The organism is Hyunsoonleella aestuarii (assembly GCF_006148925.1).
In the GTDB taxonomy this organism is placed as follows: domain Bacteria; phylum Bacteroidota; class Bacteroidia; order Flavobacteriales; family Flavobacteriaceae; genus Algibacter_D; species Algibacter_D aestuarii.
Genome location: NZ_VAWB01000001.1, coordinates 630687 through 688357, shown reverse-complemented (window position 1 = coordinate 688357; position 57671 = coordinate 630687). Strand labels below are relative to the sequence as shown.

Below are 57671 nucleotides of genomic sequence, written 5' to 3'. Positions count from 1 at the left end.
GAGCATGCCTAGCAGGATGTAATTTGTGTCTGAATACGACCAAGACTTTCCAGCTTCATGAACAGGGTCATCGCCGAAAATAAAGGATAGTCTGTCTTTGTAGGTCCATATTTTGTTAGGGTTTTTGTGTAATGTTTTCCACACTTCTGTTTTCAATACATATCTTGGTAGACCACTTGTGTGTTGAAGTAACATTTCTACAGTAATGTCCTTCATGTTAGGCAGTTTATGTAACCAAACCACCTCTGGAAAATAAGAAGTATATTTTTCTTTTAAATTTACGGTGCCTTTATCCACCAATTGCATTATAAGGGCAGCGGCATAAGTTTTTCCAATACTACCAGAAAATAGGGTATTGGTTTTAGAAAGGGGAATTTTATTCTCAATATCCGAAAACCCTGCTGCATAATCTTCTGAAGTGCCATTTTCATAAATTATGGAAAAGCACAGCCCAGGGATATTGTTTTCAGCAAGTGTTTTGTTAAGTGTTTCAAGAAGTTGTTTGTGTCGTTTTGTCTTTTGCGCAAATATTGATGTGTTTATGAATAAACATAATAAAATTCCAAGTGAGCAATAGTTTAAATTTTTCATAAGTAATATTTTGATTACCATTTACCGGCATATTTTAAATCTATTTGCGATTTTTCTTGTAAGTATAAATATTGATATCTTAAAATTTGCCGTATGTGTAAATAATCATGAGCTAGCCAATTGGTTAGAAATAATTTGGCAGACATATCACCAAATTTAGAGTGCTTAAATGTGTTCGCCCATTTGGCTTGTTGTAAACCTTTTAACCATGTAATAGATTTGTCTCGTTCGCTTAAAAAAGAGTTGAGAGACTTATTATAGTTTTTAGATATATAATCACGTTGTAAAACCCAACCCTCGGGGTCTATAGGACTCATTTCTTCTGAAGGTGTTTCTAACACGTGTTGAGTTCTCGAGCGAAAATCTTCAACTTCCTCATCTAATAAATGGGCAACAATTTCGAGTAAGCACCATTTTTCTGGTTTTGGACGCCATAGTAATTCTTCTTCAATTTTTGTTTCGAGAAGATTTTTGAATATAGAGCGATTGGATTCAAGTTGAGCTATAATAGATTGAACTGTCATAAAAGTTTTAATAGAGCTCTCAATATATAAAGAATTTTATTCGTTTACAAACGACTACAAACATTTACAAACGATTTTAAATAAGTAACAACCGAATATAATTTAAATCAGATCACATATTTGCAGTGTCGAGACATACAAACTCGATAGTATTAACTGTTTAACGATAAAATTTAAAATTATGAACACACTTAGAAACAAAGTACAGTTGATTGGTAACTTAGGAAACGATCCAGAAATCATCAATCTAGAATCAGGCAAAACATTAGCCAAATTTAACATTGCTACAAATGAAAGTTACACCAATAACAAAGGCGAGAAGATTACTGATACGCAATGGCACAATGTTGTGGCTTGGGGTAAAACAGCTCAAATAATTGAGAAGTATGTTGCCAAGGGAAAAGAGGTCGCTATAGAAGGTAAATTGACTTCAAGAAGTTATGATGATAAAGAAGGGAACAAGCGTTACATTACAGAAGTTGTATGCAGCGAATTACTTATGTTAGGAAAATAAACAGATTCTTTTAATAGGCGCGATTTATCCAAATCGCGCCTATTGTTTTTTAATTTACATAGATGAGATTAATATTAAAAGTTTTCAATTAAAAAGATTCGCTTATAAGCCCTATTTTATTTAATTATTCATAATTAGAATTCCACTTACTCTAAAAATCAATAAAACTTTCTCAAGCTTGCTATCCTTAGTCTAAGCTTTAGTATTTTTAGGGCTAATTTCATTAAACTAGAAGATGTCTGTAGAGCCAAAATTAACTAGATTCAATCAAAGTGTTTTATCAAAATATCAGATTTACAATAGTATATTCATGACATTACCTTTTGATGCTGTTACTAAAACAGGAGTTTTACTTCCGTTGTTTCATGAAACATGTAAAAAAGGATTTAACAATGGTGATGATCCAACGACTATTGTTAATATGTTCTTCGAAAAATATCAAGCAAGAAGAAATAAACAAAGTCAAATTAATCTTTTATTTAGATTTATACAATATATAGAACGACAAGTTGTATTGTTTGATGCTATTGAAGATGCGGCTTTTCCTGTTGTAAACAATATGGAAGGGGTTGGTACACTAAGAAACCTAAAGGGTTCTGCAAATTCAGAAGGTAAATTGGAAGAATTAAAAGCGTTTCTAGAAGAATTTAAAGTGCGTATAGTATTAACTGCTCACCCAACTCAATTTTATCCTGGGTCAGTTCTAGGTATAATTACAAACCTTACTGAAGCTATTAAGAATAATGACCTAAATGAAATAAATAATTTGTTTGGTCAGTTAGGTAAAACACCTTTTTTTAAACATAAAAAACCAACGCCTTATCAAGAAGCTAAGAGCTTAATGTGGTATCTTGAGAATGTGTTTTATAAAACATTTGGAGATATCTATAACTACATCCAGACAAACATTTATGATGACGGTAAAAAACATAATGACATCATAAATATTGGATTTTGGCCAGGTGGAGATCGTGATGGAAACCCATTTGTAAAACCAGAAACTACTCTTAAAGTTGCTAAAAAGCTTAAAAAATCTATTCTCAAAAAATATTATCTAGATTTAAAAGACCTAAGAAAGAAACTAACCTTTAGAGGTGTTGAAGAACGCATTATTCGACTTGAAACCATCATGTATGAGTACAGTATCAACTTAAAAACCAAAAAGGCAATTACCCCTAAAGAACTTAGAAAAGAGCTTTTAGATATTAGAGATATTATCGTTGAGCAACATCAATCGCTTTATGTAAGTGAAATTAACAATCTTATAAATAGAGTTCATCTTTTTGATTACAGGTTTGCTTCACTAGATATTAGGCAAGATAGTAGAATTCACCATAGTGTATTTACCACAGTGATAGACCATTTAATCTCAACAGGAAGCTCATCATTTCCTAAAAATTATCACGATTTATCTGAACCAGAGCAAATTGAAATCTTATCAAAAGCAACCGACGATGTTGGAGATTTAGATGCTTTTGAGGATGAAATGGTTAGAAATACTTTAAAAACTATTGCCATTATAAAAGATATTCAAGAAAGTAACGGCGAGCGTGGCGCTAACAGATATATAATTAGTAACAATCAAACGGCATTAAATGTGATGCAGTTATTTGCTATGTTAAAAATGGTTGCTTTTAAGGATAATTTAACTGTGGATGTAGCCCCTTTATTTGAAACAATTCCCGATTTAGAAAATGCTCCTGGTGTTATGGAACAACTGTACCAAAACCCAGAATATATAGCACATTTAAGAGCTAGAGGAAGCAAACAACATATTATGTTAGGCTTTTCTGATGGTACAAAAGATGGTGGATACCTCATGGCGAATTGGGGGATTTATAAAGCAAAAGAATTACTTACAGAGATGTCTAGAAAATATGGAATTACAGTAATATTTTTTGATGGTAGAGGAGGGCCACCAGCACGTGGCGGTGGAAAAACACATAATTTCTACTCATCTTTAGGGCCGACTATTGAAGATAAAGAAGTACAGATAACCATACAAGGACAAACAGTAAGCTCTAATTTTGGTACAAATGATTCTGCTCAATACAATCTAGAACAACTAATTAGTTCTGGAATTAAGAATAGAATTGATGGTGAAAAAAATCGTTTGTCTCATAAAGACAGATTAGTAATGAATGATTTGGCAGAAACCAGCTATCAAACTTATAAAGATTTTAAAAGTCATGCAATGTTTATACCTTATTTGGAACGTATGAGTACTTTAAAATATTACGCCAAAACTAATATTGGGAGTAGACCATCAAAACGTGGCAAATCAGATAAATTAGTGTTTTCAGATTTAAGAGCTATTCCATTTGTGGGGTCTTGGAGTCAGTTAAAACAAAATGTTCCAGGCTTTTATGGAGTTGGTACTGCATTAAAGGTTTATGAAGATAATGGTGAGTGGGAAAAAGTACAGCACCTATATAATAACTCTAAATTTTTCAAGACACTTTTAGAAAATAGTATGATGTCTTTAACTAAATCATTCTTTGACTTAACAAAATATATGTCGAAAGATGAAGAGTTTGGAGAATTTTGGACTATTATTTTTGAAGAATATCTCATTACAAAACGATTATTGTTAAAACTAACTGGTTATTCTGAATTAATGGAGAATGAACCAGCTGGTAAGGCTTCAATTCAAGTTAGAGAGTCCATAGTTTTACCATTATTGACCATACAACAATACGCGCTTAAAAAGGTGCAAGAATTTGAGAAGGCTGGTGTTCCAAATGATGATCCTGAAAAGTTGATTTTTGAAAAAATTGTAACGCGTTCATTATTTGGTAATATAAACGCGAGTAGAAATTCGGCCTAAAACTTCATGAACTAATTTGATTAATTAATTCTTATATTATGTGAGAATTAATTAATCAATTTAGTTTATAATGAAACCACTTCTTTTTTCAGTATTATTCCTTTTGTCTTTTGGTTTTTTAACTGCGCAAGACAATCTTTCAGAAGAAACCAAATCCTTTGTCATTCATGAAAAGGGGTATTATGTACTTCAAAATTTAACCATTCTTGATGGAACTGGTGATTCAGCAAAGTACAATCAAGATGTTATTATTAATGGAGACAAAATTGAATCGGTTGGGGCTGATTTAAAGGTGCCATTTGGAGCTTTGGCTATTAATATGGAAGGCAAAAGTGCTATTCCTGGTTTGGTAATGCTTCATGAACATTTGTTTTATCCTAAAACAACTCCGGACAAGAAATACGGAGTCGACCAAATGACATATTCATTCCCTAAATTATATTTAGCGGGAGGTGTTACCACAATGCGTACGGCAGGAAGTATTATGCCTCAAGCCGATGTTAACATAAAAAATGCAATTTTAAGAGGTGAGCTACCAGGACCCAAAATGGATGTTACTAGTCCGCACTTGGATAGAGAAGGCACTGGCCTTGTTGAATTAGGACCCTTCGATTCGACAGAACAAGCCGTAAAAATGGTAAATTTTTACGCTGATATAGGCGTTACCTCTTTTAAAGTTTATAATTTTATTACTAGGGATGACTTAAAAGCTATTTGTGATGCTGCTCATGCTAGAGGGATGAAGGTAACAGGACATTTGTGTTCCATTACTTATAAGGAAGCTGCAGACCTAGGAATAGATAATTTAGAACATGGTTTTTTTGCAAGCAGTGATTTTATAGCTAACAAAGAGCCTGATGTGTGTGAGCCATTTAAGCAAAGCAAATCACTTTTAAATTTGCCTGTAGACTCAAATAACATGACGGATCTCATTAAACACTTGGTAGAAAAAAACGTAGCTTTAACCTCTACGATTAATGTTTTCGAACCCTACACAAAAAGAGAGGTTGTGCCAGGAGGTGGTTTGATTGCTTTGTTTCCTAAAGCAAAAGAGAAAGTTTATAAAAGATGGGCAAGTAAACAAGGAAGAGATTCTTTAGACTATGAACTTTTTAATAAGTCTAAAATATGGGAAAAAGCATATTATGATGCAGGAGGACTTTTAGTAGCGGGAACAGATCCTACTTATGATGGTAGAATTGTTGCAGGTTATGCTAATATGCGATTAGTTGAGCTTTTTGTTGAAATGGGTTTTAATATTTCTGAAGCAATAAAGATTTGTACACTTAATGGAGCAAAATATTTGGATCAAGAAAAGGCAATTGGAACCATAGAAAATTCAAAAATCGCCGATATTGTTATTCTAAATGAAGACATTAGTAAGAATATCAATGCGATAAGAAGTGCTGAAATTGTTTTTAAAAATGGTATTGGATATAGTTCGAAGAAGTTATTTAAGGCTGCAGAAGGCATAGTAGGAATTAGATAGTTTTTCCCCCATATTAAAAGTTATTTAGTGTCTATTATTACAGGAATAAAAAAAGGGTTTCTTTTAAGAAACCCTTTTCTAAACTATATATTTAATATGGCTAGTGTTCATTCATACGGAAATCTGCGTAAGCATCCATACCGTGTTCATGACCATCTAATCCTTCTAATTCTTCTTTTTCAGAAACTCTAATTCCAATAGTCTTCTTAAGTGTAAAAATTATTAGGAATGATGTTACAATACAAAAAGCTGCGTAACATGCTACACCTATTAATTGTGCAACGAAAGTATGATCTGGGTTAGTAGAAAAAATACCAACAGCAAGTGTTCCCCAAATACCACAAATTAAGTGAACGGCAATAGCGCCAACAGGATCGTCTAATTTAATAGCATCAATAAAAGAAACGGCAAAAACAATTAATGCACCTGCAATAGCACCAATAATAATAGCGCTTTCAGGTGTCATAACATCTGCTCCAGCTGTGATACCTACTAAACCACCTAAGATACCATTTAAGAACATAGTTAAATCTAAATTCTTATATCTTAAGAAAGAAACTAAAGAAGCAACTACACCTCCTGCCGCAGCGGCCAAACATGTTGTAACTAACGTTAATGAAGTTAATTCTGGATCTGCCGAAAGTACTGAACCGCCGTTAAATCCAAACCATCCTAACCAAAGAATTAAAACGCCTGCAGTTGCTAATGGAATATTATGGCCAGGAATTGCTTGTGGTTTACCATCTTTAAATTTACCAATTCTAGAACCTAATAAATAAACAGCAACTAAAGCTGCCCAGCCACCAACGGAATGAACTAATGTTGAACCAGCAAAATCGTAAAATCCTAATTCATCTAAAAATCCGCCACCCCATTTCCATGAACCAGCAATAGGATATACTATTCCTACGTATATTACTGTAAAAATCATAAATGCTCCAATTTTCATACGCTCAGCAACAGCTCCAGATACAATTGTAGCGGCGGTAGCAGCAAACATGCCTTGAAACAAGAAATCTGTCCACCAAGTATAGCCTCCATCTGCATAATCAGGTGTCATGCCGTTTTCAGGAGCTCCAATCCCAGGAACAATAGATCCTATGTACCCGTTAAAATCTCCGGGGTACATTAAATTAAATCCAATTAGGTAGTATAATAGTAACCCAACGGTGATAATGAAAATATTTTTGAATAAAATATTTATCGTGTTTTTTTGTCTTGTTAACCCAATCTCTAAGAATGCAAAACCTGTATGCATAAAGAAAACGAGTGCTGTACAGACCATCATCCATACATTATTAGCTGTAAATAATCCTTCCATCATTAAATTTTATTATATATTATTATTTTAAAGTGTCTCCACCTTTTTCTCCTGTTCTTATTCTGTAACACTCGCTGATATCTGAAACGAATATTTTACCATCTCCGACTTCACCCGTGGCAGCAGACTCTAAAATGGCTTTAATAGTTACGGCTTCAAAATCGTTATTTACCACAATCGATAAATACCTACGTTGTATATCACTTGTGCTATATGAGACACCTCGGTATACATGTCCTTCTTTTTCATTCCCTAAACCAGTTACGTCCCAGTAAGAGAAGAAATTAACCCCAACATCATGCAACGCTTCTTTTACAACGCGATATTTTGATTTTCTAATAATTGCTTCAATTTTTTTCATAATATTTTAGTTTTAATAATTTGCTACTAAAAGTAACAAATTTTAGTAGTTTAGGTGCTTTACATAAAATGAATGCCTTGGGTTTATAAGCAAGGCATTCATTTTGTTTTACTTGAAGTAAACCTTAAACTATATTTAGTTACATTTTAATCTTGAATTTCTCTTTGTCTTTTACCAGGGTATGCTAAAGCACCGTGCTCCGATAAATCAAGACCTTCAATTTCAACTTTTTCCGAAACTCTTAATCCAATAGCTTTCTTAAGTATGAATAAGAATACGAATGATGTACCAGCAGCCCAAGCGGCATATGCTAATGCTCCAATTAATTGAGTAACAAATTGGTCAGATCCACCACCGTTTAATAATCCAATTCCAGTATCACCATCAATTCCCCAAAGACCTATTACAATAGTTCCCCAGAAACCAGCTACACCATGCACAGAAAATGCACCTACAGCATCATCAATCTTAAGCTTTTGCTCAACAAACTCCATGGCGAATACTACAATAATACCGCCTACGAAACCAGCGGCCAACGCACCAACCTCACTCATATTACCACAACCAGCAGTTATGGCAACCAATCCTGCTAAAGCACCATTAAGCGTCATATCTATATTAGGTTTCTTATACTTAACCCATGACAAGAATAACGCACCTAAAGCACCAGCGGATGCAGCTAAGTTAGTCACTAGAACTACCATTGAAGCTCCAGTCGCATCATCACCACCCCAAGCTAATTGAGAACCACCGTTAAATCCGAACCATCCGAACCAAAGGATGAATACACCAAGAGCAGCCAATAGCTTATTGTGACCTGGGATATTAACGGCTTTACCGTCTATATACTTCCCTAAACGTGGTCCTACTAAGGCAGCTGCAACTAAAGCAGCCCAACCACCAACAGCATGAACAATTGAAGAACCAGCGAAATCAATAAAGCCCATTTGAGCTAACCAACCATCACCGTTCCATTGCCATCCACCAGCAATAGGATAAATTATAGCAGTCATTACAACTGAAAAAATAATGTATGTACTATACTTGGTTCTACCTGCAACAGCTCCAGAAACGATTGTAGCAGCAGTAGCGCAGAATACGGTTTGAAAGAATAAATCTGCAGGTGAAGAATCTTCTCCGCCGTACCACATAAATCCATCCCATCCAATCCATCCGCCTGTAGATCCATACATTAATGAGTAACCTACAAACCAGAATACTATTGATCCAACAGCAATGTCTAAAACATTTTTCATTGCTATGTTAACTACGTTTTTAGAACGTGTCATTCCAGATTCCACTAATGTGAATCCAGCCTGCATTAAGAATACCAAGATACCAGAAATAAGCATCCATAACATTCCCATGTCGCCTTCAATTGCGGCGGTGTCTTGAATTATAAGGGGTATGTTTAATAACGACATATTTTATAATTTTAATGGTTAGTAATTAATTTTAAGGAGAATAAAGCAAGTACTTATTTAATAAAAAAGCACTTGCTTTTATTCTTTTTATAATATTATTTTTTAAACAGTATTACTGTTTAGAATGTTACAATTGCAGCTAAAGTAAAAGCAGCAAGATTATCTGAAGCCATGCCATCAGAATCAATATAAGGCATACTATCGCTCCAAGAATCTAATCTAATTTCTGGTTTAATAATTAAGTTTTCTACAGTGTAGCTACCTGTTAAAGTCGTAGCGAATACACTTGGTTCAACAGCATTTGGTGCATCTGAATGCAATGCAAAATACTCACCTCTTAATCCTATTGAGAAACTATCAGATGTCGCTAACTGTGGGTATAAAGCAGCACCGTAGAATCCAGAACCGTCATTGTCATTATAAGCAGCGTTAATTCCTAAAAAGAAAGAATCTGATAAATCAAAACCACCTGTATAGTCAATTTCGAAACCTAAACCATCGTGTTCGCCGCTATCATAATATAAATTAAGATATTGACCGTAAAAACCTAATTGAGCTCCAAGTGCATATTCACCAGTTCCAGAAACATCATTAGTATCCCAAGGGTTAGTAATAGCTAACATTAAACTCCAATCTTCGGATAAAGTAAAATCAGCCTTTAAACCCATGTGTGAAAAAGGACCACTTGAAAATAAATAAGAGCAACTGTAGTTAAAGTTTGCTGCAGGAGCAATTACCTCATACCCTAAAAAAGTATTCCATCTACCAAATGTTAATGTTGTACCTTCAGATACATTCCAATAAACATATGCTTGGTTTACGATACCGTCCACAATATCACTATTAAATGTAGCACCTTCTCCTCTCGGTCCAGTAACTAAATCAAGGACAGCACCTACTTTTCCGCCTTCATAAGAAGCAATAATATTTCCCATCCCTAAAGCAAAACCTGATTGTCCAGCAAAGGCAGTTCCAAACGATACTTCTTCGTTGTCTGGAGCTGTAAGGTAAGTTTGATAATAGGCATCAATACTACCACTAATTGAAAGTTTCTTTTCTGGAGCTTCTTCCTGAGCAAATAACGCTGTTGCTGCAAAAAGCATTGAAAGTGTAATAATTTTTTTCATAATTGTTTTCATTTTAAGTTGTTAATTTTTTAGATCTAAATAATTTTAATTAGTTTTTGTTTTTAAGTTATTAGAATTAGACCTAAATTTTCTTAATGAACGGGTCAAAACTATGAGAAAAAGAATTAACCCCCATAAAAAATAGGGGTATGATGCATACTTTTATTAATATTTTAATTTTAACCCTATTTTTTTAATGGTATTGTTAAAATAAATAGATTTTTTAGCATTTTGACAAACGTTTGGATTGAATTATTGTCAGTATTTTCTAGCTTTTCATGATATTTATTTTAAAAAAATTATAATTCCATATTTTAAATTCACATTTCCTCAAATTATTACGAATTTTAAGCCTTTGAATATTTATTAAAAAATCCTGCTATTATTGATATATACCTATTTTTTTATTCGGTTATCTCGTAAAATCGAAATAATGAATTTACCTCTATTGTAATTCAATTGTTAGTGAGTATCTTAGCTCTTCAACTCAAGTTTTTAAACTAAATTTTGTTGATTATGCTGAAGAAACAAGGACTGTATTTGCCTGAATTTGAACATGAAAATTGCGGAGCAGGATTTATATGTAATCTAAAGGGAGAAAAAACAAATCAAATTATTCATGATGCACTAGAAATTCTTGTAAAATTAGAGCATCGAGGAGGGGTAAGTGCTGATGGTAAAACAGGCGATGGTGCGGGCTTATTAATAGATATTCCACATGATTATTTTAGGCGTGTTAGTGGTTTGCCTATTCCAGCTCCAAGAGAGTATGCAGTAGGTATGGTTTTTTTGCCTAAAGTTAGAAATCAATATAAGTTTTGTAAGGACACTTTTGAAAGAGAAGTTAAGGCGCAAGGTTTAACTGTTATAGGTTGGAGAAAAGTACCTGTAGACTCTACACAATTGGGGGAAATTGCTAAGTCATCGGAACCTAATATTGAGCAACTTTTTATAGGTAAAGGCGAAGATATATCTGAAGCCACATTTAAGGCTAAATTGTATGCTGCTCGTAAAATTACAGAGCACGAGATTAGTAACTCTAAAATTTCTGAAAGCACCTATTTTTACGTACCTAGTTTGTCCACAACAACTATTATATATAAAGGTATTATTATGCCTGAAGATATTGGGCCATATTATACGGATTTACAGGAAATAGATTTAGTGACAAGACTAGCCTTGGTGCATCAGCGTTTCTCAACAAACACAATGCCTACATGGGAATTGGCGCAACCATTCCGTTTTATGTGTCAAAATGGTGAAATAAATACACTTCGTGGTAATGTGAGTAGAATGCGTATTCGTGAAGAGATTATGCGAAGTGATGTGTTTGGTCCTCAAATAGAGAAGTTATTTCCAATAATCTTGCCAGGGAAATCAGATTCTGCATCCATGGATATGGTGGTTGAATTACTTACGCATACGGATAGGTCATTACCAGAAATTATGATGATGATGATTCCTGAGGCATGGGAAAAACATAAGACCATGTCTGATGATAAAAAAGCATTCTACGAATACAACGGTTGCATTATGGAACCTTGGGATGGCCCTGCATCTGTGCCATTTACAGATGGTGATTATATTGGTGCACTTTTAGACAGAAACGGCTTAAGACCTTCAAGATATACAGTTACCAAAAGTGGTAAACTTATTATGTCTTCAGAAATAGGTGTTGTTGATATAGATCCAGAAGATATTGAGAGTCATGGTCGTTTAGAGCCAGGAAAAATGTTCTTGGTTGACATGAATAAGGGGCGCATTATTGAAGATGAAGAAATTAAGAGTAAAATTGTTTCAGAAAGACCATATAAAGAGTGGTTGGATAAAACGCGTTTGCATCTTAGAGACGTGCCTTATACCAACGAAACCTGCCCTATTGAAACTATCGATATAAAAACTAGACAACGTTTATTTAATTATACTTTTGAAGATATTCAAGAAGTTATCACACCTATGGCTGTTGTAGGTAAGGAAGCTTTAGGTTCAATGGGTATAGACACCCCATTAGCTGTATTATCCGATAGACCACAACTTATTTCAAATTATTTCAAACAATTATTTGCCCAAGTAACTAATCCACCTTTGGATGGCATTCGTGAAAAAATTGTAACCGATATTAGTTTAAATCTTGGTAAGGATAGAAACATCTTTAGTATTACAGATAGACAGTGTAGAAAATTAAGAATTCAAAACCCTGTAATATCAAATGCCGATTTAGAAAAAATTAGATCGATTTCAATTGAAAGCTTTAAAGCTGAAACTATTGAAATACTTTATCCTAAAGCAAAAGGTCTTAATGGTCTTGAAGATGCTTTAGAGGATATTATAAAGCAAGTAGAGAAAGCTATTGAAAGAAAAACAAATATTATTATTCTTTCAGATAGAGGGGTTAATCAAGAATTTGCACCAATACCAGCATTATTGGCATGTTCTTATGTAAATCATCAATTAAATCGTTTACGTAAGCGTTCATATTTCGATATTATTATTGAATCTGCAGAACCTCGTGAACCACATCATTTTGCGACACTATTTGGTTATGGTGCAAGTGCCATTAATCCTTACATGGTTAATGAAATTATTAGAATGCAGGTAAAGGAAGGTTTCATTACAGGAATGGATGAACAAAAAGCTGTCGATAATTTCAACGAAGCCATAGGGAAAGGGATATTGAAAATTATGAATAAAATAGGAATCTCTACCTTGCATTCATACAGAGGTTCTCAGATTTTCGAAATCGTTGGTTTCAACTCGCAATTTGTTGAAAAATACTTCCCATACACGGCTTCAAGAATTGAAGGTATAGGATTATACGAAATTGAAAAAGAAATAAATGAGCGTTATAAATATGCTTATCCAGATAATTTAATTGATAAACGATTAGGTTTAAATATTGGAGGTGATTACAGATGGAGACGTAATGGCGAACGCCATTTATTTAATCCAACGACGGTTGCCAAATTGCAGCAAGCGGTTCGATTAAGTGATCAAGCGAGTTACGATGTTTATTCAAAAACTATTAACGAGCAGTCTGAGAACTTAATGACCATTCGTGGGTTGTTTGAATTTGATAATTTAGATCCAATTCCATTAGATGAAGTTGAGCCATGGACAGAAATTGTTAAGCGATTTAAAACTGGAGCGATGTCTTATGGTTCCATCTCTCGTGAAGCACATGAGAATTTAGCCATAGCCATGAACCGAATTGGTGGTAAATCTAATTCAGGTGAAGGAGGAGAAGATAGAAACCGTTTTCATCCAGATGTAAATGGAGATAGCAGAAATTCTGCAATTAAGCAAGTAGCTTCTGGCCGTTTTGGTGTTACCTCACACTATTTAACGAATGCAAAGGAGATACAAATTAAAATGGCTCAAGGAGCAAAACCTGGAGAAGGTGGCCAATTACCAGGTGAGAAAGTTTTACCTTGGATTGCAGCGGCACGTAACTCAACACCATTTGTGGGATTAATTTCACCACCGCCACATCATGATATTTATTCAATTGAGGATTTAGCTCAGTTAATTTTCGATTTAAAAAATGCAAATCGAGATGCACGAGTTAATGTTAAATTAGTATCAGAAGTTGGTGTAGGAACTATTGCTGCTGGTGTTGCAAAAGCAAAAGCAGATGTCGTACTTATTTCTGGATACGATGGAGGAACAGGTGCATCTCCATTAACTTCCTTAAAGCATGCCGGATTACCATGGGAGCTCGGTCTTTCAGAAGCACAACAGACATTAGTTTTAAATAACTTAAGAAGTAGAATTGTTGTAGAATGCGATGGACAGTTAAAAACTGGTCGTGATGTAGCGATTGCTGCACTTTTAGGAGCAGAAGAATTTGGTTTTGCAACAGCACCATTAGTGGCTTCAGGATGTATTATGATGCGTAAATGTCACTTAAACACTTGTCCAGTTGGAGTTGCAACTCAAGACAAGGAGCTGCGTAAAAACTTTAAAGGAACACCAGAGCACGTTATTAATTTCTTCTTTTATATAGCAGAAGAGTTAAGAGGTATCATGGCACAGTTAGGGTTTAGAACGCTTGGTGAAATGGTTGGTCAAACACATAAAATAAATGCTAATAAAGCTATAACACATTATAAAGCAAAAGGATTAGACTTATCAAGTATACTGCATAGACCAAGTGCTTATAATAACTTAATAGTTAAGAATACTGAAAAACAAGACCATAACTTAGAAAATGTTCTCGACTTTACAATTTTAAAAGACTCGCATAGAGCCTTATATAGGAAAGAAAAAATGACTTTAGAGTATCCTATTAAGAATGTAAATAGAACAGTTGGAGCTATAGTTAGTAATGAAATTTCCAAAATTTATGGGCATTTAGGTCTGCCAGAGGACACTTTAAATATAAATTTTAATGGTTCTGCAGGTCAAAGTTTTGGAGCATTTGGAGCACATGGTTTAACATTTACATTGGAAGGAAATACGAATGATTACTTAGGGAAAGGTCTTTCTGGGGCAAAACTAATTGTTAAGAAACCAGCAAAGGCAGATTTTATTGCAGAGGATAATATTATTGTTGGTAATGTTTGCTTATTTGGAGCAGTTCATGGTGAAGCTTATATCAATGGAATTGCTGGAGAACGGTTTGCCGTTCGTAATTCGGGGGCAACTACAGTTGTGGAAGGTGTTGGAGATCATTGTTGTGAGTACATGACTGGTGGACGCGTAGTAGTTCTCGGAAAAACTGGAAGAAATTTTGCTGCAGGTATGAGTGGAGGTATTGCTTATGTATATGATCCAGCAAATAAATTTGTAAACGGATTATGTAATACAGAAACCATAGAATTTGAAGATATATCTACAGAAGATGCATCGGAATTAAAAGGATTCATTGAAAAGCATGTGCTTTATACTAATAGTAAGAAAGGACAAGAGTTATTATCGGCTTGGGAATCAAGTTTGGGTAACTTTATAAAAGTGATGCCTATCGAGTATAAGCGTGCATTAAAACGTTTAGAGACGGAAGAGCCGATGGTAGAAGAATTAACAACAGCATAGTGTTATGGGAAAAGTAACAGGATTTAAAGAATTTGAAAGACAAGATGAAAAATATACGCCTGTAGAAGAGCGTGTAAAACATTATAAAGAATTTACTGTACCATTAAGTGAGTCTGAACTTACTAAGCAAGGGTCACGTTGCATGGATTGTGGTATTCCATTTTGCCATAGTGGTTGCCCACTAGGGAATTTAATACCAGATTTTAACCACATGGTTCACCAAGGAGAATGGCAAAAGGCTTCATGGATTTTACATTCTACAAATAATTTTCCTGAATTTACTGGAAGGTTATGTCCAGCACCATGTGAAAAATCATGTGTATTAGGAATAATTGAAGACCCAGTATCTATCGAGAATATTGAAAAAAATATTGTAGAACGAGCCTTTCAGGAAGGTTGGATTAAACCACAACCTCCAAAAATACGTACTGGTAGAACCATTGCTATTGTAGGTTCTGGTCCTGCAGGATTAGCAGCAGCTCAACAGCTAAATAGAGCGGGACATTCTGTAACAGTTTTTGAAAGAGATGATGAAATAGGAGGATTGCTTCGTTATGGAATTCCTAATTTTAAAATGGAAAAGGAAATTATTGATCGCCGTTTAGCGATTCTTGAAGCAGAGGGTATAACTTTCCAAACAAATGTAAATGTTGGTATTAATTATGATGTTGAAGAATTGAAAGGCTTTGATGCTGTAGTTTTATGTGGTGGTGCAACAGAAAGAAGAAGTTTGCCAACACCAGGTATTGATGCAGAAGGCGTTGTGCAGGCAATGGATTTCTTAACACAACAAACTAAAGTTTTGTTTGGTAAGAAAGTTGAAAACCAAGTGATGGCTACCGATAAAAATGTTATCGTTATAGGAGGTGGAGATACAGGGTCAGACTGTATTGGAACTTCCAATAGACACGGAGCAAAGTCGGTTGTTAATTTCGAAATTATGCCGAAGCCTCCAGGTCACCGTTCGCCACAAACACCGTGGCCGTTTTGGCCATTACAGTTAAAAACGTCTTCTTCGCATGAAGAAGGTGTTGAAAGAAACTGGCTTATAAATACAAAGGAATTTATTAAGGATAAAAACGGAAAATTAACAGGCTTAAAAACGGTTAATGTAGAATGGAAAATGGTACCTGGTCAAAGACCTCAGCTTATTGAAGTTGAAGGAACAGAAAAAACTTGGCCATGTGATTTAGCATTGTTAGCGCTTGGTTTTACTGGTCCAGAAAGCACACTTGCTGAGAAGTTAGGTATTAAAACAGATGCGCGTTCAAATTATAAAGCCGAATACGGTAAATATCAAACAAATATTTCAAACATTTTTACTGCGGGAGATATGCGCCGTGGACAATCTTTAATTGTTTGGGCAATTTCAGAAGGAAGAGAAGCTGCACGTCAAGTAGATATTTATTTAATGGGTAAATCAGATTTACCTTCAAAGGATATTGCTGGTGATTTGGTTGCTATGTAAGAATAGTTTTATTTTAATAAAATAGCGTTCTGTTGAACATTTATTAAAAATAATAAAACACTATTTAATTAAAACACTATATTTGTGTTCACTCATTTTAAAAAATAGATGGCAAGAAGCATTGTATCATTACTTTTATCAACAATTTTTTTGGTGTTTTTAGCAGCGCCTACAATTTTAGTTGCTGTTGATAATTCGATTGATGTTTCTATATTTTATGCTTCTTCAGAAGAAGAAGAAAAGGGAAGTGAAAAAAATAAGGATAAAGAAATTTTATTTTTTGAATTCGATATTAGTGAGTCAGATTTTAATTTAAACGAAACTAATAATTGCTTAGGGTATTACTTCAAAAATTACCCTAAACCGCACCTAAATTTAATTTCACCACCTCCGGAATTAGGCATATTATCATAATGTTTTTCAGGCTTCATTATTAAGCCACTCAAGTATTAATTTAGTTTAGGTTTGTTAAACTTAGACTACAAATTCATTTTTTAATATGTTTAAAACTTTAAAAAACGACTTGCCTGCAAGTATCGTTGTATTTTTTGTCGCATTGCCTTTATGTTTAGGTATTGCATTAGCCAGTGGTGCACCACTATTTTCTGGATTAATTGCTGGTATTGTTGGAGGAATTGTGGTAGGGAGTCTTAGTGGCTCTAATATTGGAGTTAGTGGTCCTGCAGCTGGTCTGGCTGCAATAGTTTTATCTGCTATAGGCACGTTAGGCGGGTATCAAAACTTCTTGGTTGCCGTAGTTTTAGGTGGTGTAATTCAGCTTCTTTTTGGTGTTCTTAAGGCTGGTGTAATTGGTTATTACTTTCCGTCGTCTGTTATTAAAGGGATGTTAACCGGAATAGGAATTATAATTATACTAAAACAAATACCGCATTTTTTCGGTTATGATGCCGAGCCCGAAGGAGCAGATAGCTTTTTTAGCTCATCAAGCGAAAATACACTTACCAATATCTTTAATATTTTTGACAATATCATACTAGGATCTATGATTGTTGGTGTTGTCGGTTTAGGTATTTTAATACTTTGGGAAAAAGTTTTATCGAAGAAACACAAGGTATTCAAATTGGTTCAAGGGCCGTTGGTTGCGGTGGTTGTTGGTATTATATTCTTTGCCGTTACAAGATCCCATGAAACGTTATCTATTTCTCAATCTCATTTGGTAAGTGTTCCTGTTCCAGAGGATACAGCTTCTTTTTTAGCTCAGTTTAGTTTTCCTAATTTCAGTATGATTACAAACTCTGAAGTATGGATTGTTGCTTTCACAATTGCTTTAGTAGCTAGTTTAGAAACTTTACTTTGTGTAGAAGCAACGGATAGACTAGATCCTCATAAGAATGTAACACCTACCAATAGAGAATTATTAGCTCAAGGGACGGGTAATATCCTTTCAGGACTTATTGGAGGTTTACCCATAACACAAGTAATTGTTAGAAGTTCTGCTAATATACAGTCAGGGGGTGTTTCGAAAATGTCTGCCATAATCCATGGGTTTTTCTTATTGATTTCAATAATTATAATTCCAACATTGCTTAATATGATTCCTTTATCTGTTTTAGCAGCTATTTTATTAGTAGTTGGATACAAATTAGCGAAACCTCAATTATTTAAAAAAATGTATGAATTGGGTTGGAAACAGTTTATTCCCTTTGTTGTTACGGTATTAGGGATTGTATTTATTGATCTGCTCTATGGTATTGGACTCGGGTTAGCCGTTGGAATAGTTGTTATCTTACTAAAAAGCTATCAGAACTCTCATTTCTTGCATATCGAAGATAAGAGTAACGGAAAACACAAGATAAAAATGTCTTTAGCAGAAGAAGTAACCTTTTTTAATAAAGGAGCTATTTTAAAAGAATTGGACAACTTGCCAAGAGACACCTATTTGGAAATAGACCTTATTAAAACACGATATCTTGATAACGACATTATAGAAATATTAGAGGACTTTTTATTTAAAGCTAAAGAAAGGGATATAGACATAAAACTTGTCTCTAAACGAGGAATTGTAGAAAACCCCGAAAGTTTTATCAAATTTTTCAACGAAAGACCACAATCGAATTTAAGTTTAAATTAAAAAAATTATGAAGACAAATAAATATAAAATATTAGTGCTTTCAAATAATAATAACGCAACAAGCACTACGTTAGAAAACACAATAAGTTTAGCCAAAATGATTGATGGAGAAATAATGCTTTTGGGGGTTAAGGATCCATTGAAAGTTGTTAAAGAAACCAATCAACTTTCGGCAATGAGAGAAATAAATCATCAATTCACTTTTACAAATAATAGCCTAAAAAGATTGGCAAAATCTGCATCGGAAAAATTTGGTGTAAACATTAACTCAACATTTGTAATCGGGCGCGTAAATGATGAAATAAGTACTTACATTAAAGATTATCAACCAGACGTTATTGTTGTTAAAAGAAGAAAACAAAAAATATTAAACTTAGTTGGTGATACACTTACCGATTTTGTTTTAAAAACCTTTTCTGGTCCTATTTTGGTGACAGACGAGGAAAGCACATTTAAGCATGATAAATCATTGGCACTTGGGGTTCTGAACGGTATTGATAAAACCTCTTCCAGAAGTATTTTTGGAGAGTTATTACCACACACCAATAAGCCTGTTAAAATGTTTAAAATAATAGACTCGAAAAACAGCGAAGAAGGCACTAAACAATCGGATATTGAGGATGCAGTAGAATTTGTTTTCGATCAGAATGATTCTTCAGTAAAGAACCTTTCTAATTACTTAGAAAAGAATGGTATTAATTTATTGTATCTTAATAGGGGGAATTTCAAAAGTAAAAAGAGAAAAAACTTAAATAGTTATATTAGTAAACTGAAAGTCCCCATGCTTTTATCTGCTCAACCAGCAATATAATTTTTAAAATCATTAATTAAAATATCATAATATATGAAAGCACATACTAAAGAAACGCAAGCTGCAATGACACCTGCTTCTGCATTGGATGAATTGAAAGTTGGGAATGAGAGATTTCAAAAAAGCCTTAAAGCAGATAGAAATCTTCTTGGGCAGGTTACAGATACTAGCACAGGGCAATATCCCTTTGCTACAATTTTAAGTTGTATCGACTCAAGGGTGTCTTCAGAATTAATTTTTGATCAGGGTATAGGTGACATTTTCAGTGTGCGTATAGCTGGAAATTTTGTTAATCAGGATATTTTAGGCAGTATGGAATTCGCGTGTAAATTGGCAGGAACAAAATTGATTGTTGTTTTAGGTCACACCAGTTGTGGTGCTGTTAAAGGGGCTTGTGATAATGCCGAACTTGGTAACTTAACTTCCATGTTAGCTAAAATTAAACCAGCAGTTAATGCAATAAAGGAACCAGCAGATGTTAGTCTTAGAAATTCTTCTAATATTGAATTTGTAAACAATATTGCAGAGAAAAATGTAAACTTAACAATTCAAAAAATCTTGGAAGATAGTAGTGTGTTAGCCGAAATGCATGAAAATGGTGAGATTGACATAATTGGTGGTATGTACGATATCAAAACTGGTGCTGTAACGTTTTATGAGTAAGGTATGGCGAACCTTAAAATAATAATATTTTCACTTTTTCTATTCGTTCTGTTAATGCCTTATAAGGGTACTTCACAGGATAGTAATTTTGGTAATTGGTTGATTTACATAGGAAATGTAAAACTCAAGAATAATTGGGATTTCCATAATGAAGTTCAATATAGAAACTATGATGCTGCAGGCGATTTAGAACAGCTATTGCTGCGTACTGGTTTGGGGTATACTTTTAATGAAGGTAAAAACAATGTTTTATTTGGCTACGGCTATATTCTTTCTGAAAACTATTTTGATGACAGTGATGATAAAATATCTGTTAATGAACATAGGATATTCCAGCAATTTATTTCAAAGCAAAAAATTGGACGCACTAAATTGACGCATCGATATCGTTTTGAACAACGGTTTGTAGAAGAAGATTTTAAAATGCGTTTCAGGTATTTTTTAGCAATCAATATCCCTTTTTTCAAATCGAAAAAATTGTATTTTTCGATCTATGATGAGATTTTTTTAAACACAGAAAGTAATGTGTTTGATAGAAATAGACTTTATGCAGGCTTAGGTTATCATCTAACTAGTAAGATACGTTTAGAAGCAGGATATATGAATCAATTTTTTGAAACCTCTGGTAGGGATCAATTAAATATCATTGCTTTCGTGAATCTTTGAAAACACAAGAAAATGTTAAATTGAAAAGCCTATTAGTTATAATAGGCTTTTTTATTTGATATTTATCGACTAAATTAGACTCATAACTAAGAATCTCGATGAAAAATTTGTTTGTAAATATAAAGGGAGATGCTTTTGGAGGTATCACAGCAGGAATTGTAGCATTACCATTGGCTCTTGCTTTTGGGGTGTCTTCTGGCTTAGGCCCAACAGCTGGATTGTACGGAGCTATATTTATTAGTTTTTTTGCAGCACTTTTTGGAGGGACAAGCACTCAAATTTCTGGACCTACAGCTCCTATGACAGCTGTAAGTATGGTGATAATCGCAGGAATTATTGCAACTAATGATGGCGATATTGAAAAGGCACTTCCAGTTATTCTTACAGTTTTTTTGCTGGCAGGTCTAATGCAAATTGGCTTAGGTATTTTAGGGCTAGGAAAGTATATCAGATACATACCATATCCCGTGGTATCAGGTTTTATGACTGCAATTGGTGTCATTATTTTAATAACACAAATTTTGCCGTCTTTAGGATATTATCCAAAGGAAGATGAGGCTTTTGTTGAGCAGTTTAAACCTCAAGCCGAAGAAGTCATACTTGATAATATATTAAAAGACGAAGCTGGCGAAGGTATATTAGTACTCGAGGATTTTAAAGAAACAATACGACGCGCTGAGGCGATTTCGCAAGCAGATATTTTAAAAGAGTCACAGACATTAGCAGCAAAAGATGCATCTGGGGCTTATGGTGCTATTAAAGTGTTACCACGAGCGTTGAAAAGTATTAATTGGTTAGAGTTAATTTTAGCCTTAGGAACAATTTTTATTATTTATGGTTTCAAAAGAATTACAAAAGCAGTTCCTAGTACATTGGTGGCGCTTATTGTTATGTCTGGTATCGCAGTTGGTTTCGGATTAAACTATAGACCAATTGAAGAAATCCCAAGTGGACTTCCATTACCTAATTTGGAAATATTTACAAACTTCAAGTTAAGTAGCATCACACCATATATTTTTACGGCATTAACGTTATCTCTGTTAGGAGCTATTGATTCGTTACTAACGAGTGTAGTTGCTGATAATATGACGAAAACAAAACATAAACCCAATAAAGAATTGGTTGGCCAAGGTATAGGTAATAGTATCGCTGCTGTTTTTGGGGGTATACCTGGAGCCGGCGCAACTATTAGAACTGTTGTGAATATTACTTCTGGAGGAAAAACAAAACTTTCCGGAATGATTGCGGGAATTATGCTTTTAATTATCTTATTAGGTTTAGGTCCTATTGCATCGCAAATTCCAGCAGCAGTTTTGGCAGGAATATTAATAACTGTTGGTATTGGTGTTATGGATTATAAAGGTTTAAGGGCTATACCAAGTTTGCCAAAAGATGTAAAATTTGGGCCTATTAAATTTAGCATGGAAGTATTAATAATGCTTGTTGTGTTATTTCTTTCTACATTTTGGAATTTAGTATACGCGGTTGGTATAGGATTGGTTATTGCCTCTCTTATGTTTATGAAGAAAATAGGCGATTTAACAGCAGAACGATCTGACGTAAAATCATTGCTAAAAGAAAAAGCATGGGCAGATGAGTTGAACTTTCCAGTAAATTTAAAAGAAGAAGTATTTATAAAGCACATTAAAGGCCCTTTGTTTTTTGGGTCAACAAGTGAATTTCAGCAATTGGCTAAACAGATACCAGATACCGCCAAAGCTGTAATTATTAGAATGGGTAGGATGCAATATATGGATCAATCTGGATTATATGCTATGGAGGATGTGTTAGTCGATTTGGAAAAATCTGGAATATCTGTTTTGTTAGTAGGCTTATTAAAACAACCTCGCTATATGATGGAGCGTATTGATATTATCCCCGATTTAATTCCTCCAGAGCACATTTTTGATAGTTTTAAAGATTGTATAAAATGGATTAAGGAGAATATTCGAGATACAGTTTAAACAAAAAATGCGAACCTTAAGATTCGCATTTTTTGTTCATTAAACTTAATTTTAACAATCGTTAAAATTAATTGTCTGCCATTAAAGCAAAAAACTTATCAATATTTGGAAGAATTATAATTCGTGTTCTTCTGTTTCTTGCCATATTTTTACGTGAATCATTTTCAACTAAAGGTTGGTAGCTACTTCTGCCTGCGGCAATCATTTTTTCTGGAGCCACATTAAATTTATTCTGTAATTTTCTAACTACCGATGTCGCTCTTAAAACACTTAAATCCCAGTTGTCAGATATGCTAGCTGTGTTAATAGTTCTAGAATCCGTATGGCCTTCAACCATAACATCCAAGCTAGGTTCAGAATTAATAACATCTGCTAATTTTTGTAATACTTTATCCGCTTTTGAACTTAATCTGTAGCTACCGGTGTTAAACAACATGTTATCGGCAATAGAAATCATAACAACTGTTTCATTGATATTAACAGCGAAGTCTTCATCTTCGTTCATGTTGCTCTCGTTGATTGTTTTTTCAAGATTGTGAGCAACAGCCAGATTCATGGAATCTTTTAACGTTTTTGCTTGACTCAGTTTTTCAGCATCTACATTTTTAAGTGTCTCACGCATTTTAACTTTCGCATCGTTAGAAATTACACCTCCTTCTTTAAGAACTTCTAGCTTCGAGTTGTTTTCTTCCGTAAGGGTTCCTACATTTTCTTTTAAAGACATTATTTTGTTGTTGTAATCGTCAACTCTGGTCTGAATTCTAGCGAATTTAGCTTCTAAATTTTCTTTTTCAACTCTGGTTTTTTGTAGTTCACTTTTAATTTCACCGTTTTCATGTTCCAGTGCTAAATATTTTTTCTTTGAGACGCACGATAAAGTGATGGTTGCTAGTAAAAGCAAAACAGAAATTTTTTTCATAATTATGACTTTAAGTTAATTAGTTAGGTTCATCAACATATACGATCATGGTTTGTTTTTAGATGCTGAAATACAAACAATTTGTTTGTTTTAGTTAATTTTATTCTTTTTCTTAGTTATCAAAAGTATTTAAATATACTCCAAAAGCACATGCAATACGGATTTACAGAAATATTACAACTTATTGGGGCATTAGGTGTCTTCCTTTTCGGGATGAAAGTTATGAGTGACGCACTTTTGTTATTAGCCGGTAATAAAATGCGTTCGATATTAGCTAGAATGACATCAAACAGAGTATTCGGTATTAGTACTGGATTTTTAATTACTTCGGTTATACAGTCATCATCTGCAACAACTCTTATGGTGGTTAGCTTTGCTAATGCTGGTTTGTTAACCCTTGTTGAGTCTATAGGTGTTATAATGGGAGCAAATATTGGCACTACAATAACAGCATGGTTAATAACAATATTAGGCTTTAAAGTAAGTATGAGCACTATTGCTTTACCCTTGGTTGGCTTTGGTTTTGGATTTACCTTTCTTAAAAAAGAACAATTCAAAAACTTAGGAAGCTTTATTATTGGTTTTGCCTTATTATTTATTGGGCTTCAGTTTCTTAAAGAGGCAATGCCAGATATAAAAAACAACCCAGAACTATTAGAATTTTTATCACGCTACACCGATTTAGGCTTTCTCTCTATTCTAATATTCTTACTTATAGGAACACTTTTAACGGTTATAATTCAGTCTTCCAGTGCTACAATGGCACTAACTTTAATTATGACAGCCCAAGGTTGGATTCCTTTTGAAATGGCAGCAGCCATGGTTTTGGGTGAAAATGTAGGGACAACTATTACGGCTAATTTAGCTGCAATTATTGGTAATTTTAAGGCGAAACAAACCGCTCGTGCCCATTTAATTTTTAACCTTATGGGTGTGTTTTGGATGTTGATTTTATTTTATCCCTTCTTAAAAATGGTGAGTTGGTTATCAATGTATCTCGGTTCAGAATCGCCATATATTAGTGCTGCAGCCATTCCTGTAGCAATATCCTTGTTTCATACCACATTTAATATTACAAACACCTTTTTATTGGTATGGTTTGTAAAACCAATCGCTAAATTAGTTGAGTACTTGGTGCCTGTAAAAGTTCAAGATGTTAAAACAATAGACGAACCAAAATTTTTAACAAAGCATGTTTTAGAATACCCTGAAACGGCAATTGCAGCATTAGTAAAAGAGTCTAAATATTTATATAAAAATGCCATTTTTGAAATTGTAGCTCATGCGCTAAACATTCATAGGGCTGATATTATATCAGATATTAAGGTTAAAAAAATAGTGAAGAAATCGAAAGTTTTGTTTGATACGAATGTTAGAGAATTGTATGGCACTAAAGTAAAAAATATTTATGGACAAATAATTAATTATGCTACCAAGGCACAGAGTAGTTTGACATTAAATGAAACTCAAAATAAACAAATATCTGAATTGAAAATAGCTAACAGAAAAATGGTAGAGATTATTCGAGATGTTAAAGAGTTGAGTAGAAATGTGACCTTATACTTAAACTCAGATAATAAATACATACGGAAAGAATATGATAAGATAAGGAACAAAGCAGTTAAGGTATTGCGAACAATTCACCTGTTTAGAACTGAAAAAGAAAATGAAGTCTTTCATAAAAAACTTGTGAAGTTAAAAAGAGAAGCGAAAACAAATATTCATTCTGATAATCTTGAAATTGATGAATTGATTCGAAAGGACTTAATAACAGTTGATATGGCATCTTCACTTTTTAATGATTTTGAGAATGTTAATGATATGATTGATAATTTAATAGACGTTGCAGATTTACTTTATGGAAAAAAAGATATGCTTTTAGATAGTGATTAATTTTGAAAACCTTTATCCATTATAATGAATCCAAATTTAATTGAAGTAGCGCAAGTGTTTTTTAAATTAGGATGTTTTGCTTTTGGTGGTCCGGCGGCTCACATTGCCATGATGGAGGATGAAATCATTGAAAAGCGTAAATGGATGACTAGAGAATATTTCCTCGACCTCATAGGTACTACAAATTTAATCCCTGGGCCAAATTCTACTGAAATGACCATGCATTGTGGTTATGAACGAGCAGGTAAGGCAGGTTTGTTTGTGGCTGGGATTTCATTTATTTTTCCTGCAACTATTATAACAGCAATTTTAGCATATTTATATGTAAAATATGGCAAACTTCCAGAGGTAGAGCCTTTTATGTACGGTATAAAGCCTGCTGTTTTGGCCATTATAGCCTCAGCAATTTTGAAACTTAGTAAAAAAGCATTAAAAAGTACCGAACTTATTATCCTTGGGATATTGGTTTTGGTTGTCAGTTTATTAGGAGTCAATGAAATTGTAGCTTTATTGGCAGCTGGTATTTTAGGAATGCTTTATTTCTACATGAAATCTAAAGCGAGAACAAATCTCAATACATTTTCACCATTACTTTTATTCCTTGGAATTAATACAACTATAGCTAAGATATCAACGTTAAAACTCTTTTTAATTTTTTTAAAAGTGGGTGCAATACTATACGGCAGTGGCTACGTACTTTTTGCTTATTTGGATGCAGAATTAGTGACTCGCGGGTTGTTAACTAGAGCAGAACTTATTGATGCAATCGCAATGGGCCAGTTTACTCCAGGTCCTGTATTATCTACATCAACCTTTATTGGTTATCAACTTAATGGTTTTACAGGCGCATTGGTGGCAACTACTGGGATATTTTTACCATCATTTTTATTTGTTTTAATACTCAATCCGTTTATACCTAGAATGCGAAAGTCGACAATACTGCGCTATTTTCTAGATTCTGTAAATGTTGCAGCAGTTGCAGTTATGTTTGCTGTATTGCTCGTAATGGCAAGAGACACACTTATAGATTGGCAAAGTATTGTAATTGCTTTAATTGCTACGATTTTAATTTTTAGAACCAAAATAGGTCCTATATGGACAATTATTATGGGAGTTTTTTTAGGTTTTATATTAAGTGATTTTATAAAATAAAAAAGCCATCATTTTTAATTAAAATGATGGCTTAGAATTATGATATAAATATAGTTTTTATTCTTCTTTTTGTGAAGGTTTTGTATTTTCTACAACTTCATCTACAACTGTAATTGTTGCAGGTTCAACCGAACTATCAAATGAGTTATGATACTCCTCTAATAAACTCATTGTTGATTTTATTAAATCTTTAGTCTCTAATAATAAACTAAAATACAGCGTTGTATTTTTAGGGCTAGATTCTTCTGTCCTCGTGCGAGAAATTTGTTTCTTAATTTTATCTTTCACAAGTTTATAAACTTCAGTTCTTTCATCTAAAATAGCACCAATTTGTTCAAAAGATTCCGATTTAAATGCAACTCGAGTATCCTCAAATAAAATTTCTAGTTTATCATCTATTTCCTTTAACTCTTTAATTTGACTAAATCTAAGTTTCTTATGATTATTATTAATGTGCTTGTGGCTTACTTTAGTAATATATTCTAAAGATTGTGTCATGTCTTGAAGATAGCCTAAAATATTAATATAAAAATCACTTGCACCAATACTAGACTCATCTAAATTTTTAATAAAATAGAACACATTATCGCGCAAGTCATCAACCTCTTCGGTCAATTTTATAACTTGTTTTTTGCTCTTTTTAAGTAAATCTATATCTTGTTTAGCGAGTCCAACAATTGCATTAGAATAGATTCTATTAGTTCGTTTCACTACATTGGACATGTTATTTGCGCTTTCAAGAATAACACCTTGTAAAGAGCTGCTTTCTGCCTTTTTTAAGCTATCTTCATCAATCACTTTTGAAGATTTGTTTTTATGGGATTTATAGTTTCTGTATAATAAAATAGCAGTTAACAATAGTAATATTGGTGTAATAACAGCTGGATTCCAATTAATTAGAAATACTACAACACCAGCGGCAATAAATGCTCCAATAGCAGTACCAAACCATCCGCCAATAACGTTCAATACACCAGCCACACGATAAACAGCGCTTTCTCTTCCCCATGCGCGGTCAGCCAAAGAAGTACCCATGGCTACCATAAACGTAACGTATGTTGTTGATAAAGGCAACTTCATTGAGGTTGCAATTGCAATTAACACTCCTGCAACCATTAAATTAACAGAGGCACGAATCATGTCGAATGCAGGAGCATCAATACTTTGATCTTTTGTCAAAGTAAACTCTGGTTTTTCAAAACTCTTTTCTATTTTTCCAGTAATCGAGCTAGGTACTATAATAGCAAAGTAATTAGATAATTGGGTTGTTCTTTTTACAATTGTTCTTGAAAGTCTGTTTGGTTCAAATTTTTCATGAGTTTCTCCTTGACGAGATAAGCTTATTTCAGTTTCTGCAACGGTTTTTGCTTTTTTAGACAGCCATAGTGTCAATACCATTATAGCACCAGCTATAAACAATAAGTAAGGCTCAGCAGGTACTTTTTTCTCTAATACTGCCATTGACATTGCAGTGTCCATTCCACCGGCAACCCAAGCTTCATAAGAATGATAGGCTGCCATTGGAACACCAATAAAGTTTACTAAGTCGTTACCAGAAAATGCCAATGCCAATCCAAAAGTTCCAATTGCAATTACAACAAGTAAAACAGTTTTTTTGGTTAGTTTTTCAAATATGAATGAAAATAAGGTCCAGAAAATAAAACTTCCGAGTATTATATAAATTTCATTCCCTTCTAATAAACCTTTTAAATCTTTGTAATAAGGCGTTCCTTTCAGGCCTTTTAAAAAGATAAAATAGGTTATTGCCGTTAAAGCAACACCTCCAAAAACAATTCCAAAGTTTTTAACTTTTTTCTCATAGTTAAATGTGAAGATAAGTCTTGACACCCATTGCACAAGTGCACCGACCGAAAAGGCAATAACTACAGACAGCAAAATACCAGATATAATTTCTAAAGCCTTTTCTGTATTTATGTATGTAGCTAAATCAGCGAAAGTCTCAGAATCAGAATGACTAATTTTAATCAATGACATTACTACTGCCGCACCTAATAAATTAAATACAATAGAAACAGTTGTAGATGTTGGTAAACCAAGTGTGTTAAAGAAATCTAATAACAATATATCTGTTATCATTACAGCCATAAAAATGAGCATAATCTCTCCAAATTGAAATTGAGCAGGAACAAAAATACCTTTTCTTGCAACCTCCATCATTCCGCTAGAAAATACAGCTCCAATAAAAATACCTAAACTGGCTACGATCATTATAGTTCTCAAAGAAATTGCTTTGGATCCAATAGCAGAATTTAAGAAGTTAATAGCATCATTACTAACACCAACAACAATATCAGCAACAGCTAAAACTGTAATGGCAATCAACATTAATAAATAAATATTATCCATAGGATTTAATTGTAAAATGTTTGCAAATATCATTACAATATATAATTAAAATGTTATTTAATTGTTATGTTTTAAAAATGTATATCAAATCCTAGTCTAAAGGTAATGTTATCGTCATTACCGTCTAAGGTTGTATAACTTAAATCACTTTGTACTTTTAGTTTATGCCCCACTAAGAATTTATTTACACCGATGGTATATTGTTCTGTCGGTAAAGCTCCAGTAATACTTTCATAATTTACTGTTGTAAAGCGAGCAGCTATTTCGTAGTTGCTTTTAAATAAATAACCTGCTTGTAAGTTTAGAGCGTTACCTGTTAAAACAATATCGCCAGTTGGTGTTGAGCCATCTATTTCTGTTGCTATTTCATCATCCGCTGTACGTATTGCATATTCACCCATAAATGAAAAGCCATTGTATTTAAACATAGCATCTGCAAAAATAGTTGTTTGATCTGTTTCGTAAATAGATCCATCTGCTCGTATCATATAATCACCTGCAAATCCTCTCTCCCTAACGGCGTCTTGATTGTAGTTATATGTAATACCAAACATTAATTTAGGCTTTAGCTCACGTTTTAAATCAGATTGACTGTAATCACCTTTAGACTTAAAAGTCCCGAATGGTAAAAGTTCTAGACGCGCAGTATATTGCAAACCTCCTTCATTTCCTTCGGTAACATTGCGACCTTCACCTTGTGAAATAGAAAACTTTTCTCGCATTAAAAATTCGCCGCCTAATTTAGTTTTGTGTCGCAATTGAATACCTAAATCGCGGTCTATGTTAAACCTGCTATTTAATAAAGAACGATCTATTAGTTGAAGGTTAGCTGAAGATACAACACGTTCAACGTTTCCTGGTAATTTGGTCTGACCAGCCCAAAGCTCCCAGTTACCAGCAAAGTTCCACATAATAACTGCATCTAGTATATAGCGGGGTGTGTTTCTGTTAAATTCATTTGCGCCTGAAATATCTCTATTCGATAAACCCAACTCTATTTTATATTTAAGTTTGGAGCTATAAGCAAAACCATCAAACTTTAATCTTGCTCTACGAACAATAAAATTATGTTCTGGACTTCCATACTGATTGCCATTATAATCCCAGGATGATACAGATCGAACTTGAAAACGAGGTGCAAATTTAATACTAAAAGAACTGTCTTTTGCAACAAAGTTTATTAAGCCTTTACCAAAAGAAGTGTCGCTAATTTCTTGTGCAGTAACGTTAATAGCAAACAAAAAAAGTGCTACTATAATAATTTTAAATTTCATTAGTATTTTTATTAGTTTTTGTCATTGCAAAGAACTGAAACCAATGTTAACTTAATGTTTCCTAATGATTAATTTTCGAACAAAAAAGACTGCCTTGGCCAAGGCAGTCTATTAGAAATCATGATAATATAGTCGACAAAAACTAATTAATTATATGAAATACTAATTGTTTTGTCTTAAGACAAAGACAAATATCATCTATATAGTTAACCTAAATGTAATCCCAATATTAATTAATCATTAAAAGTTAAATATTTTTAAAAAAATGATTAATAGAATGTTAAAGATTTAATGTTATGGATATGATGTTTAAATCTTAAATCATTGCGCAACCCATATTTAGTATGAAGTAGGCATTAATTGTAGCCTCACGTTTATTAAAGAAGCACCTTGAATTTTCTTAATTCAATCTACTAGGAAGTAAGTTTTAATTGAAATTTAAAAAGATAAAAGTATACAAAGAATGTTACTTTTATTTAGTTTAAAACAAATCGAATATAAAATAAAAAAGCCCAAACTTTTAACAGTTCGGGCTCTTTATATTATTTAATTTGATTACCATTTTTATCGAAAAAATGATATTCTAGATATGTGTAAGCATCTCTCGGTAAAATCTTCACCCATTTTTTATGTTCTAAAAACCATTTAGAACGTATCGATGGAAAACCTTTTGTTAAAAAGGCCGCTATAAAAGGATGTGTGTTTAAAGTCAACTTTTTATAGTCTTTTTTTAATAGTCTCTCAAGATCGTGGTTTATTTTTTGCACCAATCCTATGGGTGCTTCAACCTCAGAACCATTAATACCATTAGGATTCTCCTCTCTGGTTTTAATATTCATTTCGGGACGAACACGTTGTCTTGTTATTTGTATCAATCCAAATTTACTTGGAGGCAAAATTTTATGTTTTGCTCTATCATCTTTCATTTCGTCACGAAGATGATTAAACAATTTCTGCCTATTTTCAGAACTAGTCATGTCAATAAAATCGACTACTATTATACCGCCCATATCACGTAATCGTAATTGGCGAGCCATTTCTGTAGCCGCGATTAAATTAACTTCTAATGCTGTGTCCTCTTGGTTGTTCGCTTTGTTAGATCTGTTGCCGCTGTTTACATCTATAACATGAAGAGCTTCGGTATGTTCTATAACCAAATAAGCACCTTTAGCCATAGAAACGGTTTTGCCAAAAGAGGTTTTTATTTGTCTTTCAATTCCAAATTTTTCAAAAATCGGAACTTTAGACTGATACAATTTAACTATTGATTCTTTTTTGGGTGCAATCTCTTGCACGTAATCTTTAATTTGATAGTAAAGCTCTTCATCATCGACAGTAATTCCAGTAAAGGTATCGTTGAATATATCTCGCAAAATTGACGAGGCCTTATTCATCTCTCCTAATACTTTACTTGGGTGATGCGCTTTGTGTAGCTTTTTACACATTGCCGTCCAACGACTAAGCAAATTTTGTAAATCTTTATCTAGCTCTGCTACTTTTTTGCCTTGAGCTACAGTACGCACAATAATACCAAAACCTTGTGGTGTGATACTTTTAACCAATCGTTTTAATCGATCTTTTTCTTCGCGGTCTTCTATTTTTTGAGAAATAGAGATGCGACTAGAAAAAGGAACTAAAACTATATATCTACCGGCAATAGAAAGCTCTGAACTTATTCTAGGACCTTTAGTTGATATTGGTTCTTTTACTATTTGTACTAATAGCGATTGATTAGATTTTAAGACGTCGACAATTTTGCCGTCTTTCTCAATATCTTTTTCAAATGGGAAGTTTTTTAAAGAAAAATCTTTTAGTTTACCTGTGCTTACACGTTTTGTGAATTTTAAAAGTGAAGGTAATTTTGGCCCTAAATCATGATAATGCAAAAACGCATCTTTTTCATACCCTACATTAACAAATGCAGCATTTAGTCCAGGAACAGCTTTTCGTATTTTGGCTATAAACACATCACCAACTGAAAAGTTATTATCATCTTCATCCTTTTGTAATTCAATAAGTTTTCCATCTTTTAATAAGGCAAAATCAACATGCTCGGAACTAGATCGAATAATCAATTCTTTATCCATTTAGTTAATTTTATTCCATTACACTAGTGTGTAACAGATGGATTATACATTATTTTTTATCACAGGATTTTAATCCGTGGAGTTCAACATACACCAAATAGGTGCTAAAAAATTAATGAACTCATTTCAAAGAACTTGTTGTTTTTAAAACCTAAAAAAGTAGTTAATCTAACTACTTTTTCGATTTATTTTTTCTTTTTGTGACGATTAGCGCGTCTACGTTTCTTACGCTTATGCGTCGCTACCTTATGTCTTTTACGTTTTTTACCACTTGGCATAAATAGTGTCTTTTAAATTAATAATTTATTTTAATGCTTATTTAACGTCTACATTCGTTTTTACACCCTCAACAAAAACTTTTGCAGGCTTAAATGCAGGGATATTATGTGCAGGTATTTTAATAGTAGTGTTTTTAGAAATATTTCTACCTGTTTTTTCAGCTCTAGTTTTAATAATGAAGCTTCCAAAACCTCTTAAGTATACATTATCTCCACCTTCTAAAGAAGTCTTTACTTCTTCCATAAATGTTTCAACAGTTGCTTGAACATCACCTTTTTCAATTCCTAATTTTTCAGAAATTTTTGCTACTAAATCAGCCTTCGTCATTTTTATATTTTGTTTTTTTAGTTACTATAAAGTTTTTTAAAGGGATGCAAATATAGGAATTTAAAATTCAATATTTCAAACCTAATTCATTAAAATTTAAGATTATAAAGGTTTATTTTTGCTCGCATATTAATTTGAATTGATGCAATTTTCAAATATTTTAATTCACTGGTACTCAATTAATAAGCGCGATTTGCCATGGAGGAATACAAAAGACCCTTATGCTATCTGGTTGTCTGAAATTATATTACAACAAACACAAGTAAAACAAGGGTTGCCTTATTACAACGCTTTCCTCGAAAAATATCCAACCGTTTTTGATTTGGCAAATGCTGATGAAAGTGAGGTGTTAAAACTGTGGCAGGGTTTAGGGTATTACTCTAGGGCGCGTAATTTACATAGCACTGCTAAAGGCATTGCAATTAATTTTAAAGGTGATTTTCCAAATAATTATAAAGACTTAATAAAATTAAAAGGTGTAGGTGATTACACAGCTAGCGCCATAGCATCAATTTGTTTTAATGAAGCTGCAGCAGTCGTTGATGGGAATGTTTACAGAGTTTTATCACGCTATTTTGGAGTTGAAACGCCTATTAACTCATCAAAGGGAGCAAAAGAGTTTAAGGGGTTAGCGCAGGAACTCATAGATAAGGAGCGCCCCGCCGAATTTAACCAAGCTATTATGGAGTTTGGTGCGATTCAATGTACACCTAAAACTCCTAATTGTCATATTTGTCCGTTTAATAAGGGGTGCCTTGCTTTTAATAATAAAAGAATTGATGAACTTCCTGTTAAAATTAAATCAGCTAAAGCAAAAAAGAAGTATTTTAACTTCTTGGTATTAATTTCTGAAGACTCAAAGACTTTTTTGCAGAAAAGAGAGGGGCGAGGTATTTGGCAAAATTTATATCAGTTTCCTTTGGTTGAAACAAAAGTAGAAGTTGATTTTGATAGTTTTAAAGAAACAATTGAGAGCCATACTTTCTTAAAGCAAATAGACTATGACTTGTCCTTATATAATGATGCTCCAATTATTCACAAGTTATCACACCAGCATCTCTATACTAAATTTTGGATTTTAAAAGTACAAAAGCTAATTATTGATGAGGCTATTTCGGTAGATGAAATTCAGAGTTTACCAGTCCCAATTTTGATAGGCAATTTTATTGAAAACTTTAATTTCGAGTAGTTTACTTATTACAGTCATATTTTTTTATTAATTTTAAAAAAATGATAAGCAATTAGTTAATTTTGCTTTTTTAAAACAAATTAAATTTATGTCTGGAACATTAAATAAAGTGATGCTAATTGGGCATTTGGGCGACGAAGTAAAGATGCATTATTTTGAAGGGGGAGGTTGCGTAGGAAGGTTTCCTTTAGCTACAAATGAGACCTATACGAATAAGCAAACCAACGAACGTGTTTCTAATACAGAATGGCATAATATTGTAGTTAGAAATAAAGGTGCTGAGATTTGTGAAAAATATTTAACAAAAGGAGATAAAGTTTACGTTGAAGGTCGCTTGAAAACAAGAAAGTGGCAAGATGATAAAGGTAATGACCGCTATTCTACAGAAGTTCAATGTACAGATTTCACCTTTCTTTCAACTAAAAAAGAGAGTGAAGCAAATGCATCAAATAGAGGGAGCGAGACTCCTGTAGTTGAGAAACCGCAAGCAGCTATTGAGCCAGTAGTAGAAGATAATGATGATTTGCCATTCTAGTATAAAATGTGGTTTTCTGCTTGAAAATCTATTTTTGTTTAATTAATACCCATTTATTTGGACCCTGACCCTTCGAGTTTTTTATTCTTAGTCATGGCAGTTGATGTCACAATTGCTGGTGGTTTTGCATTATTGTTTTTATTATTGATTTGTTCGGCATTAATTTCTGGTGCCGAGGTCGCCTTATTTTCTCTAACTAGAACCGACATTGATGAAGGCATGCAAGAAGACCCAAGACGTATTGAAATAATTTCTAAGTTATTAGAACGTCCCAAAAAGTTACTTGCAACCATATTAGTAGCGAACAACTTTATAAACATTGCTATTGTAATTTTATTCGCTTATGTAACGACTAATTTGTTTGATGGTATATCTAACATAGTTCTAAAATTTTTAATAGAGGTTATAATCGTAACCTTTCTCATATTATTGTTTGGTGAGATTCTTCCAAAGATTTACGCCAGTAGAAATAAGCTCAAATTTGTTTCGTTTTTAGCATTTCCTTTAAGAATATTGGATGTTGTTTTATCTCCAATTAGTTTGCCTATGCGCAGTATTTCTTTGGGTATCCATAATAAATTAGGTAAGCAAAAATCCAACATAAGTGTCGATCAATTATCACAAGCATTAGAATTAACTAGTGAGGAAGACACAACAAAAGAAGAGCATAAAATTTTACAAGGAATAGTCTCATTTGGAAATACGGACACCAAACAAGTTATGCGCCCGCGTATTGATATTTTTGCTTTAAATATAGAGCAAAAGTACACCGAGATTATGCCAGATATTATTGCAAACGGATATTCTCGAATTCCAGTTTATGAAGATAATATTGATACCATAAAAGGTATTCTTTATGTGAAAGATTTACTTCCATATATTGATAGAAAACAATTTGATTGGGTAAGTTTATTGCGCGAACCTTTTTTTGTGCCTGAGAATAAAAAGTTAGATGATTTAATGACGGAATTTCAAGAAATGAAGGTTCATTTGGCTGTTGTTGTTGATGAATATGGGGGGACATCTGGTCTTATTTCATTGGAAGATATCATTGAAGAAATAGTAGGTGATATAAGTGATGAGTTTGATGATGAAGACCTCATGTACTCAAAACTAGATGATAATAATTATGTTTTTGAAGGAAAAACAGCTTTAAAAGATTTTTATAAGGTTGTTAGAACAGAAGACGAAGCTATTTTTGAAGACAATAAAGGAGAAGCTGAAACAATTGCTGGGTTTGTTTTAGAAATATCTGGAAGTTTTCCAAAGCTAAACAGTAAAATAAATTTTCAGAATTACGTTTTTACAATTGAAGCTATGGATAAAAAGCGTATTAAGCTTGTAAAATTTACTATAACCTAATGAAATCTAATCTCTATTTAGTTGTATTTATTCTTGCACTTTGTGTTTCATGTGGTGATGATGTTGTGCCAAAACCTAAAGCTTATTTACGTTTAGATTATCCCAAGCCAGATTATTATAAATCTAATATCGATTTACCTTTCACGTTTGAAATTAATAAACTAGCAACAAAAATAAGTTTTAAAAAAGTAAAAGCAACTACTGAAAGTTTTGGAGTTAACATAGAGTATCCATCTTTAAAAGGGACTATTTTTTTAACCTATAAAGCGATTGAAAAGGACGAAAAAAATCTAATTGATTTTTTACGGGACGCTCAAAATTTCACACAGAAGCATACCATTAAAGCCGATGAAATTAAAGAAAAAGAATATAGTAACGATTTAAACAAGGTTTATGGAATGTTATATGAAGTTGGAGGTAATGCCGCTTCACAATCGCAGTTTTATATTACAGATAGTGTTAATCATTTTTTAACAGGCTCTCTTTATTTTTATGCTAAACCTAATTACGATTCAATTCTTCCTGCTGCTCATTATCTAAAGAAAGATATTCAAAATATAATGGAAACTGTTAAGTGGAAATAAAAAAGCTTCTCTTGATGAGAAGCTCTTATTTATTTTTAAAAATCCAATGTCTTACGCTTTTTTAGCACAACATTCTTTTTTACAATCTGCGGCACACACTTTCTTTTCAACCTCAGTTTTATTAGTACAACAAGCTTTTTTGCAATTTGATTTTTCTTCATCTGTTTTTCCAGCGCAACATTCTTTATCACAAGATTTGACTGTAGAAAAAACTTCAACAGTTTGCATGTTACTTACTTTGTAAATATCGGCAACTTTAGTTACTGTGCCTTCTAGCGATGCTGGTGTTACCTTAGCTTCATTGTATTCAACCATGGCTAGTTTTCTTCCAAAATCTACAGTAGCAGATTTAACACCCTCCATTTTTGAGATTTTCTTTTCAATCGTTTTTGCGCAGCCTATTTCACATGTCATACCGTCAATGGTAAATTCAGCTTTTGCATAGGTAGCATTAGGGTCTAATTTTTTTTCAGCACTAGTTTCAACTTCAACAGATTTAATTTCAGGTTTGGCTTCATTTTTACAATTTGTGAGAAATAAAGCTAAAACTATAAAGGGTATAATGTTTATAAATGTCTTCATTATCATTAAGTATTAGGTTCGTCGCAAAATTACTAAATAAAGGTGTTTCTTGCATTCAATTTAACAGTTTGTATTAAACTTTATGAAAGACAATTATGCTAAATGGATTTACTTAATTACTCTTTCAATTATTTGGGGGAGTTCCTTTATACTTATGAAGAAAGTATTGATAGGATTAACACCAATGCAATTAGGGTCATTGCGAATTGTATTTTCTGCAATATTTCTTTTTATAGTAGGATTTAAAAAAATAAAGACTATTGAAGTTAAAGATTGGAAATGGGTTATTTTAACAGGTTTGTTAGGTACTTTTTTTCCTGTGTTCTTTTTTGCCTATGCTCAAACAGAGATTGATAGCTCTGTTGCTTCAATTTTAAACTCATTAGTGCCACTAAACACAATAATAATTGGGTATGTGATTTTTAAAATCATGTCTACTAAAAGCCAGATTATAGGGGTTATTGTTGGATTATTAGGAGCAGTTATGTTAATTTCTAGTGGAGCTACACTTAATGAAAATCAAAATTATTTATATGCTGTTTTTATACTTTTGGCAACCATTTCATATGCCGCAAGTGTTAATATTTTAAAGCGAAATCTGCAAAATATGCACCCACTTACAATAGCTGTTGGTAATTTTTCTGTCATTATTTTACCAGCTATTGGAGTGCTTATCGGGTCTGGTTTTTTTAGTGAAGAAGTGTTAAGTTCTGCAAATCTTAAAGTCTCTTTATTTTATCTTGTTATTTTATCTCTTTTTGGAACCGCCATGGCTAAAGTTTTGTTTAATAAATTAGTGCATGTGGCGACACCGGTTTTTGCTTCTTCTGTAACTTACTTAATGCCAATAGCAGCTATTTTCTGGGGAATTTTGGATGGCGAAACACTCAGCTTGTTGCAGGTTATTGCGAGTATTGTTATTTTAATAGGGGTTTATTTATCACATAAAAGACAATCATAAAAAATCCTGAGATAATTAAATACCTCAGGACTCTTTAATAAGTTAAAATTATTTTCAATTAAAATCAGCGTCACTAACGCCCTCATTAACAGTTACCTTTGTTGTGTTGAAAATAATTGTTTGCGGCCCAGTTTTAATCATTGTATAATATGGAAATTTAACACCGTCTACAGGCGAGTATTTTGAGTAATCGACTAACGTTGTCGTTTCGGTTTCGCCCTTTTTCTCTGTTTTTTCAACTCTTGTTAATAGACCAGTTTCAGCATTATAATATTTAAAAGTCTCCTTGCTATTTTTTTCTATTCTTATTTTATAAACATCATTACCGTCAATAGTTGTTAAACTCTCAAGAGAAACATTAAAAGTGTCATCATAATATAATTCTGGAAACATTACTTTTTTGTTTTTTTGTTCTGTAAGCATTTCGCCTTCAGTTTCTTTCCTTTGTCCTTGCTGTTCCATATAACCTGATTCACCATTAAATTTCTGCTTCATAATAACACCCATGTCTTCAATGCTCATTTCTAAGGATTCTTTATTAGGCATCATTTGTTTTATTACAACTTTTGGAGAAAAAGGAGCGCCTTCAATAGTAACATCAGATATTGAATGCATTGTATTTACTGCCATGGCTTTATCTTTACCTCCAATTGCTGTTATATAATTTTCTATAACTGATTGTGCCGTTACTCCTTCAGGAATAGGCTTTGTAAACTCTGGTTTATCTACAGGATTTGCATATTTGTCGAAATATTTGATAGGGATTCCAATCTTTTCTAGGTTCTCTAGTACATCACTTCCGTTTCCAACTACAACTATACGTGAATTATTTAATTTAAAGTGTTTATTTGCAGCACGCTTCACATCTTCAACAGTAACATTATTTATTTTTTCTAAGTAATTAGTATAGAAATCTTCTGGGAGATCGTTTATTTTTATATTTAAAGCATATTGGGCCATAGTTTGTGGCCTTTCTAGTGCTCTCACAAAACTCCCTACATAACTTGCTTTTACATCTGCAAGAACTTTAGCATCAACATCTTCAGTTCTTATACGTTTAATTTCTTTTAAAATTTCAGTAATAGAACTGTCTGTAACCATATTTCTCACTTTAGCATTTGCTCTAAATCTTGACACATATTTACTTGGGTTTATTCCAGAATAAGAACCATAAGTATAGCCGTGAGCAACTCTTAAATTCTTAAATAAGTATCCCGTAGCACCACCACCTAGAATTTGGTTTGCAATTAATGTGGCATGAAAATCTGGATCACTCATTTTTAATTTGGTATTATTCATAACCGATATGTTTGATTGCACTGCATTTGGCATATCAACAAAATTAATTTGAGTGTATTGTGTATTTGGACTTTCGGCAGGCATTTTAAGTTCAAAAGCGCTATCAGTAATCCATGAACCAAAATAATCTTGTACTTGTTGCTTAATTTTGTTTAATTCAACATCACCAATTATAACTAAATACCCATTTTTAGGATTAAAACTATTCTGATAATATATTTTGACATCTTCAAGTGATACATTCTTTAAACTTTCTTCAGTAATAAATTCTCCACTTGGGTGATGTGTGCCATATGCTAAAGCTAAAGCCATACGACCGGCAACAACATCAACACTTTTCTCGCCAGTTTTTAGACCGTCAATTTGTAAATCTTTCTTTTTATTAAATTCTGCATCATCAAATAACGGATTTATTGCAGCATCAGCCATTAGTTGTAAAATCCGTTCAGAATATTTTGAAAGGCCACTAGCAAAAGCGCCTGAAGCACTAAAACTTAAATTAGCACCAAGAAAATCTACTTCTTCATTAAAATCATCTTTTGTAATTGAAGTTGTGCCGTTACCAAGTAATGAAGCTAAAAGATTAGAAACACCTTTGATTTCGCCTTCAACAGAAGGGGTGTTATCAATCGTTAAATTATAAGACACCCTCGGTAATTTATGATTTTCAACGACCATTACTTTTAGCCCATTACTTAAGGTAAATTCAATAGGCTTTTGCAATTGAATTTTTGAAGCTGGTTTTGGTTCAGGTTGTTTAGATCTGTCTATTTGTGCATTAAGGCCAACAGAAATAAATAAAATACTTATTATTATAATTATTTTAGTTTTCATTTATGAATTTTTTAAATTTAATTTTCTTTTGTTTTAGGTAAATAATCTAATACAACTCTTTGGTTTGGATTCAGATATTTTTTGACAGCATCCTGAATTTCTTCACGTGTTATAGAGCGATAAATATTTATTTCATTATTTATCAAATTAATATCATCATATAATAAGTAATATTTAACCAATGAGTTTGCAATACCTTCAATACTAGCATTTGAATTTACAAATCTATTTTCAAATTTATTTTGAAGTTTTTGATAATCATTTTCAGAGATTAATTCGTTCTGCATTTTTGTAATTTCTTCATCTATTTCAATAAGTAAATCATCAAGTGTTGTGTCTCCAGATGGTAAGCCAAATATCGCATAGATGCTATAATCTTTCTGATTAATATTTAATGCTCCGGCTTGGATTGCCATTTTTTTATCATCTACTATTTTTTTATATAACTTAGATGTTTTTCCATCACTTAAGTATGCAGAAACCATATTTAATATATAGGCCTCTCGTGATTTAAATCCTGGCGTCCTGTAGGCTGCCATAATTCCAGGAATCTGAATATTCGCATCATAAGCCTTTACTCTTTTTGATTCTGTTATTGGTATCTCTTTTGGGAAATTTCGTATTGCTTTTTTACCGGAGGGTATTTCGGAATAGTACTTTTGAACTAATTTTTTTGTTTCAGCAATATCTATGTCGCCAGCTACTACAGCGACCATATTTTCTGGCACATAATACTTGTTAAAATACGCTTGAAATTCTTCAAGAGAAGCTGCGTCAAGGTGTTCCATTTCACCAATATTTTTAAATCGATAAGGATGAACTTTAAATAGGTTTTCTCCTAAGACGAATAAAAATTGGCCGTAGGGACGATTGTCATAAGATGATCTCTTTTCCTCTTTTACAATTTCGTTTTGGGTGTCAACAGATTCTTTGTCAATAATAGGATGTAATAAGCGCTCAGAATCCATCCATAGAGCAAATTCTAGATTGTTAGAAGGGAAAGATTGATAATAGTACGTTCTATCAAGCGAGGTATTCGCATTTCCTTGACCACCACGTGAAGCACGTAATTTATACCATTCTCCTTTTTGAATATTTTTTGTACCTCCAGAGGCTAAAAGATGTTCAAAAAAATGTGCAAAACCAGTACGCTCGGGATTGTTATCTCCTCCTGCGTCTTTACCTCCAACATCAACCATAAAACCAACTGTTACAATTGGTGCAGAATTATCTTGATGCAAAATAACATGTAATCCATTATCTAAGTCTATTTCTTCAAACTTAACTTCTTGGGCAGTAACTACAAAAATAGCTATCACAAAAAAGGCAAAAGTAACTAAGCGTTTTTTCATTTTTTATAGGTTTTAAAAATTGTTAATTAATTTACTATGGGTATATCAACTCAGAGTTTTGTTACAGGTTGCTAAAAATAATAAACGGTTAAGAGAAAAGTGTTAAGGTTACCAGAAAATTAACTTGATATTATTTTAATTCAAGAATTTTCACGAAATTTAAAACAATTAACTCCGCTGTATTATGAAAAATTTATCGCTTCCTATTCGATTTGGTTTAGTTACAAGTGCTGTTTTAATAGCCTATTTTTTAATTTTAGCGTTGTTTAATAAACATACAAATCCTGCTTTTAGCTTTTTTAACGCGGTTATTACTGCTTTCGGAATTTATGAAGTGATTAGGTTGAAAAAACTAGAAAATCAAGATGATTTTTCATATGGTGAAGGTTTTAAAACAGGAATTGTCACAGGATTTATTGCGACACTAATTTTTACATTTTTCTTCCTGTTTTATGCTACCGAAATTAATGTCAGCTTTTTACCAGAGTTACTTCAAACAATTAAGGGCGGGTTTAATGCAGATATTGGCATGGTTACCTTTGTTGTTTTAGTGATGGGGTTAGCAACAACCGTAGTTTGCGTCTTATCTGTAATGCAACTTTTTAAAAAGAGCAGAAATATTCTTCAAAATCAATAAGAACATTTGTAGATTAATTAATTAGCAGTATATTTGCACTCATTTTTTGAACAAATTAATTAATAAAAACGTTACGCTATGTACGCAATTGTAGAGATAGCAGGGCATCAATTTAAAGTTGAAAAAGACCAAAAAGTTTTTGTTAACCGTTTACAAACTGAAGAGGGCAAGAAAGTTTCTTTCGATAATGTTCTTTTAGTAGGAGATGGTGACAATGTAACTGTAGGCGCCCCGGCTATAGACGGAGCTCAAGTAGGAGCAAAAGTCTTAAAGCACCTTAAAGGTGATAAAGTGATAGTTTTCAAAAAGAAAAGACGTAAGGGTTACCGCGTAAAAAACGGACACAGACAATCTTTAACCGAAATTGTAATTGAAAGCATTGTTGCAAGTGGAGCTAAAAAAGCTGCACCAAAGAAAGAAGTTAAAAAAGCAGAACCACAAGTTGAGGCACCAAAAGTCGAAACAAAAACAGTTGAAGCTACTCAAGATTTAAGCAAACTAACAGTTGCTGAATTAAAAGATCTTGCAAAAGCTAAAGGTGTTAGTGGAATTTCTTCAATGAAGAAAGCTGATTTAATTGCTGCATTAAGTTAGTATAACAATATAAAATCGAAATAAAATGGCACATAAAAAAGGAGTCGGAAGTTCGAAAAACGGTAGAGAATCAGAATCGAAACGCTTAGGTGTTAAGATATTTGGTGGTCAAGCTGCTATAGCTGGAAATATTATCGTAAGACAAAGAGGAAACACGCATCACCCTGGTGAAAATGTTTATTCTTCTAAAGATCATACCTTACACGCTAGAGTTGACGGTGTTGTAAAGTTTACGAAGAAAAAAGATAATAAATCGTATGTTTCTGTAGAGCCATTTGAGGCTTAAGAAATAGGATTTATTAATAGAATAAATAAGCCCTTTCTGGAAACAGGAAGGGTTTTTTATTTAACTATTTATTGTGATGTCCTATTCCTCTAATTATATACTTTTGATTATCAAATATGTTAAGTTGAATAAAATATTCATTTTTACTTTTCTAATTATAACATCTTTTGGGTCTGCTCAGTCTAAAAAAGTTTACGTTAAATATATTTCAGAAGCAATTACACTTGATGGAGATTTAAATGAACTGTCATGGAAACAAGCAAAAGCAGCCACGGATTTCTGGAATTACTTTCCGTATGATAGTGTTCTTGCAAAGCAGCAACCAGAAATTAAAATGTTGCATGACGCTAATAATTTGTATATCGGAATGAAAGTAAACTCTCCGAGTAATAATTATATTGTACCATCATTACGTCGTGATTTTTCGGCAGGTGGAAATGATAATATTACTTTGATGTTCGATACTTTTAATGATGCAACCAATGCTTTTCTATTTGGAATAAATCCAGAGGGTATAAAACGAGAAATGCTTCTTTCTGGTGGCGGAAATAGGGGAAGTGATTTTGATATGGCTTGGGATACTAAATGGAAAGCCAAAACTGTAAAACACGAAGATTATTACATTAGCGAGTGGATTATACCGTTTGCATCTTTTAAATATAGAGAGGGAGAAACTAAATGGCGCTTCAACAGTTATCATTTCGATACTCAGGGTAATGAAACGAATACTTGGATTAATATACCACGAAATCAGCAGATTTTTAATTTGGCGTTTATGGGAGATATGGTTTTTGAAAAACCTCTAGGAAAATCAAAATCCCCGATTAGTATAATTCCTTATGTTAACAGTCTGGTTGGAAAAGATTATGAAAATGATAATGAGACTAGCGATTTTAAATTTGGTGCAGATGCCAAACTAACAATAGGTAATAGTCTGAATTTAGATTTAACAATTAATCCAGATTTTTCTCAGGTTGAAGTTGATCAACAAGTCGTTAATTTAACCCGGTTCGAGGTTAACCTTCCAGAGCGAAGACAATTCTTCATTGAGAATAGTGATTTGTTTAATGATTTTGGAAATAGTCGTGATTCTAATCCGTTTTTTTCGCGACGCATCGGGATAGCAAAAGATCTTGACGACAACAATATTGAAAACGAAATCATCGCTGGTGTAAGATTAAGCGGTAAGCTAAATAATAACTTAAGAGTTGGGGTTCTTAACATGCAAACTAATGAAGATATTGCTAATGAGATAGCATCTACTAATAATGCTTTAGTTACGTTACAACAGAAGGTTTTTAGTAGATCAAATATAAGTTTCATGTTTATTAATAAGCAAGCGACTAAAGATTATGATTTTATAGAAGAAGGTGAAAACTACAATCGTGTTGTGGGGATAGATTATAGGTTAGCATCCAAGGATAACACTTGGAATGGGAAATATTATTTCCATAAGTCGTTTACTGATGGTGTTGAAGGTAATGATATTTCGGCCGGAGCATCGACCGAATATAGAAGTAGAGATTATATTATTAGATTAAGTGGTTTATGGATTGGTGACAATTTTAATTCAGATTTAGGGTTTATTCGAAGAACAGATATTCTAAAGATTGATCCTCAAATTAGACATAATTTTTGGCCAAAGAATAAAAAACTACAACGGCATAATATTTCTATAACTCCATCATTTATTTGGAGGCCAGAACTTAATTTCGAGAATTCCGATTATACGATAAGAACGGCATGGGAAGGATCTTTTCAAAACACTTCAAATTTTGAATTAGAAATGTTTAACAATTTCATTCGTTTATATGAAGAGTTTGACCCGACTAATAAAGATGAAGCAATTGCCTTGCCTATAGGAGATTATAAATACACAAATTTTAAGCTTCAATATAGGTCCGATAGAAGGAAAGTGTTTTCATATAGCTTTACGCCAACATTTGGAAAGTTTTTTAATGGAGAGTTATATGGCTTTAGCACTAGACTTAACTATCGTATTCAGCCCTTTTTTAATTCCTCAGTTCAGATAAATTATAATCATATCGAACTACCAAATCCTTATCCTAAAGCTGATATTTGGCTTATAGGACCTCGGTTTGAAGTTACTTTTAATAGAAGCTTATTCTGGACAACTTTTATACAGTATAGCAGTCAACGCGATAATTTTGGATTAAATGCGAGATTGCAGTGGCGTTTTGCTCCTCTGTCTGATTTGTTTATTGTTTACAACGACAATTATTTTACCAATAATGTGTTTGCCCCAAGAGTGCGTTCTATTAATTTAAAATTAAATTACTGGTTAAGTATTTAATTAATTTGCTAAAATATCCTTCACAATTTTTAAATGATGCTTTGTGTGAATTTCAAGAAAACGAAGCGTTTGTTTTTTAGATAGCATACCGAAAACATGATGTATAAAATGTGACTTTTTTGGCAATGGTTTTAACATTTCAAGATACTGATGTGCTTGTTGTAATTGATTATTTAAATCGCTAGTATTAATAACTTCCGGCGGCTGTACTATTTTAGGGGCTTTGGCCTTTCCACGGGGGATATACCCTAAAGGGAATAATATGAGCCGCATAAAATTAATGTCACTTTTGTATTTATTTGGGTCAGTTTTAATTAAAACACCAGACACGGCATTCATAACTTTTAAGGTGTGATCCAACTGCCAACCAACATCAGATTTTGATATATTAGAATTTCTCTTGTCTTTAAATGGAATGCTTTCCTCTATTTGGGTAAACAAGTTAGATAATACTTTAATCTTTTCTCCACTCATAATTAGTAATTTTATTTCAAAAGGTATTAATTAAATTCTTAACTTTAGGCTATTGCATTTGCAATTATCAATTATCGTATTTAAATTTTGTGCTTATGTTGCCATTTAGATCAGAAATTAGAAACTCCCCAACACAGGCTACAATTAAGATTTTTTTGAGCGATGAATCTTTAGACGGACGTATTAAAAAGCATTTAAAGCATTTTAAAGAAATAGAGGATATAGAGATTACAGAGAGTATTGGTCGAAATAGAGTTGGTGAAAACATTACGGTATTCTTAAAAGATGGGGTAGATATTAATAAAATGAAGCAATCTATAGACTCTAGTTTATGGTGGTATTTTGAGGAGGATTTGGTGGATGAATAAACAATCTTCTCAAAATTCCTCATCCTTCGGAACTATTCTAAGCGATGTATATTGCCATTAAATAAGATAAAAAATCCCAAACATTACTGTTTGGGATTTTTCTGATATTATTTGGAGCTTAAAACTCTTAAAATCTGTAATTAATATCTGTAGTGTTCAGGTTTGTAAGGGCCTTCTACACTTACTCCAATATACTTTGCTTGGTCTTCTTTAAGCTCAGTAAGCTCAACTCCAATTTTTTCTAAGTGCAATTTTGCTACTTTTTCATCAAGATGTTTTGGAAGCATATATACCTCATTTTGGTAAGCGTCTGCATTGTTCCAAAGTTCAATTTGTGCTAAGGTTTGATTGGTAAATGAGTTACTCATAACAAAACTGGGGTGGCCAGTAGCACATCCTAAATTTACTAGACGGCCTTCTGCCAGAATAATAATATCCTTACCATCAATAGTATATTTGTCAACTTGAGGTTTTATGGTATTTTTAGTATGCCCATAATTATCATTTATCCAAGCCATTTGTATTTCATTGTCGAAATGACCTATATTACAAACGATAGTTTTGTCTTTCATCGCTTTAAAATGTTCAGCGCGAACAATATCTTTATTACCTGTTGTTGTAATTACAATATCACTTTTACCTACGACAGTTTCAAGTTTTTTAACTTCAAAACCATCCATAGCCGCTTGAAGCGCACAAATAGGATCTATTTCTGTTACAGTAACAATACTTCCAGCTCCTTTAAATGAAGCAGCAGTTCCTTTTCCAACATCACCATAACCACAGACTGTTACACGTTTTCCGGCCAACATAATATCGGTTGCACGACGAATTGCATCAACAGCAGATTCTTTACATCCGTATTTGTTATCAAACTTCGATTTCGTCACGGAGTCATTTACATTTATTGCCGGCATTGGTAATGTACCATTTTTAACACGCTCGTATAACCTATGAACACCAGTGGTAGTTTCTTCTGACAATCCATTAATACCAGCAGCTAATTCTGGGTATCTGTCTAAAACCATATTGGTTAAATCACCGCCATCATCAAGAATCATGTTTAATGGTTGTCTATCTTCTCCAAAAAATAAGGTTTGCTCAATACACCAATCGAACTCTTCTTCAGTCATGTCTTTCCATGCATAAACAGCTGTTCCAGCGGCTGCAATCGCAGCTGCAGCTTGATCTTGAGTAGAGAATATGTTACACGAACTCCAAGTTACCTCAGCTCCCAGAGCTTGCAATGTCTCTATTAAAACTGCAGTTTGAATGGTCATATGCAAACAACCTGCAATTCTAGCACCTTTTAATGGTTGTGAGTCTTTATACTCTTCACGCAAACTCATTAACCCTGGCATTTCAGCCTCTGCTAAATCTATTTCTTTTCTTCCCCAATCTGCAAGAGTGATGTCTTTTACTTTATTGGCTACGTAAGGAATTGTTTTTGTATTCATATCAATTTTTCTTTTATTTTTAAACCTAAACTTCGTTGTGATTAGTACTTTAAAATACTTAAATTCGCTTATCAAAAAGCATCAAATTTGTTAGGCGGTGCAAAGGTAATCAATAACTTTCAGAATATTAAATGCCACTTTATAAAACCATTACACCAAATTCACAAACTACTGTTAAAATTTGGAAGATTACAGAGTCCTATAAGGATTTAATGGATAAAGTAGACCTAAAGCCAGTTGCTTTGGAGCGCGTTTTGGGTATGAAAAGTGAATTGCATCAAAGAGGCTTTTTAAGTGTTCGCCACTTGTTACATCAATTTGGTTACACTGATTCCGATTTGTATTATGATGATTATGGCAAACCTCATTTAAGGGATGGTAAACAAATATCGATTACCCATTCTTTTAATTTTGCAGCGGTTATAATAAGTGATTTAATTGTTGGGATTGATATTGAAAAACAAAGAAGTAAGATTGCTATAATTGCCAAGAAATTTATTGAGTATGAGTTTAATTATTTGGATGGTGGGTCAGTTAATTATATCAGGCATTTAACTATTATTTGGTGTGTTAAAGAATCACTGTATAAACTTTTTTGTACACCTGGACTAAGTTTTAAGAAGCATTGTTTAGTAATTCCTTTTGCTGATAATGATCTTGAAACAGTAGCTTGGATTGATTATGAAAGTAAAAAATACCGTTATAATATTCATTTTTTGGAGTTTGATGGTTTTACCTGTGCCTACGCAATTGCTTAATGAGTTCCGTTTATAAAGACATATTAGACTCTAAAGCTAAAAATGAAAAATTATTGGCTGTCTTAATTGATCCGGATAAATTTTCACTTGGAAATGCTTCGAGTTTTATAGAAAAAGTAAACCAGTCGATAGCGACCCATGTTTTTATTGGAGGAAGTATTGTAAGTGAAGGGGAAACAGATGAATTAGTTTCAAAAATAAAAAAGCATACAAATTTACCGATCGTTCTTTTTCCAGGAGATATAAGTCAAATAACTAATAAGGCAGATGCGTTACTTTTCTTGTCTTTAATTTCAGGAAGAAACCCGGACTATTTAATTGGTAAACATGTGGAAGCAGTATCTAAGTTAAAAAGCACAAGACTTGAGATTATTTCGACTGGCTATATATTAATTGAAAGTGGTAAAGAAACGGCTATCGAAAAAGTTACTAATACAAAGCCAATAGCAAGAAAGAATATTCAAAAAATAGTTGATTCATCGATAGCTGGACAACATTTGGGAATGAAATTGATGTATTTAGAAGCTGGTAGTGGCGCAACTGAACCAATTTCAGTAGATATTATAAATAATGTTAAACAGGAATTAAATATTCCATTAATAGTTGGAGGAGGAATAAGAAGTAAAGCAGAATTAGAAAATGCGTTTAATGCGGGTGCAGACATAGTTGTTATTGGTACTGCCTTAGAATTGGATGAATCATTTTTTGATGCATTAAAAAAAGATAAAATATAACAGTTCTTCTCCTTTAAAGAGTGTAAGAGAGACCCATGAAAATATCAGTTGAATTAACTTTAACACCATTGCAAGACGATTTTAAACCTGCAATAATTCATTTTATTACGAAAATGAGATCTTCTAATATGATAGTTTTAGAAAATCCATTAAGCACCCAGGTTTATGGTGATTATGATGAAGTCATGAATGTATTACAAGCAGAAATTAAAGAGGCTTTCGAGTTAATTGAAAATGGCTTAATCTATTTGAAAATTGTTAAATCTGATAGACACGATTATGAACCCCATTTTTGAGTTTTTCTTTGGACAATATCTTGAGTATGAAACCATTGATGTGGTTCTTGAGATTGTGGCTGTATTTTTCGGTTTTCTTTCGGTTTGGTTCTCAAAACAAAACAAGGTTTTAGTTTTTCCAACTGGAATGATTAGTACTATCATCTTTGTATATTTACTTCTAAAATGGCAGCTTTTAGGGGATATGTTGATTAATGCTTATTATTTTATAATGAGTGTATACGGCTGGTATGTTTGGACTAAAAAAGTTGATGAAGAGCATGTTACACCAATATCGAGAACCACTTTAAGCGAAAAAAAAATAAGCGCAGTAATATTTTTTACAACCTTAATTTTCGTTTATTTAGTTTATATTACATTTAATAAATGGACGAGTTGGGTTGCTTATATTGACACCATTACGACAGCAATATTTTTTGTAGGTATGTGGTTAATGGCAAGACGAAAAATTGAAAATTGGATTTTTTGGATAATTGGAGACATTATTTCTGTTCCCTTGTATTTTTATAAAGGATTTACTTTTACTAGTCTTCAATATTTAGGATTTACATTTATTGCCATTTTTGGCTATTTAGCATGGAAGAAAAATATAAACAGAAAACTGCAAACTGTATAAAAGTAGTTTTGTTTGGGCCAGAATCAACAGGAAAGACGACGCTATCTCGTCAATTAGCGCGATATTATAATTCGGTTTGGGTTCCGGAGTATGCCCGTGAATATTTACAAAACAAATGGAATAACGAACGCAAGACATGTGAGCCAAAAGATTTATTGCCAATTGCAGAGGGTCAAATGCGGCTTGAAAACGAATTGAGTAAAAAAACAGATACGGTACTAATTTGCGATACAGATTTACTTGAAACAAAGGTCTACTCAGAAGCATATTATTTGGGAAGTTGCGATCCAATCTTAGAAAAATATGCTCTTGAAAACACATACGATTTATATTTTTTAACTTATATTGATACCCCTTGGGAAGCTGACGATTTAAGAGATAAGCCTTATGAAAGACAACGCATGTTCGATGCTTTTGAGTCAACTTTAAAAGACAACAAAAGACCATACGTTTTACTCAAGGGCAATAAAAATGAACGTTTAGAAACAGCTGTTCATCATATTAATAGGCTTTTAAAACTTTAGTATTGAATTTTACAGATAACGACATAGAGCAAATTCAAAATCATGATTTAACCTTAGAACAGGTTCGTGAACAGATTGAAACTATTAAAAGAGGAATGTCTTTTACTAATTTAACTGAAGCAGCTTCTATTGGAAATGGAATTCTTAGGTTTGATAGTAATGAACAGAATCATTACATTCAAGTATTTGAAGACAAGAGAAATAGTTTGTCCTTAATAAAATTTGTTCCGGCTTCTGGTGCTGCAACAAGAATGTTTAAATTCTTATTTAAATTTTTAGCCGATTTTAATGTATCACGAGATACAATAAATGGTTATATAAATAAAAATAAAGGTTCTGGACTTGCTGTATTTTTTGCGGGACTAGAAAAACTTCCTTTTTTTGAAGAAGTAGTGCATAAAGTGCACAAAGTAGTTCCTAATTTTAATGAGCTTTCTTATGATGAAAAGCGTGTTGAGTTTATAAAAACCATGCTTGATAAAGATCGATTAAACTATAGTGATTTTCCAAAAGGACTACTCCCTTTTCATCGATATAAGTATCATATAGCAACCGCATTTGAAGAGCATTTATATGAGGCTTCTTTATACGCTTCCTCTAATAAAGTAGCTAATGTTCATTTTACCATTTCTCCCAAACATAATAAAGCATTTGACAAAGAATTTAAATACATAGAGGAGGATGTTGAAGAAAATACGCAAGCAGCTTTTAATATTTCATTTTCTAACCAAAGAAAATCAACTGATACCATCGCACTAACTCTTAATAATGAGCCTTATCGCAATTCAAATGGGCAATTACTATTTAGAGCATCAGGTCATGGAGCGTTATTGGATAATCTAAATGGTTTAGACCACGATTTAATTTTTATTAAAAATATAGATAATGTTATTGTTTCTAAACATCATAAAGAATTAGCTAAATATAAAAAGATATTAGCAGGTGTATTAATTGAAGCACAGCAAGATGTTTTTGAATTTTTACATATACTTGATAATGAAGACGTAAAAGACGAAACCTGTAATTTAATAGCTGAGTTTCTAAGAGATCGATTTAATCTAATAATCATTGATAAATTTCAGAAATTTACCGTAAATCAGAAAATAGATTATTTAAAAGATAAGCTTAATCGACCGATTCGAGTTGGCGGTATCGTTAAAAATGAAAAAGAACCTGGTGGAGGGCCTTTTTGGGTAAAGGATAAAGATGGTAATGCGTCCATACAAGTAGTTGAATTTGCTCAAATAGATTTTAGCAGTGAAGATCAAAAACAAATAGTAAGGAATGCCACACATTTCAATCCAACAGATTTTGTTTGTGGTATAAAAAATTATAGGGGTGAATTGTTTGATTTAAAAGAATATGTAGATGTCAATGCAAATTTTGTTACAAATAAGTCAATTTTAGACCAAGAAATTAAAGTGTTAGAGCGACCTGGATTATGGAATGGAAGTATGGCACATTGGAATTCTATTTTTATTGAAGTACCTCTAATGACATTCAATCCTGTGAAAACGGTTAACGATTTATTAAAATCACCACATCAATTCTTGTAATGTTTAATGAAGAAGCATTATTAAAAGAGCTCAATTTTAAGGCTATAAGAAGTTCGGGTAGTGGTGGGCAACATGTTAATAAAGTATCTTCAAAGATTGAGCTTTTGTTTGATTTACGGAATTCACTTGTTCTTGAAGAAGAACAAAAAGAACTTATCTGCAAAAACCTTCGAAATAAATTAACAAAGGAAGGACTCCTTATTTTACAATGCCAAGAAAGTAGAAGTCAGCATAGAAACAAAGACATTGTAATCCATAGGTTTCTCGATTTATTAAAGACAGCTCTCGAAGTTCCAAAAAGTAGAAAGAAAACAAAGGTTCCAAAATCAGTAAAAGAAAAGAGATTACAAAATAAACGTAATTCTTCCGAGAAAAAGGCAAATAGGAAAAAGCTAGATATCGAATAAAATTATTGAAAAAACGTACTCATAATTCGTTATTCGTTCTTACATTTGCAGCGTTCTCAAAAAAGGGGTGCCTAAATCGGCTGAGATCATACCCATTGAACCTAGAACAGGTAATGCTGTTTAGGAAAGCGAACGTCAATAAATGTCCTCAGGACATTTTTAGTGAGTGAGAAAAATGCTTTAGTATTTTTAAAAACTTACAAACGTTCAAAAATTAAGTTTATTAACGACAAAGAATAATGACCTCTTTTTATTCGATTATGATTATTTAATCGATATGAAAAATTTATTTCTTTTTTTAACGGTGCTTGTATTTACTTTAAATGTAAAAGCACAACAAAATGAAGTCCAATTGGATTCTACACGAACAGAAAAGTTAGATGAAGTTTTAGTTAAAGCGGTGCGTGTGGCCTCAGATTCACCAATTACTCATTCAAATGTATCTAAGAAAGATTTAGCCAAACGTAATTTAGGTCAAGATATTCCAATATTGCTAAACTATTTACCTTCTGTTGTCACAACCAGCGATGCCGGTGCAGGAATTGGTTATACTGGTATTCGTGTTCGAGGGGTTAGTCCACAATCAACCAATATTACCATCAACGGTATTCCGTATAATGATGCTGAGTCTTTAGGGACCTTTTGGGTTAATCTAGGCGATTTTGCATCATCGGTCGAAAATTTGCAATTGCAACGAGGAGTTGGAACATCTACCAATGGTTCTGGAGCTTTTGGAGCTAGTTTAAATATATTAACGGACGCTGTTTCTAACGAAGCTTCTGGTGAAATTTCTAATAGCTTTGGAAGTTTTAACACTAGAAAACATACTGTAAAATTTAGCACGGGTTTATTAAATAATCACTTAGAAATATCTGGTCGCTTGTCTCAAATTAATTCTGATGGTTATATTGATAGAGCAACATCTAATTTAAAATCCTATTTTTTACAAGCTGCCTATGTCGATAATAACACTTTAATTAAAGCTCTGGCTTTTGGTGGAGCTGAGGTAACTTATCAATCTTGGTATGGTTTCGACCCTGGGACGATTTCATTTATAGGAGAAAATCCAAATATTGATGATAATAGAAGGTTTAATATTGCAGGAATTAAATTTGATAATTCTGGAAATTTTGAAGACTATTATGATAATCAAGTAGACGATTATAAACAAGATCACTATCAATTACATTGGAATGAGCGTTACAACAATAATTGGTCAACGAATCTTGGTTTAAACTATACCTATGGACGCGGTTTTTTTGAAGAATATGTAGATAATTATTTGTATTCAAATATATATTTCTCTCCAGATGCATCATTCGATTTTTTAGGACTAACGCCAATAAGTGTAAATGGAGAAACGATTGATGCGATGGATTATTTAAGACGTCGTTGGTTGGATAACGACTTTTATGTTGTTAATGCCAGTGCAAATTATAAAAGTGATGTATTCAATATGTCTTTTGGAGCATCATATAGTAATTATAATGGCGATCATTTTGGTGAAGTTATTTGGGCTGAATATGCTAATCAAATTGATAAAGGATATCGGTATTACAATGGAAATGGTAAAAAAACTGACGTCAGCGTGTTTGCAAAATCTACGTATCGTATAAATAATAAAGTGAGTTTGTTCGGCGATTTGCAAATAAGAAATTTAGATTATAAAATTACAGGACAAAACTCAGATGTGGAACCTTTCAATATTGATGAGAACTATAACTTTTTGAATCCTAAGGCTGGGATTACCTATACTTTAAATAATAAAAATAGTTTTTACTTTTCATATGCAAGAGCCAATCGCGAACCAAGTCGGGGGGATTTTGAGAATAATCCGGATATCAAACCTGAACAATTAAACGATTTTGAACTTGGTTGGAGGCATAATAGTCCCAATTTAAGAATAAGTACGAATGCTTATTACATGCTTTATAACGAGCAATTGGTTTTATCAGGAGCATTAGATAATTCGGGTGGACCAATTAGGACTAATAGCGGAAAGAGTTATAGATTAGGGTTGGAGGTTGATGCAGCATTACAACTATCAAAACTATTTGCTATTCAACCCAATTTTACCATAAGTTCAAATAAAAATAAGGACACATTTTTTCAAAGAGATGGTGTTTTACAGAATTTGGGAGAAACAAATATTTCATTCTCTCCAGAATTTGTTGCGGCAAATACTTTAGTTTTTCAACCGAGAAAAAGCTTACAGTTATCTTTTTTAAGCAAATATGTTGGAGAACAATTTATGGGCAATACGGATTCCCAAACCTCAAAATTAGGTAGTTACTTTGTTAACGATTTCAATATAACTTACGAAATTCAAACAAAATCTATTTTTAAATCTATTGTTTTAACTGGATTGGTTAATAATATTTTTGGAGAAACCTATAGTTCTAACGGGTACTACTATACCTTTGATGATGATTTTTCAACCCCAGGAACAATAACCACTATTGAAGGAGCTGGATATTACCCACAAGCAACAACCAATTTCCTAGTTGGTGCAACACTTAAATTTTAAAGATTGAATATTATAAAAAAGCATAGTTGTTTTATTTCAACTATGCTTTTTAATTTGATATTATAAGGGTGTTTCCATTTTTCGTCACTCGGTAATTTCTGAGACCACATTGTAGGCTGCCATCATTCAATGGTTGTCCGGTCACTAGGCTATATTCATTGCCGTCTTCGCAACCACAAGTGGCATTTAAGCCAGAAGGTTGAAGCGAAGAACAAGCACTAAAAACATGGTTTGGGTCGCCAGCATCCCATGCAAAATAATCAGCTCCGGTATAAGCAATAATTACCCCACCATTACCTATGTTATTAATTTTAACTGAGTTGCCAGGAAATTGTAATTCATTATATGTAGGGAAACTTAGATTAATATCCTGATTAACAACGGTGTCAAATAGAAATCTGCAATTTTCATTTTCTTGTCTATTGCTGCTGCAAGAGACAAGGAAAACAATTCCAATAAATATGAATAAATACCTCATATAATCTTTTAAAATTTAAAGTGCAATTTACAACAAAAAGCAAATTGCTTTAAATATTTTGTATATTTGTTGTACAATCTCGTGCGAACGGGATTTTTTTATTTGCTGAATTCTAAGATCGGTTTTTCGATACCTGTTTTCAGCATCTTTTGTTAATTAAACGATGAAGTTATGAGTAAAGTATCGTACTATACACCTGAAGGATTAAAAAAATTACGCGAAGAATTAAAGCAGCTAAAGGACGTAGAACGTGTAAAAGCATCAAAAGCTATTGCAGAAGCCAGAGATAAAGGAGATTTAAGCGAAAATGCTGAATATGATGCTGCTAAAGAGGCTCAAGGGATGCTAGAAATGCGAATTTCAAAACTTGAAGAAGCATTAGCTGGAGCTAGAGTTATTGATGAATCGCAATTAGACAACTCGAAGATATTAGTTTTATCTAAGGTTAAAATAAAAAATCAAACTAATGGTATGGAGATGAGTTATACTTTAGTTGCTGATGGTGAAGCAGATTTAGCTTCAGGCAAAATTTCTGTTAATTCCCCAATAGGAAAAGGTTTATTAGGGAAATCGGTTGGTGATGTTGCAGAAATTCAAGTGCCCAATGGTGTAATGAAATTTGATATTATAGAAATTTCAAGATAAAATTATGGCATCCATTTTTACAAAAATTGTTAAGGGAGAAATACCTTGTTATAAGGTTGCTGAGACGGATGACTTTTTGGCTTTTTTGGATGTTAATCCAAATGCAAAAGGACATACACTTTGTATTCCTAAAAAGGAAGTTGATAAAATTTTTGATTTGGATGAAGCTACCTATAACGGGCTAATGTCATTTTCAAGAAAAGTAGCCATTGCATTAGAAAAAGTAATTCCCTGTAAACGAATTGGAGTAAGTGTGATAGGTTTAGAAGTACCTCACACGCATGTGCATTTAATTCCCTTACAATCAATGGAAGACGCTAGATTTATTAAAAAGGTAAACTTAACTCCAGAAGAATTTCAAGAGATTGCTAAGGCTATTAAGGATAATCTATAGTTCAGCATATAGTATTAAAAATACGATTATAGAAATAGCTAAGGTTATTACACCACCAACTATCCAGGACGATCGCTTTAAATAAGTAGATGCTTTCTTAGGTACAAAAGCTCTTTTTTGATATTCAAAAACACGCTCAATGGCATCGTTCCATTGAACAGGATAAATAGTAGAGTCGCAAGTTTTACAGGTTAGTTCATGAATGACTTCTTTGGTAATAGATTTGTAATATTTATTTTCAACGATTTTTTGTTTAAAAGTTAAGTGCAAACCATCTGTACTGTAACATTCGGGGCAGTTATTTTTCAGGCCTACTTCTTTTATGTTTACCAATCTTTCAGACATAACTAAGTGGCACGTTTTAGACTAATTTGAATGGTGCTGCCTTTGTCTTTTTCAGAATGTAAAACTCTTATTTTTCCATCATGAAAATCTTCTATAATTCGTTTGGTTAATGAAAGACCAAGACCCCATCCTCGCTTTTTTGTAGTATAACCAGGCTCGAAAATTTTATTAAAATTCTTCTTTAAAATACCCTTTCCGGAGTCACTAACATTAATTTTCACGTTGTTTTCTAATTGAGTAATTTCAACAGTAAGTTTGCCCCGTCCTTTCATAGCGTCAATGGCATTTTTAACCAGATTTTCTATGGTCCAACTATAAAGCTGTTTGTTAAGGTTGACTATAATCGCATCATCTGGTATTGAAAGATTAAAATCAATCAGTTTAGATGATCT

The 57671-nt window shown here is 32.8% G+C and carries 52 protein-coding genes (2 of these 52 cut by a window edge); 33 read left to right on the top strand and 19 right to left on the bottom strand.

The features are described from left to right. Together FEF17_RS03305 and FEF17_RS03300 are read right to left on the bottom strand one after the other, a co-directional pair. A protein-coding gene (locus tag FEF17_RS03305; RefSeq protein WP_170180957.1) for a serine hydrolase domain-containing protein crosses the window boundary here: on the bottom strand, window positions 1–591 show its 5' portion. Its footprint begins 555 nt before the window's first position; 591 of the gene's 1146 nt are visible here — the first part of the coding sequence; the start codon lies at window positions 589–591; the stop codon falls past the left edge of the window. 14 nt (window positions 592–605) lie between these two features. After that, the gene (locus tag FEF17_RS03300) at window positions 606–1115 is read right to left on the bottom strand and encodes a DinB family protein (RefSeq protein ID WP_139000941.1); all 510 of its coding nucleotides are present in this window, start codon (window positions 1113–1115) and stop codon (window positions 606–608) included. A gap of 181 nt (window positions 1116–1296) precedes the next feature. On the opposite strand from FEF17_RS03300, the gene FEF17_RS03295 reads away from it, so the two are divergent. The 3 genes from FEF17_RS03295 (at window position 1297) to FEF17_RS03285 (ending at window position 5945) form a co-directional block, all read left to right on the top strand. Further along, entirely contained in the window at window positions 1297–1629 is a 333-nt protein-coding gene (locus FEF17_RS03295; protein WP_139000940.1) for a single-stranded DNA-binding protein, read from the top strand. A gap of 235 nt (window positions 1630–1864) precedes the next feature. Further along, on the top strand, window positions 1865–4456 hold the full coding sequence (locus FEF17_RS03290) for a phosphoenolpyruvate carboxylase (protein WP_139000939.1): 2592 nt from the start codon (window positions 1865–1867) through the stop codon (window positions 4454–4456). Between the two features lie 70 nt (window positions 4457–4526). Continuing rightward, window positions 4527–5945, top strand: a complete 1419-nt coding sequence (locus tag FEF17_RS03285; RefSeq protein ID WP_139000938.1) for an amidohydrolase family protein — start codon at window positions 4527–4529, stop codon at window positions 5943–5945. Window positions 5946–6045: 100 nt separating this feature from the next. Here the strand turns inward: FEF17_RS03285 and FEF17_RS03280 are convergent, their stop codons facing one another. From FEF17_RS03280 to FEF17_RS03265, 4 genes are all read right to left on the bottom strand, one after another. Further along, on the bottom strand, window positions 6046–7269 hold the full coding sequence (locus tag FEF17_RS03280) for an ammonium transporter (RefSeq protein WP_425552627.1): 1224 nt from the start codon (window positions 7267–7269) through the stop codon (window positions 6046–6048). Window positions 7270–7288: 19 nt separating this feature from the next. Then, window positions 7289–7627: a P-II family nitrogen regulator gene (locus FEF17_RS03275; protein ID WP_139000937.1), complete on the bottom strand. Its 339-nt coding sequence runs from the start codon at window positions 7625–7627 to the stop codon at window positions 7289–7291. A 146-nt stretch (window positions 7628–7773) separates the two neighbouring features. After that, the gene (locus tag FEF17_RS03270; RefSeq protein ID WP_139000936.1) at window positions 7774–9051 is read right to left on the bottom strand and encodes an ammonium transporter; all 1278 of its coding nucleotides are present in this window, start codon (window positions 9049–9051) and stop codon (window positions 7774–7776) included. 119 nt (window positions 9052–9170) lie between these two features. Continuing rightward, entirely contained in the window at window positions 9171–10178 is a 1008-nt protein-coding gene (locus FEF17_RS03265; protein WP_139000935.1) for an outer membrane beta-barrel protein, read from the bottom strand. Between the two features lie 516 nt (window positions 10179–10694). Here FEF17_RS03265 and gltB point away from each other — a divergent pair. The 8 genes from gltB to FEF17_RS03225 all read left to right on the top strand — a co-directional run bounded on the left by gltB (window position 10695) and on the right by FEF17_RS03225 (window position 22873). Then, entirely contained in the window at window positions 10695–15209 is a 4515-nt protein-coding gene (gene gltB / locus FEF17_RS03260) for a glutamate synthase large subunit (protein ID WP_246046778.1), read from the top strand. Between the two features lie 4 nt (window positions 15210–15213). Continuing rightward, the gene (locus FEF17_RS03255; protein WP_139000934.1) at window positions 15214–16677 is read left to right on the top strand and encodes a glutamate synthase subunit beta; all 1464 of its coding nucleotides are present in this window, start codon (window positions 15214–15216) and stop codon (window positions 16675–16677) included. A gap of 108 nt (window positions 16678–16785) precedes the next feature. Then, on the top strand, window positions 16786–17091 hold the full coding sequence (locus FEF17_RS03250; protein ID WP_139000933.1) for a hypothetical protein: 306 nt from the start codon (window positions 16786–16788) through the stop codon (window positions 17089–17091). A gap of 85 nt (window positions 17092–17176) precedes the next feature. Beyond that, window positions 17177–18769, top strand: a complete 1593-nt coding sequence (locus FEF17_RS03245; RefSeq protein WP_139000932.1) for a SulP family inorganic anion transporter — start codon at window positions 17177–17179, stop codon at window positions 18767–18769. A 7-nt stretch (window positions 18770–18776) separates the two neighbouring features. Continuing rightward, window positions 18777–19580: a universal stress protein gene (locus FEF17_RS03240; protein ID WP_139000931.1), complete on the top strand. Its 804-nt coding sequence runs from the start codon at window positions 18777–18779 to the stop codon at window positions 19578–19580. 33 nt (window positions 19581–19613) lie between these two features. Then, window positions 19614–20243, top strand: coding sequence for a carbonic anhydrase family protein (locus FEF17_RS03235; RefSeq protein ID WP_139000930.1), 630 nt, complete (start codon window positions 19614–19616; stop codon window positions 20241–20243). A gap of 54 nt (window positions 20244–20297) precedes the next feature. Further along, the gene (locus FEF17_RS03230) at window positions 20298–20909 is read left to right on the top strand and encodes a DUF2490 domain-containing protein (RefSeq protein ID WP_246046777.1); all 612 of its coding nucleotides are present in this window, start codon (window positions 20298–20300) and stop codon (window positions 20907–20909) included. Window positions 20910–21007: 98 nt separating this feature from the next. After that, window positions 21008–22873 (top strand): SulP family inorganic anion transporter, encoded by a 1866-nt coding sequence (locus FEF17_RS03225; RefSeq protein WP_139000929.1) that lies wholly within the window; start codon window positions 21008–21010, stop codon window positions 22871–22873. A 67-nt stretch (window positions 22874–22940) separates the two neighbouring features. Here the strand turns inward: FEF17_RS03225 and FEF17_RS03220 are convergent, their stop codons facing one another. Then, complete coding sequence (locus FEF17_RS03220) at window positions 22941–23792, bottom strand: OmpA/MotB family protein (protein ID WP_139000928.1); 852 nt, start codon at window positions 23790–23792, stop codon at window positions 22941–22943. 150 nt (window positions 23793–23942) lie between these two features. On the opposite strand from FEF17_RS03220, the gene FEF17_RS03215 reads away from it, so the two are divergent. Next, window positions 23943–25685, top strand: a complete 1743-nt coding sequence (locus FEF17_RS03215) for a Na/Pi cotransporter family protein (RefSeq protein WP_139000927.1) — start codon at window positions 23943–23945, stop codon at window positions 25683–25685. 24 nt (window positions 25686–25709) lie between these two features. After that, a complete protein-coding gene (gene chrA / locus FEF17_RS03210; RefSeq protein WP_139000926.1) occupies window positions 25710–26837 on the top strand; it encodes a chromate efflux transporter in 1128 nt (375 codons plus the stop codon). Between the two features lie 57 nt (window positions 26838–26894). Here chrA and FEF17_RS03205 read toward each other — a convergent pair whose 3' ends face one another. From FEF17_RS03205 to FEF17_RS03190, 4 genes are all read right to left on the bottom strand, one after another. Next, window positions 26895–29204, bottom strand: a complete 2310-nt coding sequence (locus FEF17_RS03205; protein ID WP_139002119.1) for an inorganic phosphate transporter — start codon at window positions 29202–29204, stop codon at window positions 26895–26897. A 71-nt stretch (window positions 29205–29275) separates the two neighbouring features. Then, the gene (locus FEF17_RS03200) at window positions 29276–30478 is read right to left on the bottom strand and encodes a porin (protein WP_139000925.1); all 1203 of its coding nucleotides are present in this window, start codon (window positions 30476–30478) and stop codon (window positions 29276–29278) included. Window positions 30479–31020: 542 nt separating this feature from the next. Then, window positions 31021–32565, bottom strand: a complete 1545-nt coding sequence (locus FEF17_RS03195; RefSeq protein ID WP_139000924.1) for an Rne/Rng family ribonuclease — start codon at window positions 32563–32565, stop codon at window positions 31021–31023. A 315-nt stretch (window positions 32566–32880) separates the two neighbouring features. Beyond that, window positions 32881–33171: an HU family DNA-binding protein gene (locus FEF17_RS03190; RefSeq protein ID WP_055442767.1), complete on the bottom strand. Its 291-nt coding sequence runs from the start codon at window positions 33169–33171 to the stop codon at window positions 32881–32883. A gap of 142 nt (window positions 33172–33313) precedes the next feature. Here FEF17_RS03190 and mutY point away from each other — a divergent pair, with 142 nt between their 5' ends. From mutY to gldD, 4 genes are all read left to right on the top strand, one after another. After that, the gene (gene mutY, locus FEF17_RS03185) at window positions 33314–34360 is read left to right on the top strand and encodes an A/G-specific adenine glycosylase (RefSeq protein WP_139000923.1); all 1047 of its coding nucleotides are present in this window, start codon (window positions 33314–33316) and stop codon (window positions 34358–34360) included. An 88-nt stretch (window positions 34361–34448) separates the two neighbouring features. Next, window positions 34449–34895 (top strand): single-stranded DNA-binding protein, encoded by a 447-nt coding sequence (locus FEF17_RS03180; protein ID WP_139000922.1) that lies wholly within the window; start codon window positions 34449–34451, stop codon window positions 34893–34895. Between the two features lie 57 nt (window positions 34896–34952). Next, window positions 34953–36257: a gliding motility-associated protein GldE gene (locus tag FEF17_RS03175; protein ID WP_139000921.1), complete on the top strand. Its 1305-nt coding sequence runs from the start codon at window positions 34953–34955 to the stop codon at window positions 36255–36257. Then, window positions 36257–36841, top strand: a complete 585-nt coding sequence (gene gldD / locus FEF17_RS03170; RefSeq protein ID WP_139000920.1) for a gliding motility lipoprotein GldD — start codon at window positions 36257–36259, stop codon at window positions 36839–36841. Before FEF17_RS03175 ends, gldD begins: the two co-directional genes overlap by 1 nt. Window positions 36842–36892: 51 nt before the next feature. On the opposite strand, the gene FEF17_RS03165 is transcribed toward gldD, so the two are convergent. Continuing rightward, window positions 36893–37423 carry a heavy-metal-associated domain-containing protein gene (locus FEF17_RS03165; RefSeq protein WP_139000919.1) on the bottom strand — a complete coding sequence of 177 codons (531 nt, stop codon included), beginning with the start codon at window positions 37421–37423 and terminating at the stop codon, window positions 36893–36895. An 82-nt stretch (window positions 37424–37505) separates the two neighbouring features. Here FEF17_RS03165 and FEF17_RS03160 point away from each other — a divergent pair, with 82 nt between their 5' ends. Then, window positions 37506–38384, top strand: a complete 879-nt coding sequence (locus tag FEF17_RS03160) for a DMT family transporter (protein WP_139000918.1) — start codon at window positions 37506–37508, stop codon at window positions 38382–38384. Between the two features lie 54 nt (window positions 38385–38438). Here the strand turns inward: FEF17_RS03160 and FEF17_RS03155 are convergent, their stop codons facing one another. After that, window positions 38439–40517, bottom strand: coding sequence for a M16 family metallopeptidase (locus FEF17_RS03155; RefSeq protein WP_139000917.1), 2079 nt, complete (start codon window positions 40515–40517; stop codon window positions 38439–38441). A gap of 17 nt (window positions 40518–40534) precedes the next feature. After that, a complete protein-coding gene (locus tag FEF17_RS03150) occupies window positions 40535–41869 on the bottom strand; it encodes a M16 family metallopeptidase (protein ID WP_139000916.1) in 1335 nt (444 codons plus the stop codon). 184 nt (window positions 41870–42053) lie between these two features. Here FEF17_RS03150 and FEF17_RS03145 point away from each other — a divergent pair, with 184 nt between their 5' ends. The 4 genes from FEF17_RS03145 to FEF17_RS03130 all read left to right on the top strand — a co-directional run bounded on the left by FEF17_RS03145 (window position 42054) and on the right by FEF17_RS03130 (window position 45700). Then, entirely contained in the window at window positions 42054–42506 is a 453-nt protein-coding gene (locus tag FEF17_RS03145; RefSeq protein ID WP_139000915.1) for a DUF4199 domain-containing protein, read from the top strand. A gap of 78 nt (window positions 42507–42584) precedes the next feature. Further along, window positions 42585–43100 (top strand): 50S ribosomal protein L21, encoded by a 516-nt coding sequence (gene rplU / locus FEF17_RS03140; RefSeq protein ID WP_139000914.1) that lies wholly within the window; start codon window positions 42585–42587, stop codon window positions 43098–43100. A gap of 25 nt (window positions 43101–43125) precedes the next feature. Then, the gene (gene rpmA / locus FEF17_RS03135; RefSeq protein ID WP_135876912.1) at window positions 43126–43386 is read left to right on the top strand and encodes a 50S ribosomal protein L27; all 261 of its coding nucleotides are present in this window, start codon (window positions 43126–43128) and stop codon (window positions 43384–43386) included. Window positions 43387–43510: 124 nt separating this feature from the next. After that, window positions 43511–45700, top strand: a complete 2190-nt coding sequence (locus FEF17_RS03130) for a DUF5916 domain-containing protein (RefSeq protein WP_139000913.1) — start codon at window positions 43511–43513, stop codon at window positions 45698–45700. Here the strand turns inward: FEF17_RS03130 and FEF17_RS03125 are convergent, their stop codons facing one another. Then, window positions 45701–46174 (bottom strand): DUF1569 domain-containing protein, encoded by a 474-nt coding sequence (locus FEF17_RS03125; protein ID WP_139000912.1) that lies wholly within the window; start codon window positions 46172–46174, stop codon window positions 45701–45703. Window positions 46175–46269: 95 nt separating this feature from the next. Between FEF17_RS03125 and FEF17_RS03120 the strand changes: the two genes are divergently transcribed. Further along, window positions 46270–46542 carry a hypothetical protein gene (locus tag FEF17_RS03120; protein ID WP_139000911.1) on the top strand — a complete coding sequence of 91 codons (273 nt, stop codon included), beginning with the start codon at window positions 46270–46272 and terminating at the stop codon, window positions 46540–46542. A gap of 140 nt (window positions 46543–46682) precedes the next feature. On the opposite strand, the gene ahcY is transcribed toward FEF17_RS03120, so the two are convergent. Beyond that, window positions 46683–47999 (bottom strand): adenosylhomocysteinase, encoded by a 1317-nt coding sequence (gene ahcY, locus FEF17_RS03115; protein ID WP_139000910.1) that lies wholly within the window; start codon window positions 47997–47999, stop codon window positions 46683–46685. A 131-nt stretch (window positions 48000–48130) separates the two neighbouring features. Between ahcY and FEF17_RS03110 the strand changes: the two genes are divergently transcribed. The 8 genes from FEF17_RS03110 to FEF17_RS03075 all read left to right on the top strand — a co-directional run bounded on the left by FEF17_RS03110 (window position 48131) and on the right by FEF17_RS03075 (window position 55417). Continuing rightward, complete coding sequence (locus FEF17_RS03110) at window positions 48131–48757, top strand: 4'-phosphopantetheinyl transferase family protein (RefSeq protein ID WP_139000909.1); 627 nt, start codon at window positions 48131–48133, stop codon at window positions 48755–48757. Next, the gene (locus tag FEF17_RS03105) at window positions 48757–49491 is read left to right on the top strand and encodes a phosphoglycerol geranylgeranyltransferase (protein WP_139000908.1); all 735 of its coding nucleotides are present in this window, start codon (window positions 48757–48759) and stop codon (window positions 49489–49491) included. The genes FEF17_RS03110 and FEF17_RS03105 overlap by 1 nt, the downstream gene beginning before the upstream one ends. A gap of 35 nt (window positions 49492–49526) precedes the next feature. After that, window positions 49527–49787: a YkoF family thiamine/hydroxymethylpyrimidine-binding protein gene (locus FEF17_RS03100; protein WP_139000907.1), complete on the top strand. Its 261-nt coding sequence runs from the start codon at window positions 49527–49529 to the stop codon at window positions 49785–49787. Further along, complete coding sequence (gene pnuC, locus FEF17_RS03095; RefSeq protein ID WP_139000906.1) at window positions 49771–50403, top strand: nicotinamide riboside transporter PnuC; 633 nt, start codon at window positions 49771–49773, stop codon at window positions 50401–50403. The genes FEF17_RS03100 and pnuC overlap by 17 nt, the downstream gene beginning before the upstream one ends. Next, window positions 50364–50927 carry an AAA family ATPase gene (locus FEF17_RS03090; protein ID WP_139000905.1) on the top strand — a complete coding sequence of 188 codons (564 nt, stop codon included), beginning with the start codon at window positions 50364–50366 and terminating at the stop codon, window positions 50925–50927. The genes pnuC and FEF17_RS03090 overlap by 40 nt, the downstream gene beginning before the upstream one ends. Window positions 50928–50929: 2 nt before the next feature. Further along, a complete protein-coding gene (locus tag FEF17_RS03085; RefSeq protein ID WP_139000904.1) occupies window positions 50930–52483 on the top strand; it encodes a DUF4301 family protein in 1554 nt (517 codons plus the stop codon). Next, window positions 52483–52890, top strand: a complete 408-nt coding sequence (gene arfB / locus FEF17_RS03080) for an alternative ribosome rescue aminoacyl-tRNA hydrolase ArfB (RefSeq protein WP_139000903.1) — start codon at window positions 52483–52485, stop codon at window positions 52888–52890. Before FEF17_RS03085 ends, arfB begins: the two co-directional genes overlap by 1 nt. A gap of 277 nt (window positions 52891–53167) precedes the next feature. Then, window positions 53168–55417 (top strand): TonB-dependent receptor, encoded by a 2250-nt coding sequence (locus FEF17_RS03075; RefSeq protein WP_139000902.1) that lies wholly within the window; start codon window positions 53168–53170, stop codon window positions 55415–55417. Between the two features lie 49 nt (window positions 55418–55466). Here FEF17_RS03075 and FEF17_RS03070 read toward each other — a convergent pair whose 3' ends face one another. Then, window positions 55467–55895 carry a hypothetical protein gene (locus FEF17_RS03070; RefSeq protein WP_139000901.1) on the bottom strand — a complete coding sequence of 143 codons (429 nt, stop codon included), beginning with the start codon at window positions 55893–55895 and terminating at the stop codon, window positions 55467–55469. A 171-nt stretch (window positions 55896–56066) separates the two neighbouring features. Here FEF17_RS03070 and greA point away from each other — a divergent pair, with 171 nt between their 5' ends. After that, window positions 56067–56540, top strand: coding sequence for a transcription elongation factor GreA (greA, locus tag FEF17_RS03065; protein WP_139000900.1), 474 nt, complete (start codon window positions 56067–56069; stop codon window positions 56538–56540). Window positions 56541–56544: 4 nt separating this feature from the next. Next, entirely contained in the window at window positions 56545–56934 is a 390-nt protein-coding gene (locus FEF17_RS03060) for an HIT family protein (RefSeq protein ID WP_139000899.1), read from the top strand. On the opposite strand, the gene FEF17_RS03055 is transcribed toward FEF17_RS03060, so the two are convergent. Then, window positions 56929–57279: a hypothetical protein gene (locus FEF17_RS03055; protein WP_139000898.1), complete on the bottom strand. Its 351-nt coding sequence runs from the start codon at window positions 57277–57279 to the stop codon at window positions 56929–56931. The two genes, FEF17_RS03060 and FEF17_RS03055, sit on opposite strands and share 6 nt — an antisense overlap. Window positions 57280–57281: 2 nt before the next feature. Continuing rightward, window positions 57282–57671, bottom strand: partial view of a sensor histidine kinase gene (locus FEF17_RS03050; protein ID WP_139000897.1) — the final stretch only. The gene runs 765 nt beyond the window's last position; only the last 390 of its 1155 coding nucleotides appear in the window; the start codon falls outside the window, past its right edge; it ends in the stop codon at window positions 57282–57284.

Coding starts and splice junctions, on each gene's coding strand:
- FEF17_RS03300 (WP_139000941.1), bottom strand. CDS start 1,115: ATGACAGTTCAATCTATTATAGCTCAACTTGAATCCAATCGCTCTATA.
- FEF17_RS03295 (WP_139000940.1), top strand. CDS start 1,297: ATGAACACACTTAGAAACAAAGTACAGTTGATTGGTAACTTAGGAAAC.
- FEF17_RS03290 (WP_139000939.1), top strand. CDS start 1,865: ATGTCTGTAGAGCCAAAATTAACTAGATTCAATCAAAGTGTTTTATCA.
- FEF17_RS03285 (WP_139000938.1), top strand. CDS start 4,527: ATGAAACCACTTCTTTTTTCAGTATTATTCCTTTTGTCTTTTGGTTTT.
- FEF17_RS03280 (WP_425552627.1), bottom strand. CDS start 7,269: ATGATGGAAGGATTATTTACAGCTAATAATGTATGGATGATGGTCTGT.
- FEF17_RS03275 (WP_139000937.1), bottom strand. CDS start 7,627: ATGAAAAAAATTGAAGCAATTATTAGAAAATCAAAATATCGCGTTGTA.
- FEF17_RS03270 (WP_139000936.1), bottom strand. CDS start 9,051: ATGTCGTTATTAAACATACCCCTTATAATTCAAGACACCGCCGCAATT.
- FEF17_RS03265 (WP_139000935.1), bottom strand. CDS start 10,178: ATGAAAAAAATTATTACACTTTCAATGCTTTTTGCAGCAACAGCGTTA.
- gltB (WP_246046778.1), top strand. CDS start 10,695: ATGCTGAAGAAACAAGGACTGTATTTGCCTGAATTTGAACATGAAAAT.
- FEF17_RS03255 (WP_139000934.1), top strand. CDS start 15,214: ATGGGAAAAGTAACAGGATTTAAAGAATTTGAAAGACAAGATGAAAAA.
- FEF17_RS03250 (WP_139000933.1), top strand. CDS start 16,786: ATGGCAAGAAGCATTGTATCATTACTTTTATCAACAATTTTTTTGGTG.
- FEF17_RS03245 (WP_139000932.1), top strand. CDS start 17,177: ATGTTTAAAACTTTAAAAAACGACTTGCCTGCAAGTATCGTTGTATTT.
- FEF17_RS03240 (WP_139000931.1), top strand. CDS start 18,777: ATGAAGACAAATAAATATAAAATATTAGTGCTTTCAAATAATAATAAC.
- FEF17_RS03235 (WP_139000930.1), top strand. CDS start 19,614: ATGAAAGCACATACTAAAGAAACGCAAGCTGCAATGACACCTGCTTCT.
- FEF17_RS03230 (WP_246046777.1), top strand. CDS start 20,298: ATGCCTTATAAGGGTACTTCACAGGATAGTAATTTTGGTAATTGGTTG.
- FEF17_RS03225 (WP_139000929.1), top strand. CDS start 21,008: ATGAAAAATTTGTTTGTAAATATAAAGGGAGATGCTTTTGGAGGTATC.
- FEF17_RS03220 (WP_139000928.1), bottom strand. CDS start 23,792: ATGAAAAAAATTTCTGTTTTGCTTTTACTAGCAACCATCACTTTATCG.
- FEF17_RS03215 (WP_139000927.1), top strand. CDS start 23,943: ATGCAATACGGATTTACAGAAATATTACAACTTATTGGGGCATTAGGT.
- chrA (WP_139000926.1), top strand. CDS start 25,710: ATGAATCCAAATTTAATTGAAGTAGCGCAAGTGTTTTTTAAATTAGGA.
- FEF17_RS03205 (WP_139002119.1), bottom strand. CDS start 29,204: ATGGATAATATTTATTTATTAATGTTGATTGCCATTACAGTTTTAGCT.
- FEF17_RS03200 (WP_139000925.1), bottom strand. CDS start 30,478: ATGAAATTTAAAATTATTATAGTAGCACTTTTTTTGTTTGCTATTAAC.
- FEF17_RS03195 (WP_139000924.1), bottom strand. CDS start 32,565: ATGGATAAAGAATTGATTATTCGATCTAGTTCCGAGCATGTTGATTTT.
- FEF17_RS03190 (WP_055442767.1), bottom strand. CDS start 33,171: ATGACGAAGGCTGATTTAGTAGCAAAAATTTCTGAAAAATTAGGAATT.
- mutY (WP_139000923.1), top strand. CDS start 33,314: ATGCAATTTTCAAATATTTTAATTCACTGGTACTCAATTAATAAGCGC.
- FEF17_RS03180 (WP_139000922.1), top strand. CDS start 34,449: ATGTCTGGAACATTAAATAAAGTGATGCTAATTGGGCATTTGGGCGAC.
- gldD (WP_139000920.1), top strand. CDS start 36,257: ATGAAATCTAATCTCTATTTAGTTGTATTTATTCTTGCACTTTGTGTT.
- FEF17_RS03165 (WP_139000919.1), bottom strand. CDS start 37,423: ATGAAGACATTTATAAACATTATACCCTTTATAGTTTTAGCTTTATTT.
- FEF17_RS03160 (WP_139000918.1), top strand. CDS start 37,506: ATGAAAGACAATTATGCTAAATGGATTTACTTAATTACTCTTTCAATT.
- FEF17_RS03155 (WP_139000917.1), bottom strand. CDS start 40,517: ATGAAAACTAAAATAATTATAATAATAAGTATTTTATTTATTTCTGTT.
- FEF17_RS03150 (WP_139000916.1), bottom strand. CDS start 41,869: ATGAAAAAACGCTTAGTTACTTTTGCCTTTTTTGTGATAGCTATTTTT.
- FEF17_RS03145 (WP_139000915.1), top strand. CDS start 42,054: ATGAAAAATTTATCGCTTCCTATTCGATTTGGTTTAGTTACAAGTGCT.
- rplU (WP_139000914.1), top strand. CDS start 42,585: ATGTACGCAATTGTAGAGATAGCAGGGCATCAATTTAAAGTTGAAAAA.
- rpmA (WP_135876912.1), top strand. CDS start 43,126: ATGGCACATAAAAAAGGAGTCGGAAGTTCGAAAAACGGTAGAGAATCA.
- FEF17_RS03125 (WP_139000912.1), bottom strand. CDS start 46,174: ATGAGTGGAGAAAAGATTAAAGTATTATCTAACTTGTTTACCCAAATA.
- FEF17_RS03120 (WP_139000911.1), top strand. CDS start 46,270: ATGTTGCCATTTAGATCAGAAATTAGAAACTCCCCAACACAGGCTACA.
- ahcY (WP_139000910.1), bottom strand. CDS start 47,999: ATGAATACAAAAACAATTCCTTACGTAGCCAATAAAGTAAAAGACATC.
- FEF17_RS03110 (WP_139000909.1), top strand. CDS start 48,131: ATGCCACTTTATAAAACCATTACACCAAATTCACAAACTACTGTTAAA.
- FEF17_RS03105 (WP_139000908.1), top strand. CDS start 48,757: ATGAGTTCCGTTTATAAAGACATATTAGACTCTAAAGCTAAAAATGAA.
- FEF17_RS03100 (WP_139000907.1), top strand. CDS start 49,527: ATGAAAATATCAGTTGAATTAACTTTAACACCATTGCAAGACGATTTT.
- pnuC (WP_139000906.1), top strand. CDS start 49,771: ATGAACCCCATTTTTGAGTTTTTCTTTGGACAATATCTTGAGTATGAA.
- FEF17_RS03090 (WP_139000905.1), top strand. CDS start 50,364: ATGGAAGAAAAATATAAACAGAAAACTGCAAACTGTATAAAAGTAGTT.
- arfB (WP_139000903.1), top strand. CDS start 52,483: ATGTTTAATGAAGAAGCATTATTAAAAGAGCTCAATTTTAAGGCTATA.
- FEF17_RS03075 (WP_139000902.1), top strand. CDS start 53,168: ATGAAAAATTTATTTCTTTTTTTAACGGTGCTTGTATTTACTTTAAAT.
- FEF17_RS03070 (WP_139000901.1), bottom strand. CDS start 55,895: ATGAGGTATTTATTCATATTTATTGGAATTGTTTTCCTTGTCTCTTGC.
- greA (WP_139000900.1), top strand. CDS start 56,067: ATGAGTAAAGTATCGTACTATACACCTGAAGGATTAAAAAAATTACGC.
- FEF17_RS03060 (WP_139000899.1), top strand. CDS start 56,545: ATGGCATCCATTTTTACAAAAATTGTTAAGGGAGAAATACCTTGTTAT.
- FEF17_RS03055 (WP_139000898.1), bottom strand. CDS start 57,279: ATGTCTGAAAGATTGGTAAACATAAAAGAAGTAGGCCTGAAAAATAAC.